The following is a 57509-nucleotide window of genomic DNA, read 5'->3' on the forward strand; positions in this document are numbered from 1 at the left end:
TCGATCGCTGTAGTTCTGCTCGAATGGCGTGCGTGGTCTTGGCGCTGCCGTGGAGAATTTGGCCCATAGCTCCCTCCGCTGTGTCGGTGACAATTCTACACCATCACATGCTGGGACCAAACACCTAGAGCATGTCTCCCGAAAGCGGGAACCGGTGTCGGGATAAAGACATCTGTAAAAACAAACAGATAGAGCATTTCCAACGGTTCAATCAAAACGGGAAATGCTCTAGGTTGACATCAACTCTACCGACAGCGCTAGCGCTACAGGGACATTGCCGGGAAGGTTGCGGACCCCGCAAACGGATCGCACTTGCCCGGCGCGATCCTTGAAGATATCGACCAGCAGTTCCGATGCAGCATCGAGAACCTGCGGATGATTTGTGAAGTCTTCGGTACACGCAACATAACCATCCAGAGCAACAATCTGGCTAATCCGGTCAAGGCCGCCAAGATGCGCATTGAGTTGGGCCAATGCGTTGATGACGCAAATGCGTGCAGGAGCTTGTCCGCTTTCAATTGTCAGGTCCCGCCCGAGAAGGCCGGTATGGATTGGCTTGCCGTCGATATTCGGTCCCTGCATTGATATGTAGGTCATACATGCGGTCTGGATAACCGGCTTGTATGCTCCCAGGGGACGAGGTGGCGTCGGCATAGCGATGCCAAGCTCGAGCAGGCGTTGGATTGTACCATCTGTATTGACCATGTTAGTTGGTCTCCCACGGACGCAGGACGATGCTACTCCGCGTCAGATTGTTGGCGATGCGCGTATGGGCTTCCACCGTCTCAGACAGGTGGCAGAACGCTGTCAATTATGGGTTTGATTCTGCCGTTCCTGATGGCGGGGAGCCACGCTGCAAAATCTTCAATATCGCCGACAAGTGTGCCGCGCAGTTGCTTTTGGGTGAAGAAGAAATCGCGGATGTCGAACGAGACCGCTGTTCCCGCCATGAAGCCCATTGCCACAATGATACCAAGCGGTTTAACTGCCTGGATCGTTCGCTCCAGTATATCACCACCCAGACTGTCGATTGCTACATCCACGCTGCGGCCGTTCGTCCATTGGCTGATTGCCTCCACGAAATCCCGTTCATTCGTATTGATCACGAATTCAACTCCGAGGTCCGTGGCCAATTTTGCGGATTCCTCGTCCAGGACCGTCACCGCGACCTTGGCTCCAAGTGCTCGAGCAACCTGAATGCCCATGATGCCGGTGCTCTAAGCACCTGCATGGATAAGAACCCGATCGTCTTTCTTGACTTCGCCTACGATCTGAACAGAACGGATCGCGATCAGCAAGGCTACCGGCAATGCAGCTATATGCTCAGCTGGCAGACCGGTCGTATCGCGCAGCAGCCAGCGCTCTGGTACGAGGATATACTGAGCGTAGGTGCCCGAGATATGGATGCCCGGGATTGAGTAGCTGGCTGCCGCAGTGACGGGCCTGATGTCAGCTTCTGTTGGGTTGATCGGATATCCCGGCATGGCGAGTGGACAGTAAGGTGTTCAACGTGGTACCACCCAAAGTTGAGTATTCACTGACCGCATTGGGTGAAACCTTCGTGGAGCCATTTAGAACGCTCTATAGCTGGGCTCAAGAGAATGCGTCGGCTCTCGATCGGCTTGAAGATAACCAGCGCAAAAGCGGTGTTTCGCCTGAAGTGTAACACGCGTACACGACATGGGTTTATAACATCTGTTGTTGCTATGCCCGTGTGAGGCAAGAAGTTTAGAGAATGACCTGCCACGGAACTTTCATCTCGCGTCACATCTTCGACGACATTAAGCACGCGAAATCTTCTTCCGCAGACGAACTGACAGGCCTTCCTCACGGTTTAGCCGGTAGATGCGGCTAACGTCGGACAGCTCTTCCTCCCGCCCAGGCAGGACAAACGGTCGCCGGTAGCCGAAACGTCATCGCGCGTTGGCCGAGTCACGCAGTCTTGTCCGCAGTTCGGCCTCCGACTGCCGGCGTGACTGATACAGCATCATCTTCCGGTCCGCCGATATGATCTGGCAGGCCCGCAGCTTCGCTTGGAGACTTCCATGCTACCGTATTTGGCCCTCCAGTTTTAAAAGGTCGCTTTTGAAATTACGTAATTACGGCATAGGTTAGCTGCCTTCGCCTTTCCATTCGTGGGCGATAGGCGGCAAGAAATCCGTTGAACGCAATAAGTTGCGCGCAGAAATCTGACTGCAATCTTTTGATTGATGGTGTGCGTCTGTTCAGAACGAGCAGTGCACGTACTTTAATCACGTCAAAGGATGCAACATCCTCCTTAACTGGATCGGTCTGTGAACCAGACTGGCCTTGGTCGCGATCAAAGATGCCGCCTGTCACGTTATACTGTAGCTAATCTTTGTCGTCGGTTATCTTGCAGATGCGTGGAAGTTAGTTGGAGGCTCCGCCGTTGGGTATGATCGCTTCAGAATTGCAGCGTGCGATCAGACGACAAATCGGATGGCACGCTGAATATCGAAGAAATCATCAGCTTTGAAACGGAGTGTACGGGGCGCCGGATGTTCGATACCGGGGTACCAACTGCCACGATAGGCTTCTATCGGATTGGTGTATTCGACGATAAGCTCGAATGTCTTTGCCAGCTTAGGAAGACATTCGGACAGGTCGCGCGACAACGCCTGTTCAACGCCTTCACGAATTGCTTTGACAGCGCCCTGCGGCGACAAAGAGGAGGTCGCAGGCCCATGCCCTTCGCTTGTGGCGACGGTGAGAATGTCCGGCACGAGCCCGCGTGCTTCGCTGCACATCCCGGCATCGCCCGAAAGAAACGCCGAAGGTACACCATAGCGCGCGGCGCAAAAGGCGTTCAGTGTATATTCAGACGCAACTTCACCATTGATTAACATTCGTGAAACCGTGCCTGTCAACGTGTGAGCCAGTGGATTGGTATCGGTGCCAGCTTTGTTGTGATAACCGGTATAAAGTGCTGCGCTGAAACTACGGTCAATACCGAACATCATGGCGTCAGGATGTCCGCTCCAACCACGTACGATGCGAACATAGTCGGGAAGTTTCGAGAGGATCAGATTACGCGCGGTAGAGTGCGCATCTTTCACCACAATCTCCTTCGCACCTGCAGCACGCGCACCCTCGCAGGCGGCCACCAGCTCGTCGGTCATGTATTCGCGAAACTCTTCGTAGTCGGCATGACCCTTTCGCGCCTCGTCCCAGTTGGTGATGCCAGCCGTACCTTCAATATCCGCGCTTATGAATATTTTCATGACCTTCGATCCTTATCTCACTTGCATTTGAGCGCCCAAAGGTGCCGTTAATAGGAAGAAAACTACTGTGTTGGGCCGGATTTTCCGTCAGGCGGCCTTCTCGGCTTGCCGACGTTCCAGAAACATAGGTCCGACCCGGATACCTGTTCGCCCGGCTTCGTCAGTTGCGCCCAGTTCCAGTATCTCTTCTTCATAAAGCAACCCGCGCATGCGGAACCGGTTACCGTCGACAGGTTCGCAAGTATGCGTGCAGAAATACTCGATCAGGCATTTGAGTTGGCCGTGGCTATAAGTCAGGTATGTGATGTTAAAGTCTGGCCCGTATCTGCCCAGATGAGAGGCTATTTCCGTTGGAACTTGCTCTGCAGGAAGGCTATCGGCTTTCAGCCACTCCTGACCTTTCCAATCGAGTTTGCCGGGTTCGGGAAACGAGACATCCATATGAGGATAATCTGCTCCACGACCGTAGATGCGACCATCAATGACAAAATGGTTCTCGGACTTCGGACGAATTTGCAGAGGCACACCCTCTCCCATGAGATAGAGTTTGCCTGCCTTTTCCTTTACCTCGACAACTTCACCGCTTTCAACCTGACGATAAAGGCCTGGAAGGGTGGCAAACTGCTCGTCAGTTATAGCGGGGGGCACCTGGACGCCGTGCGGGCGCTTGCCCATACCATTTTCCGACAATGCAATACGCAAACCATCGCCAGCTAGGCGCGAAGCGATCTGATTGGCAAAATCCAGGGTAGCGAAGATAAGAACACCAAATCCAGCACGTGGGAGCAGCGTCATCTGGGATGCATAACCATAGACCGCTCCACCATGTCCAACGGAAGTCCAGCCATCCATATCTCCAACACCAAAACATAGCCCGTAGCCGTTCTGAGTTCGGTCGTGACCAGTTGGCCGCTTTCCTATCGGCGTCCACATCTCCCGCAGCGAAGCAGGGCCGATAACGGAATGACCATCCGGCGCAAAGCCGCCGCGGAGAAGACATCGTGCATAGTTGGCCATGTCATGGTTGGTCGAGAAAATGTTTCCAGCAGGAGAACCGCCAAGACTGAATACAGGCGCAGGACTATCCCCGTCGATGGTCCACATGTCTGCGGGCGCCAGACGCTCGCGGATACCGTCTGCCATACCCGAGGAGGTGTCATACATACCGAGAGGCTTGAGGATATTGTCAGTTATATAGTCTGCATAGCTCTTGCGTGTTACCTTCTCGATGACCAGTCCAACAACCGCGATCCCGGCATTGGAATAATGCATTGTTCCAGCACTGGGATCCTGCTTGAGTGTTGAGGTTGCAAGCTCGGCCACTGTATCTGCAAGCGGAGGGCGATGGGCGTCAAGATAATGGCCGCTTTTGGGTTCCCGGACGATACCAGCCGTATGGCTCATCAACTTGCGAAGGCTGACATGAGAACCGAAAGGCCCGCTTTCACGCCCGACGAACGGATTGATGGGCTGGAAACCTGGAAGATATTCTGAAACATCGACATCGAGGTCTAAAAGTCCCTTCTCGACCAATTGCATAATCGCGACCGAAGTGAAGGTTTTGGTAATCGAACCGATACGGAAACATGTCCGTGCATTCATCTCGAAATGACGATCTGGATGCTGAATATGTCCTTCCGCCAGCAATCCGTCGCGATCAACAAGTGCATAGGAAATTGAAGGTATAGTCTTGTCTTCCACCTCATGGCGGATAAGGCTTTCGAAGAGTTCAATTGATTGATTTGAAAGCTTGGACACAACAATACTCCCGAGGTTCAGCTTGAGTGGCGAGGATCAAGAACATCGCGCAGCGCGTCGCCGACAAGGTTCCATGACAAAACGAAGAGAAAGATCGCAGCGCCGGGAAAGACCAGCGTATACCAGTATTGGAAAGGGTTTCCGGGCTGGCCAACAATCCAGTTTCGCGAATAGGCGATGAATTGCCCCCAATCCGCATAGCCTTCTTCAGTGCCAACACCGAGGAAGCTGAGCGCAGAGGCCGAAAGTACCATTGAACCGGTCGCCATGGTGGCGAGAACCAGAACCGGGAAAAAGGCGTTAGGCAGAATGTGCAACGCAATAAGACGAATATCTCCAGCACCATAGCTGCGGGCGGCGTGAACATAATCCATCTCACGAATACGCAGGATTTCGCTGCGGATGACGCGGGCGTACCCCATCCAGCCAAAAGTTGTCAGCGCAATCGTAATCGGACCGATGCCCTTTCCAAGAAGTGCGGTTAGCACCATGGCTGCAATCAGGAATGGAACGGCCATGAATACGTCGACAATGCGCATCAGAACCTCGTCGACTGTGCCACCATAATAGGCGGCGAGAGAACCGATCAACGTTCCGATCAGCACGGAGATAGCGACAACGCCGAGGCCGATCTTGAAGGCCGTACGGGTGCCCCATATGACTGCATAATAGATGTCATACTGACCTTCCGTGGTCCCGAAGATCGCTTCTGCGGAGGGCGGTTGCGGTGTCGCCAGAAAGCCGGCTCGCGGCGTGTCATAGACCGACATCTGGAATTCCTGCGGCGGCGCCAGTACCGGCGCAAATATTGCCACCAGCACAAAGGCCAGCAAAATCAGGACTCCAATCAAGGAAATGGGGTTACGCAGCAGATATCGCAGCAATTTCATCGCGTCTTCACCCTTGGATCGAGTAACGGATAAATCAGGTCAACGATCAGGTTCATCAGTACAAGTACGATCGCAAAATAGAGGCTGAAGCCGAGAATTGCCGGAAAATCGAGATTGGCAGCGGACTTGGCAGCGAACTGTCCGAGCCCTGCATAATCGAAGATGGTTTCTGTGATGACGACACCACCCATCATCGTCGCAAGCTCCATGCCGGCAATTGTGGTAACGGGTAGAAGCGCATTGCGACGGGCGTGTCGCAGTTCCACAACGCGTTTGGGCATGCCTTTGGCTCGTGCCGTACGCACATAGTCCTGGCGCAGGGTCTCAAGCATCGAGGTTCGCATCACACGTGTCATGCTGGCAAGATTGACATAGGTCAACGTAATGACAGGGGCAGCAAGGTGACGAAGGGAATCCCAAAGTATCTGAAAATTGCCATTGAGGATCGCATCGATGGTATTGGCGCCGGTATATCTGGTGAAATCGGAGGACATGACCGTGGCCTGCGCCCACTGGCTGAGCCTCCCCGGTGGAAACCAGTCAAGCGCGGAATAAAAGATCAGAAGCATCAATAGGCCGAAGACATAGACCGGAAACGACCACCCCAGAATGGTGAATATCCGGATGAGGTGATCCGGCCATTTGTTGAGATAAATGCCCGCACGCGAACCCAAATAGATCGCGAGCAGAAAACTTGGAATGAAGGCCAGCAGAACCAGCTCCAGTGTTGCAGGCAACAGCGACGTCAGTGCATGGGATACAGGTTGACGTGCAGTCTCGGACCAACCGAGATTGCCGGTCATGATATTACCGATCCATCTGCCGTATTGAACGTGGAAGGGGTCGTTAAGCCCGTATTGTTCGATCATGCGCCGGATGCTTTCCTGTCCCCCTTTGAGAAAGTCAGGCGAAGGAGCGTAAGCCGCCAACCGTTGTGTTGGCGATAGCGACATCTGCAGCGCGAAGAGCATCAATGACAAGGCAAAAAGGACGACGGGAAGCGTCAGCAACCGCCTCAAAGCGTAATTCAGCACACCAGAATCCGTTTCGCTTGGAGTTGGGGAAAAGAGCCGGGCGATCGTATCGCCCGGCACGTTTCAGCGAGGCTCAGTCAGCCTTGGTCACCGGGTAGAAATCCCAGGCGCCGTAAAGGATCATATTATGCACATAACCATCGATATTACTGCGGGTAACGATGTAGCCGAAGTCCTCCCAAAGGAATTGGGTGGTTGCATAGTCGTGAGACATCGTCTGCAGTTTTGCATAGATTGGTTCGCGAACGGCAGGGTCAGAGGAAGCCCAGGCCTCGTCCAGCAGGGGTTTGAATTTTTCAGCCATCAACCCACGATACCCGTCGCCGAGCATGCCACCGACGAGTCCGGTCGGTGAAAGATAATAGGTTGCGGCCCCGAGCGGACCACCTGGGTCGGAATAGTCTGGGCCCCAGCCCATATAGGTCAGCGGAGACGCTGGCTTTTCGCGATTATTGAGCTTGTCCGAAATCGATGCCCAAGGCAGCGACTGGATTTTCATCTTGAACTTGGGATTGATGCGCTGCAAACCCTGCTGCAGTGCAGACAATGCGGCTGTACCCTGCGGCGTGCCTTCCTGCACATAGGCCGTGAAGGTAAAGCCTGTTTCCCAGAGCTTGCCGCCGAAAGCCTTCTTGAAATGTTCTGCGGCCTTCTTCGGGTCGTAGCTATAGATAGGAGAATCGTCACGATAGCCCATGATGCCGCGCACGGTCGGGCCACGCGACTGGACGGTCTTGTTCAGAAGAACCTGTTTGATAAGCGCATCATAGTTCTGCGCATAGTTGAAGCCCTTGCGCACATCAATGTCGGCGAAGAAATCGGGTGGGATGCCGTTTCCATCGAGCTTGCCACTGCCAAGTGCAGGGTTGTCGGCGTCATCGAGAGGCCATGCAAAATAAAGTCCGCGACTGAAAACCTTGGGTAGTCCGTCAACAACCTTGACACCCTCGGTCTTGCTGAGTTCATCGAGAAATTCGACCGGAGCCGTGACAAAATCGGCGTCCCCTGAGAGGAGCTGCAGGCGCCGTGTCGTCCATTCCGGCACCGTGCGCATGACAACGCGCTCCAGCTTTGCTGGTCCCATGAAGTAATTGTCGAACCGCTTGAGTGTGATGCGGCGATCGGTACGATCCCATTCTTCAAGCATGAAAGGACCGGTCCCATTTTCCTGAGCAAATAGCGGGTCGTCACCGAGCTCGGGGCGATAGTACTTTATCCATGTATCCCCATTGCCGTCCCATCCGCCAACGGAAGCGACCCATTCCTTGTCAACGATGGAAGCACCGAAAGGAAGAGCCAGAACACCGAGTGTAGCCGGGAAAGATTTGGGAAGCTTCAGGACAACATTGTCCCCTTCGACAGTGATCTGCGATGCAAGCTGGTCATAGACCTTGCGCAGAGCTTCAGGATTGGCGTCTTTGATATCCTTGACATTTGCTTCGGTCTCGACCCACTTCGTGACGTCGGGATATTTTCCGGCCGTTACCACTTCGGTAATGGCATTCGCCATCCACGATTGCCCCATGAGAATGGCCCGCAACAGCGAGTAGCGCACGTCTTCGGGTGTGATCTGGCCGTATCCCGGTTCTATCTTTGCTTTCTGATCACCCGCCAATCCGTCGTAGTTCTGCCAGGTTATCTTACCGTCGCTACCCTTGATCCCGACCTTGTGAGCGTGGACGTCCTTGCGGATGGGGAACGTATAGCTGATCGATCCATCAGCGCCTTGTTTTATAAGGCCATTTTCCAGCGTCGGCACTTCGCTGGAAAGGGCGGGCACAAATTCCGAAATCTGCGAACCGTTATAATTGAGCAGGCGACTATAGACATTCAGTACGCCGTAGGAACTCGGTGTATTCGCGATATAGGCTGGATCAAAGGACTGAATATCATCAGTCCAGAGAAAGACAAATGTTCCGGGGTTCTTGGTCTGCGCGACAGCAGGTGCTACCGCCAGGCCAAGGCCACAGGAAAGGGCCAGAGCCAACGCACGTTTCATGGATATGTTCCCCTATTTGGTCTTGCAGTCTTCTTTTGAATTTAAGCTAGGAGCACACTTGCATTGGTGTCCAATGCGTAGTTAGAATGAATTATGCAAATAACGCATGAGGTCGTTATGGAGCTAGCGTGGCTCGAGGACTTCCTGGAAATTGTTGCGACGCGGAATTTCTCCACGGCCGCTGCATCGCGAAATATTTCGCAACCAGCATTCAGCCGGCGTATCAGGTCGTTAGAGTCATGGGTTGGTGCAGATCTTCTTGATCGAAGTACCTATCCGGTGCATTTGACAAGTGCTGGCAACATGTTCGTACCCCGCTGTCAGGAACTCGTGAGAGACATGTACCGTCTTCGCACCGATTGCCACAACGTGGCGGGGGCTAATTCACAGCTTCTTACATTCGCTGCGCTTCACACATTAGCGATCTACTTTTTCCCAAACTGGATCAGCCGTTCCGAACTGCCGAGTTCACCTGTTCGCTGCAGTATGCATACGGGCGATTTTCTCGAATGTATTGAACATCTGTCTTCTGGAAAATGTAACTTCGCGATTACTTATGATCACCCCGATGGGCCGCCAGTTCTAGAAGCGGGGCCATTCGAATCCCTGCAGATTGGAAAAGATCGTCTGATCCTCGTCTCGGGAACTGATCCATCAGGTAAACCTCTTTACGATCTGGACGTAGCTGAGGGTGACAGAATTCCCTACCTTTCCTATTCATGGAACGACGGATATCTGGGAAAGCTCATCTCTCTCATCCAGTCACGCTGGCGACGTCCGCTCAACCTGAGCACGGTGTATCAATCTTCACTCGCGGAGGGCCTCAAGCAAATGGCGATCGCCGGCCAGGGTATCGCGTGGTTGCCCCAAATATGTGTGCAGAAGTCGATCAGCCAGAACGAACTGGTTCAAATCGGCGGGCAACAAATGTCGTTGGAGATAGAAATTCGGATCTTCCGACGTGCAGGCGCGAAAGACAGGGATGCAGAAGCGTTCTGGAAATATCTCGCAGAAAACCAAAGCCGCGCGCGCAGCCTTATCGATCCCGTCCTTAAGCTACGCTGAAACCGTCCATGCGAAAACAGAGAGGGTAATGCAAAGTTTGCATAACCTTCTTTGGAGGCAGTCCTTTGCCGGGTTTTTTGATTGGGGAGGCTTAGTTGACAGCCTCCCGACCACTTTAATGCTCCTGTTAAAAGCCACCTGTTATCAAGACAGTATGTTGACACAGGCTTGGTCCAAAGCATTAGATAACCCCAAAATGCGAGCCAATCGCAAGGGGAACCAGTTTGACCAGGATATCGACAAGTAGTTTAACCCTTACCGATAACATCATCCTGTCCGTTGAAAACCTCGAAGTGTGCTTCGCGCCAAAAGCTGCAAATCCGGTGCATGCCGTGCGCAAAGTATCGTTTCAGATCGGACATGGAGAAACCCTTGCGCTGGTGGGAGAATCCGGCTCGGGGAAATCCGTGACGGCAATGACGGTGATGCGCCTGACAGAATTTGATGGTGCCAGGATTACTGGTGGCCGGATACTGATGCGGCTGAAGGACGGCTCAATTGCTGATCTGGTGAAACTTTCCGAAAGGCGTGTCGAGGCGCTACGCGGCTTTGAACTCTCAATCGTTTTTCAGGACCCGATGTCGAGCCTGAACCCCGTTTTCACCGTCGGGGACCAGATTGCGGAAGCTGTTATCCGGCACCAGAAAAAGACACCGCATGATGCAAGGCAGATAGCGCTGAATGTCCTCAAACTTGTCCGCGTACCCGATGCCGAGCGTCGGCTGGACCAGTATCCGCATCAACTTTCGGGCGGTATGCGCCAACGTGTGATGATTGCCATGGCTCTGGCGTGCCGACCATCATTGATGATCCTCGACGAGCCCACAACAGCACTGGACGTCACTATCCAGGCACAAATACTGGATCTCGTGCGGGCGCTACAACGCGAAATCGGTATGGCAGTACTGTTCATCACCCACGACATGGGCGTTGTTGCAGAAATCGCGGACCGCGTGTGCGTGATGCTCAAGGGGGAGATAGTCGAGACTGGACCTGTCAACGAGATATTCAACAATCCGCAGCATCGGTATACAAAAGCATTGATCTCCGCTGTTCCTCGGCTTGGCAGCATGGCAGATAAGGATAAGCCTGAAAAGTTTCCTCTTCTTGTTTACGAGCACGATGCGGTGTTGGCGGAGGTGGCGCGATGAATGACGCTGCTAAGCAAAATATTGTCAAAACTCCGCTTGTCGAAGTTCGCAACCTGGTTACCCGTTTTGACCTAAAGGGCGGTCTTATGGGACGCATTACTGGCCGTGTCCATGCGGTCGAGAATGTTTCTTTTGATATCTTCCCTGGCGAAACCTTGGCGTTGGTGGGTGAATCAGGTTGCGGCAAGTCCACGGTCGCTCGAAGCATCATGCAACTGGACAAGCCCCAATCCGGTTCGATCCGTTATGATGGAACTGAACTCATCGGCGCATCCAAAACGACTCTCACACGATTTCGCCGCGAAGCGCAGATGGTATTTCAGGATCCGTTCTCATCACTCAATCCGCGTATGACGATAGCGCAGGCTTTGATGGATCCCATGCGTGTCCATCGTGCGGGACGAACGACACAGCTACGGAAACGGGCTGTTGATCTGCTCGCCAAGGTCAACCTCCCGGCTGACCATCTTGAACGCTATCCGCACGCCTTTTCAGGGGGGCAGCGCCAGCGCATCTGCATTGCCCGTGCTCTTGCGCTCGATCCACGCCTCATGATCGCGGACGAAGCCGTTGCTTCGCTGGACGTGACAATTCAGGCGCAGGTTATCAATCTGCTGATGGACCTTCAACGGGATATCGGCATCGCAATCCTGTTTATCAGCCACGATATGGCCGTCGTTGAACGCATCGCCCATCGTGTTGCAGTCATGTATCTGGGCGAGATCGTGGAGATTGGAGATCGTCGTTCGGTCTTTAACAATCCTCAGCATCCCTATACAAAAAAGCTGCTTTCGACCGTTCCTGTTGCCGATCCTGCACGGCGTCCAATTGGTCGCGAACCGATGTCGGATGAGATACCGAGTGCAGTAAGGGCACCGGATTTCGTGCCGGTCCATCTTCCTATGAACCAGATCAGTCCAACGCACTACGTACGTCAGTCTTGAACCTATGTTTGTCGTCGCAACTATCATGATAGCCGCCCCACATAGCTCACAATGGAAAACACCTTCAGAATCTGCCGATCTAACAAGCTTGGGTGGTATGGCCCGACCTGAAGCTGCTGGATTCTAACTGGCCGCGTAGGTCGCTGAGCAAGGCGCTTCAGTCTCAACATGCGTTAACACGCTAACGGATTGCTCTTTAAGGCCAGCCATTTCGTATTCAAAAAATTCATATCAGTTTTGAATAACGCCATACTCATTTGGGATTTTACATTTGCATCTACCTACCGCATGGTTTCAATAAAATGTTGGGGGAAGGTAGTTGCGAGCCAGGCTTCACGATATGTGCCTCCGCAAGTCGGGGAATAGAACAAACTATTATGTATCCCCGAAGAGATACGGGAGTTTCTCAAGTTTTTACATGTCAAGTCATCATAAGGCATTCTTGAATGCAGTGCACTTTGTCCACTGCAATAAAAGTAAAGAACGAAAAACTGCATCATGATGATTTGGAAATACTTTTGGGTAGTATAAAATTTATTATCCAATCAGATGGAGTGCCTCCTAGCAAACTTCATCATAGAGCCTGAAAAAGCAAAAGACGACCGAATATTCGGATTGAACGTATAAAAGGGGATAGAATGCTTACAAAAGCCAAGTTGCTATTGGCCACCGGATTGGTGAATTTGACTTTGATGTCACCAGCGCTCGCCGATCAGATACTACGTTTGGCGAATTCTGACGATCCTCGGACGATAGACGTCCAGATGACGACAAATGACTATACAATTCCGTTGAATGTATATGACCGGCTGGTGGAGGCAGAAACGGTAGCTCCCGGTCAGTCGAAAATCGTTCCATCCTTGGCCGAAAGCTGGGAAATCTCTGAGGATGGCAAAACCTATACTTTGCATTTGCGCAAAGGCGTTATGTTCCATAATGGCGAAGAACTGACCGCCGACGATGTCGTGTTCACCTATGACCGCATGCTGAACCCAGCGACTAAAGCGTTGAATACCGATATTCTGGACTTCGTCGAAGGGGCGAAAGAACGTCTTGATGGCTCAGCGCAGACAGTCTCAGGCTTGCAGGCTGTCGACAAATATACAGTCAAGATTGTTCTGGTCCAACCTTATTCGGCCTTCATCGCATTGCTCGCCAGTCCACAGGCATCGATCTATAATCGCAAATTTACCGAGCCGCTCGGTGACAAGTATGGCCTGTCGCCTGAGACCGTTAACGGTACGGGTCCGTTCATTTTGAAAGAGTATAATCTGAACGACAGTCAGATGATGGAAGCCAATGAGAATTATTTCAAAGGGCGTTCCAAGTTGGATGGCGTTCTCATCCGCGTTGTTCCCGATGCGGAAACCATGCGTATGCTATTCGAATCTGGCGAGATAGACGTGTTCGATACGGATTCCGCTATTACGCAAGTTCCATATTTTATGAAGAGCGAAAAGTGGAAGGACCAGATCAGAAAGGGTCCGATCGCTGGTTTGGACTATTACAACATCAACCAGAAGATTAAGCCCTTTGATGATGTTCGGGTGAGAAAAGCTTTCCAGATGGGTATCAACCGTCAGGAAATACTTGACAAGATGTTCTATGGTGAAGGACAGCTCGAGAACGGCGTTCTTCCAAGCGGGGTCACCTGCTACAAGCCCGCTACGCCGATTGAATACAACCCCAAAAAGGCCAAGGAACTGCTGGCCGAAGCCGGTTACCCGGACGGTGTCGATATTGCCTTTTCTCAGGTCAGCAGCTGGTCGTCTAAGTGGGTCGACCTGAACCAGCTCGTTCAGGCACAGTTGAAAGAAGCTGGTTTCAACACCGAAATCAAAGTTGTCGATGAATCGGCTTACTTCGCCATGCGTAAAGGCGGCACCATCAACAATTATTCCCAGGTCTGGTCGGCCGATTTCAACGATCCTGACAACTTCTTCTACACCTTCTTTAGCAAGACAGGCACTTCGGTGCGTGGTTTCAACAATGAAGATCAGGAAGTTTTCGACGGTATCGAAAAAGCCCGTAGCATGACCAATCCCGACGAGCGGTGCGAACTGTATGCCAAGCTCGCCGAGCGTATTGTCCAGACGGATGCTGCGTGGGTTCCTATGTATAGTCTCAACCACTTGTTTGTCGTACAGCCGCGCGTGAAGAATTTCGTGGTTCCGTGGAACGGATGGACAAGCATGAGCTACTATAAAATGGAAGTTGAAGATTAATTATGCTGACCGGGGAGTGATGCGTACTCCCCGGTCAGACTTCCAGTCTTCCAACTCCATTTCAGCAGGAATTCGATGGGCTAAATCCAGCTCGTTAATTCGTGTCAGCCGAAGATAACGTCCTTTGCGACATTGTCTTAGCCATACAGATGAAAGCCTCCACGCAATGCTGACCTTTTTGATTAAGCGTATTGCGGTTTCCATTCCGGTCTTGATCGGTGTGACCGTACTGCTCTTCATCATGATGAATATCATTCCAGGCGACCCAATTGCCTTGTTGATGAAAGAGCATGCCAGCGCTGAAGTTATCGAGCGCGTACGAGCTCAGATGCATCTTGATGATCCACTGATCACCCGTTACTTCCGATTTCTGTTCGCGGCAGTTCAAGGCGACTTGGGTGTTTCCATAAAACTCAATCGTGATGTCACGACCCTGATCCTTCAGGCTTTTCCCAACACGCTGTATCTGGCGGCCTGTGCGGCCCTCGTGTCATGGCTGATTGGCATTCCGGTTGGCATCCTGTCAGCTGTAAAGCGCGATTCAGCGCTCGATCATTTTTTCATGGGTTTCTCGCTGCTGGGCGTTTCGATGCCGGTTTTCTGGTCGGCGCTCCTGCTGCAGTATATTTTTGCCATGCAGTTGAAATGGCTTCCGGTATCGGGCTTCTACGGCTTCAAATATGTCATTCTGCCAGCGATTGTGCTGGGCTGGAGTTCGGCGGGCGTTATCGCGCGTTTGACGCGGTCAAGCTTGCTGGAAGTCATGCGCAACGACTATGTGAGAACTGCACGCGCGAAGGGCCTGCGCGAGATTTTTGTCATCCTCCGTCACGCTGTTAAGAATGCTCTTATTCCTGTTGTGACGATTATGGCAATTCAGGTTGCCGGCCTTTTGTCGGGTGCAGTTATCACGGAAGCAATTTTCGGTATTCCCGGTATTGGCCGCATATCTGTCAATGCAATTCAGGCGCGCGACATGCCTCTACTTCAGGGTTCGGTTCTGTTTGCTACTGTTCTGGTGCTGATCGGCAATCTGGTTGCGGATATCCTTTATTCTGTCCTTGACCCCCGTATTCGCCATCAGATGAAGGGAGGGTCAAAATGACCGAACTTGCTCAGGCAAACGACGCCTATGTCGAAGAAACGGAGAGCGCCAGCTTTCTGCGCGATACGGTTCGTATATTTCGTCGCAATAAAATGGCAATGACCGGCTTGATTATTGTCGTCGTTCTGGTGCTGACGGCAGTACTTGCACCCTATATCAGTCCGCATGATCCATATCGCGTTGATATGAATGAGCAATTCCTGTCGCCATCGCTCACACACTGGCTTGGCACCGATAATTTCGGACGGGACGTCTTAACACGCATACTTTACGGTGCGCGAATTTCACTTGTGGTCGGCATCGTTCCGAGCTTCATATCGCTGATAATCGGCGCCATTATGGGCATCGTCAGCGGTTATTATGGCGGACGGATCGATTTTACGATCATGCGTCTTGCCGACATGATGATCGCCTTTCCGTCGCTATTGCTGGCAATGGTGGTGATGTACACACTGGGCGCGAATTTGTTCAACATTTTCATAGCCCTCAGCCTGGTCGGCTGGGCCAGTGTAGCCCGAGTTGTGCGCTCACAGACGTTGGCGTTGAAAGAAAAGGAGTTCATCGAGGCTGCTCGCGCCAATGGATCGAAGAAGACAACGATTATGTTCCGACATCTTTTTCCCAATGTCGTGCCGACGCTGATAGTCCTGTTCTCGCTTAGTATTCCTGAAGCGATCATGTGGGAATCCAGTCTCAGCTTCCTTGGCGTTGGTGTGCAGCCGCCCGAGGCAAGTTGGGGCCTGCTCGTTGCCAAGGGCAAGGAATATCTCTTTGCTGCTCCTCTCGTTGCCATCATGCCTGGTGTGGCAATTCTGATCACGGTGTTGGCGTTCAACTTTATCGGCGATGGGATGCGTGACGCTCTCGATCCTTACATGAAAGATTAAGGCGGCTGATATGACCGATCAAAGGCCTCTATTGAGAGTGCGCAACCTGCGTACTGAATTCAAGTCACATCGCGGAACTGTCCGCATCCTCGACAATGTGTCTTTTGATGTTGGACATGGCCGAATTGTCGGCTTGGTTGGAGAGTCCGGCTCTGGCAAAAGTATGACGGCATTGTCCCTGATGGGGCTGGTTCCGTCGCCTCCCGCGACTGTTACCGCTGACAGTATCATGCTGGATGGTGTCGAACTGACGACCCTCACCAAGGATCAACTGCGCGCGAAGCGCGGGCGTGATATGTCGATGGTATTTCAAGAACCGATGACATCGTTCAACCCGGTCAAAACCATGGCGCAGCAGGTAGGGGAACCCCTGCAGATTCACGGCAAGTTTTCTAAGCGGGACGTTCGCGATAAAGTTCGGCAAATGTTTGAGATGGTGGGTATTCCGGAAGCCAAAGCCCGCCTCGATGCCTACCCCCACGAATTGTCGGGCGGCTTACGCCAGCGGGCAATGATTGCCATGGGATTGATCTGTGAACCCAAATTGCTGATTGCCGATGAGCCGACAACGGCGTTGGACGTCACGACGCAAGCACAGATACTGCGTCTCATCATGGAACTGCGTGACCGTGTCGGCACCGCAATCATCATGATCACCCATGATCTCGGTATCATCGCCGAAATGTGCGACGAAGTGAATGTAATGTATGCCGGTCAGATCATCGAGCAGGCAAATGTATACGATGTTTTCGACCGTGCATCCCATCCTTATACCCGTGGCCTGCTGGCCTCGATACCGAAGGCCAACGAGAAGCCGGACGGTACGCGTCTGAAGAGCATTAGCGGTATGGTGCCTAATCTGGCCAAACTTCCTGGTGGTTGCCGTTTCAATCCCCGTTGCAATGATGCCATGTCCGTTTGCAGTGTTAAGGCGCCTGATCTGACCCTATTGGAAAATGGGCACAAGGCACGCTGCTGGTTGCATGACAAAGCAGGAGCCTCTCTATGAACAAGGTTCTCATTTCCACCGAAAAACTGAGCAAGCACTTCCGGCTCGGCAAGGGATTGTTCTCGTTTGACGAGAAAGTGGTTCGGGCAGTCGATGATGTATCGCTGGAAATCTATGAGCGTGAGACCTTCGCATTGGTCGGGGAGTCGGGTTGCGGCAAGTCTACTCTTGGGCGCATCATATTGCGGCTTCTGGAGCGCAGCAGTGGTTCGGTAAGCTTTAAAGGCCAGGATATATACGCGCTCGATGAAACACGAATGCGCGAACTGCGCAAACAAATCCAGATTGTGTTTCAGGATCCTTACGCATCGTTGAACCCGCGAATGCGGGTGAAGGATATTCTAGCCGAGCCATTGCGCGCGCACAATTACGGCACCAGTCAGCAAATTGAGACCCGCTGTAAAGAGCTTCTCAATATGGTCGGCCTACGCCCGCATCTGATCAATCACTATCCACATCAGTTCAGCGGGGGGCAGCGCCAACGCATCGGTATCGCACGCGCGCTGGCGAACAATCCGGAATTTATTGTCTGCGATGAAGCCGTTTCTGCTCTGGATGTCTCCATTCAGGCTCAGGTTCTCAATCTCCTGCGAGACTTGCAAGAACAATTACAGCTTACATACCTCTTTATTACCCACGACCTGAGTGTCGTACGACAATTTGCTGACCGTGTCGGCGTCATGTTTCTTGGACGTCTGGTGGAAGTGGGTACAACGGAAGAAATCTTCAACAATCCGCAGCACCCTTATACGCAATTCCTCATTTCCGCTGTGCCTCGTGCCGATCCGCACCAGCGCAACAGGGCCCGTCCGCTTTTGAAGGGCGAGATACCCAGCCCCATGAACCTACCCAAGGGCTGTCGTTTCAATACACGATGCCCTTGCGCACAGGACATTTGCCGGACTGAAGAACCAGTACTTTCCGGCGGCATCGGTCTTCATCATGCCGCCTGCCATTTTCCAGGCGTTAAGCTCGGCGAAGCGCAAGTGGAAGCTTGAAGCAAGCTTCAAGACTGCCCAATATTTTGCACTTCGCCACAGCTTTACTGGCCCATGTGAAAAACACGATCGAGCTGCGATAGGCTTGGAACGGATTAGATACCTATGACCTGCATATCCGATGAAACTCTTGTGGATCGCCTGCTAACGTTTTTGTGCGAACAAAGCGAGCCGCTTAGTATTCCTGGTATTGGACTGGCTATCGTCCGCCAGGGAAAGGTTCTCTATACAGGCGGCATCGGCGTTCTGGAGGCCGGCACTGACCGCAGGGTCACAGCGGATAGTCTGTTTGCTGTCGCATCCTGTTCAAAGGCTTTTACGACCACTTTATGCGCGATTCTGGCGGAGCAAGGAAAGTTGGACTGGGACCGGTCAATCCAGGAGATATGGCCGAAATTTGCATTTGGTCCTCGGGCTATTTCCGAACAGGTAACGCTACGGGACCTGTGTTCCAATCGTACCGGCATTGGCCAGGCAACCGCCGTAGAATACGGCTCTGTCCTGTCGTTTGACGAAGTGGTCAACGGTGCTGGGGACGTTCCAACGATTGCACCATTTCGCGATCGATATTCCTATTCAAATCTCCATTTCACCGTCGCCGCTGAAGTATGCAACCGGGTGAATGATAGGACATTTGCCGAAGCGTCAGCGGCATATATTTTCGAGCCGCTCAAGATGACCACGGCGTCTGCTGATCGGCCCGATCTGGAAACCGATCCGCGTTTCGCCCGACCGCATGTGCGCAACGGCGATGCAATGCTACCTGTTGCGTTAGACAAGCTTTCTAACCTCATTGGCGCAGGGTCCGTGTCACAAAGTCCCAATGATGCGGCGCAATGGTTGTTGTTCAATCTGAACGCCCATCCAAATGGTGCCGCGGTCTTACCAGTGGCCAAGCTGGCAGAACTAAAGCGAATTCATTCCCGAACCACACCGGAAAACACCTTCCTTGGCTATGGCCTTGGTTGGCGCATAGGCAACGGTAACGATTTGACGATTGTGGATCACACGGGCGCTATCGGAGGTGTACTTTCCCTCACTCGCCTGGTGCCCGATACAGGGTTCGGAATTTTTATTTCTATCAATGCGAGTGGCACAGAGATTGAGGATTTCCGCAATGTAGTTGCCAATCTTGCCGTGGCGCTCGATCGCGGCGAGGCAGATGCTGTCACGGCTCTTTATGAACAAGCAGTTTGTTCATTAACCGAGAAGCAATCACAATATCGCAAGTCCATTTGGCGAAATAAGAAGCAGGCTCCTATTGATGCTCCCATTGCCGGTGTTTTCGACGGTGGAGCGATGGGTACTTTGCGGATCGAAGCCCGCGACGGTTGCCTGACGACTTCGCTCGAGCTTTTGCCGGACTATCAATATTGCCTCATGGAAGCCGATAATGATGGTACATACCCTTTGCGTTCGCTGGAAGCACCTGAACGCTGGTGGGGTAAAGATGATAAGGTTGCTTTACTTGTGCTGTCTGAAGACGGCGATACGATAACTTGGCAAAATATGTGGTTTGGTGAGTGTAGGTTTCACCGCAAGGGCATTTCCGCGGATCCGGTTTAATCGGAACTACTCCAGCCGATTTCCATAACACTCGATAATGTTTGCGGCCGGAGAACTGGTTCATTTCAGGCTGATTGACTGAACAATTCATCTGGCATTGAACTGCAGATCACAGTTCGGGATGAAGGCGTATGCCCGGCCGTATTTTTTGATACGGTAGTTCAGATGGATCGGCCGTGTTAAATCCTGCGCTCTTTATCACAATAATTCGTTCGGCGATCGACTGGAAATCTGCCCTGAAGTGTACCGAGCTTTTAAGGCCTATGATTGCAACTCTTTTCGGATCAATGCCGAGATGAAAGAAAATGGCCTGTGTGCCTGCTTGTGACCGCCTGCTGGCCACGATTACGGAAACGCTGGTACCCGATATTCGGAGCAGTGCCGTCAGACCAATGTCAATTGCACTGCCGGCATAGAATTCGCCGGTCCCATTGAATTTGCCGTCTCCGAGAGCAAGGACTTCGAATTCTGCTTTGAGTGGTGTAACGCCATCCGGCCCTGAACGACCGCCAATTTCCATCTCGAACCGGGCACCGGCCCCTTCTCGGTGTGCGACCTCTGCCGCTTGAGGATCAAAAACAAAAGCGACGATTGCATCTTTCGCCTCTTGCTCCAAGAGCTGGCGGATTAAACCTGTACTGTCCCCTGTACCACCGGCGCCAGGATTGTCTTGTGTATCGACGAGAATTATCGGCTTTGTTGTCGAACGCGCTAGTTCCAGCGCCAAACTGACACCCTCATTCTCGTTGAATACGCGGTCTCTGGCATAGTCTATTTCGGCCTTCAGGATGCTATCCGCAAGCGATTGCATATGCCGGTCAAGATTGGGATGTGCTTCCATGCTGTATCCAATGATGGCAGGACCGCAATCGAAGGTATCGGAGGGAGGAAACCCAGGTGCAAAACTGAGATGCAAATCATGCTCGCGCTCGATTTGCTCCAATCGGCTATAGATCGAAGATGTCGGCTCAGCCAATGTACATTGAGATGGAATGGGAATGAGGTATGGCGTTTGAACCAGCGCTTTGGAAAAACGCGTACCGCTCCTGCACATGTTGAACAAAATCTGCGCTGTTCGCCGTCCTGTCTCCGTCATGTCAACGTGAGGATATGTTCGGTAGGCGGACATAAAATCACTATGGGCTACCATTCCCGGACTGATATTGGCATGAAGGTCGAGGCTGCAGGCGACAAGGACCTCAGGCCCTACGGCCTCGCGGATACGGCGCAAGAAATCACCTTCTCCATCTCCTATGCCTTCGACGACCATTGCTCCATGAAGATCCAATAATATCCCGTCGAACGGCCCTTTCGATGAAATCGCATCGAGAAAGAGGGTCACCACCCGTTCATATGCCAGCCGCTCAACAGTTCCACCCGGCTCGGCCTGACACCAGATGAGTGGTTGGAATTCAACGTTCTGTGAAATTGCCTCGTCTATCATGCCTGCAATAGGCAGATTACGTCCCCTCATGACTTCGAGGATAGCGTCTCCCAATGTCAGAGGTGGCCACCCCCCGGGCGTGTTGAACTCGGCCCAACCTGTTGTATCAGGCGCGAAAGTATTGGTCTCGTGCTGAAAGCCACCTATTCCAATTTTCATATCAGATACAGGTTCCTATGAAATGCAGGTCATGAGACGTCTGGGTGCCCATCACGCTGGATTGGTCGCATTATGGCCCGGTAACATGTGAGAGCGGTTTCCAGTTCATCGATTACGCTGATGGAAAGGCCTCGTTTGGCTTCAAAACCAAACCCACGCACAGGAAAACGGATTGGATGACTTACTCGCGGAGACTATATCTTCAAGAACAAAACTTGAAAAATATCATTTGATGATAGTTTCATTCAAACGGGATATGTTTTCCTGTGACTTGTTCAATCGATCCGTGGGGCACACAGATTTCGCGCGGTAAGTGTATCAACGATGGAATTCGTCGTGTTGACGATGGTCTCGATGAAACGCTCTCCAAGTTGGCTTCTACGTAGAGGGTCTGGCTGCCATATATTCAGGTAGTAAGGGATTGGCTGGGCGAGCGGCCGGAGAACGACTCCTGCGCTTTCGAAGGCCAGCGCACTTAATGGATTAATGATAGAGACCCCAATTCCGGCGGCAACCATTGTGCCGATCGAAGTTGCCGTCGTTGTCTCGACAACCAGATTACGCGCAATCCCTGCTGTGTCGAATTGTGCGTCGATTTGGCGGCGATAGGAATCTTCTTCGGAATAATAGATGAGTTCGTGACGATCGAAGTGAGCCATCTCAAGTACATCGTGCTGCGCCAGAATATGATTGCACGGCATAATGCACAGCAAATCCCCTGCGTAGAGATTGATGATCGAATTCGTATTGCCTGCAACGTTACCTTCAACGACTCCCAGATCAAAAAACTTGCTGAGCAGATCACGCGTTAATGCGGTTTCTTCCAGCGAGTGGATCTTGAGAGAAGCATCGGGATAGATGCTGCGAAAGTTGCGAACGACCTGCGGCATCAGCGCGTGGGCGAATGCCGGCAGGCACGCCACTGTCACGCGTTGGAGCCGTTCGCCACGAATGGCGCGTGCTGTCCTGGCAATCTCTGCGAGGCTGACAAATGAGCGTTGCACAATGACATTGAGCGCTACCGCCTGCGGCGTCATCTCCAGACGGCGTTTTTCGCGTTGGAAAAGCGTAAAGCCAAGATCAGCTTCGAGCGACTTGAGCTCACGGCTGATAGTGGGTTGAGACGAATTCAATTGTTTTGCTGTCTCAGTAACATTGAGGGTTTGCATCAACGACTGAAATATTTCCAACTGCCGGTGCGTCAGTTGCACGATACCCTCCACCACGATTCTAAGAACATATCATAAATGACTATTCTTATGATTAATAGGAATTTGACGACATGTTATGCTCTGCTAGCCTTACTAAAAATTGGGGGAGACTTAGCGACCGCGAAACAGCCCCACGGTGGTCGAGAAGACGACAGTTCGTTCTTCCCATGCATAGAAAGAGTGAAGCAAATACAATGACGTCGTTCCGGCTCGCCAATCCACGGTCAGACGAAGGGAAGCAATACTTCATCAAATGTAACGGGCTCGGCAATGACTTCGTCGTCATTGATGGTCGCAGCACCCCCTTTCGGAAATCCGCGGATTATATCAAGTGGGTCTGCAACCGCCACGTCGGTATCGGCGGCGATCAGTTACTGGTTTTCGAAGCACCTGCTTCGCCTGAAGCCTCCATTCGTCTTCGCATCTACAATATCGATGGACAAGAAGCGGAAACCTGCCTGAACGCTACCCGTTGCGCAGCCTGGTTGATCATGGAAGAGACAGGGCGAGACGAAGCCGTCATCGAGACACTCGGTGGGTCGATCCGGGCAAACCGGGCCGGCGATCACAAGGTTAGCCTGAATATTGGTAACGCCAAATGGGATTGGGCCGAAATTCCTCTGGCCGGCTCGATCGAATCTGCAGGCGATCAATTGGATAGTGGACCGCTGAATAGTCCAATCGCTGTCAATATAGGGAATCCTCACCTCGTTTATTTTGTTCAAGACTTGGATGGGCTCGATATCGTCGCACTCGCTGATCCTGTGCAGAAAAGTGGCTATCTCCCCGAACAGGCAAATATCGGCGTGGCTGAAGTTACCGGCCCGGATTCGATCAGACTCGTTGTCTATGAACGTCCAGGCATTCTCACCCAGGCCTGTGGCAGCGGCGCTTGTGCCGCCGTGCTGGCCGCAAGACGGGCCGGTCTCATGTCCAGCGACAGGGTTACAGTCGGGACGCCCGGTGGTCAGCTTGAGGTCGAAATTTTTGACGGCGAGACTTTCAAGCTGACAGGCCCGGTCGACATAACCTTCGACGGATACATCGCATCCAACGTCCACCGGTGAAGGCGAACGATAAGTGCCGTCGAACTCGGTCACTCTCTCTGACCGTATCTGATATTCCATCTGAAAGTGATAAAATGAAGAGCGAATTCTCCCCAGACACGTTGTGCGAGCTGGCTGACAAATATGCGACACCGTTATGGGTCTATAATGCCGATGTAATTCGACGGCAGATCGAACGTCTCGCTCCTTTCGATATTATCCGGTTTGCGCAGAAGGCATGTTGCAACGTCAATATTCTGTCGCTCATGCGGGAGGCCGGCGTGCATGTCGATGCCGTGTCTCACGGGGAAATCAGACGAGCGCAACAGGCAGGGTTTTCAGCAGCGGCTACGGGCGCCGGCGCGGCGGGAATTGTTTTTACCGCCGATCTTTTTGACCGTGATACCCTCGATTATGTTGTGCAGGAGAAGATTGAGGTTAACGCAGGTTCTTTGGACATGCTCCGACAATTGGGCGAAAGATCGTCTGGTCATCGCGTGTGGCTTCGTATCAATCCCGGCTTCGGGCATGGTCACAGCAAGAAGACCAATACCGGTGGAGAAAACAGCAAACACGGCATCTGGCATGAACAACTGACCCAGGCGATTGCCCTGATAAAGCAATATCGTCTCCATCTGGTCGGATTCCATCTGCATATCGGTTCGGGCGTCGACTATCGTCACCTTGAGCGCGTCTGCCAGGCCATGACTGATATCATTTCATCGGTGGACCACGATTTTGAGGCCATATCCGCCGGTGGTGGTCTTTCGGTGCCCTACAAGGAAGGGGACCAGAACATCGACGTGGCTCACTATTTCAGTCTCTGGGATCAGACCCGCCAGCATGCGGAGAAAAAGCTCGGCCATCCGGTGCGTCTTGAGATTGAGCCCGGTCGCTTTCTGGTCGCACAGTCGGCAGTTCTGGTGGCGGAAGTGCGCGCAACCAAACAGATGGGCGGCAATCATTTCACACTGGTCGACGCGGGATTCAATGATCTGATGCGTCCGGCTCTCTATGGCAGTTATCACCATATTTCCGTTTTGACGGCGGATGGTAAGCCCCAGGAGACTGAAACATCGCGCCCGACTGTTATTGCAGGCCCCCTGTGTGAATCAGGCGACGTTTTTACACAACAACAAGACGGCACCGTGGAAATGAGAAAATTGCCGCCAGCTTTAGTCGGTGACTATCTGGTGTTTCACGACGCAGGTGCTTATGGAGCCTCCATGTCCTCCAATTATAACAGCCGAACACATGCTGCCGAGTATCTATTGGATGGCCCTGCGTCCCGCTTGATCCGGACACGCCAGAAAATAACTGAGCTTTACCAGGGAGAATGCCTGAATTCGCCATCTTGACCGCCGGGTTGACGTCATTCAACTTCAGATACAGCGAAGATTCATCGGCGGCCTGCTGGTACCAAGATGCTCTCTTCTCATCGACGCCTCAGTAGCGGAAAGCCTCGTCCAATGTCCGACCGACTATTCAGCCAGAAATACCACCTCGGTCATTTTCCGACGCCCTTGGAGCCAATGAGAAGATTTTCTCATCACCTTGGCGGCCCCGAAATATGGATCAAACGCGATGATTGTACGGGGCTTGCAGGTGGCGGAAATAAAACCAGAAAGCTGGAGTATCTGATTTCCGATGCCCTCCGCACAGGTGCGGATACATTGATTACAACAGGTGCTTTGCAATCCAATCATGCCAGACAAACGGCAGCGGCGGCGGCAAAAGTTGGCCTGAACTGTCTTTTGTTGCTGGAGGATGCGGTTCCTTTTCGAGCGCCATACTATCACGATATGGGCAATCTCCTGTTGGATGACCTGTTGAGCGCACAAGTTCAACGCCTTCCACGCGGCAGCGATTTGACGAAGGCAGCTCTTGAGGCTGCCGCCATCTTAAGAAAGGCCGGTAAACGCCCTTACACTATTCCGCTGGGTGGGTCTAACGGGTTGGGTGCCCTGGCATATGTCGATGGTGTCGGAGAGCTTGCTGAGCAGGCAAAGGCTCTGGCTATAGAGTTTGATTATGTTGTCGTTGCAAGTGGAAGTGGGGGAACCCATGCTGGAATTCTGGCTGGTGCAGCGTATTTCAAACAACCATGGCGAACTTTGGGAGTAAGTGTCTCCAGTCAACCACCGGAACAAAGGCATAAAATTGAAGCAGTTTTATCTGATCTGGAGAATTATTTGCCCGATCGGTGCACGGATCTAAGCGTCGATGTTGATGCTGGCCAGATCGGGTCCGGGTACGGCCAGCCTACACGACAAGCTGTTGCAGCCATACGTTTGGTCGCTGAAACTGAAGCAATCCTGCTTGATCCTGTATATACCGGCAAGGCGATGGCCGGGTTGATGGATTTCGTGCAAACACAAAAGTTAAACATGGGAAAACGCATACTGTTCTGGCACACGGGGGGGGCAGACGTTCTGTCGGCCTATACGTCCGACCTCGTTCGATCATAACCATGGTAGATGGTTCTGGTATTAACGATTGCCGGTTCTTTCATGCGATAAAAAATTTGCGCGACTTCATTCTCGATAACAAGATAACATGGTGCTGAAATTGAATAATCAAGCTAAAAGCAGAAACACCAAACCCGTTATCGCAGTAATAATGGGGGAAAACACCAGCGCTGGTGGTGATCGATACGATATCTCGAAACACTATTTTGCAGCCATACACCGGGCTGGCGGCGTTCCATACGGGATACCCTATCTGACAGATATAGTGGATCGGGTCATTGAGGAGTTCGATGGCTTTTTGAGCATCGGAGCACGAATAAAGTTTCCAGATGACTGGTATGTTGAAGGGGATAGGTCTGTCTTTCCGCTCTCCGATCGTCTCGATGTGGAAGTAGCCCTGATGAAGGGATTTCTTGCTCGCGACAAGCCTGTACTGGGTATCTGTAATGGGATGCAGATGCTGGGTTGTCTAAACGGTTGTCGCATGGTTTCGGATGTGCATGCCGCCCTGCCCAATGCAATCAATCACGACCAAGTCGATCTTCTGCATGAAGTTACTGTTTCGGCTGGAACGAGAATGGCTGGAATATTGCAGCTAGACAAATTCAATGTGAATACGTTTCATCGCGAAGCACTTGTCGATATTTCCGAGAAGGTGATTGTCTCCGCTTGCGGATCGGATGGTGTAGTAGAAGCAATAGAAATTCCATCCCAATCATTTGCGATGGGCGTACAATGGCATCCTGAATTATTCGGCACTGCAGAGCACCCCGGCACCCTATTATTTGACGCATTTATAAGCGCTGCTGCCCGGCATGCTTGAGACAAGGCAGGCCATGGAGATGATCTACGAACCAGCTAGAGTTTTTCTCTTTCATATTGGATCGTATCCACAAGAGATGTAGAAATTTTGAGCTTCTTGAATCTCGACCATTTCGATGAGCTGTCCGATCCTGTCCCACGAGCCAAACACTGAAGGCTCAGCTGCTTTGCGCAAGAGCGCTTTCAATTTCGAGAAGCCATTTCGATGGCGTTGAAGTCCTGACGATATGACCACAGGAACATCACTCGCGCGCCAGCCACCTTCGATCATCTCGCGGGCTACTGATCGTGATCACTTGAACGGAAAGCGCATCGCGTAATTCGGACAAGGGGTCGTGGCGGTGTTTGCCAAGCTAGAGCATGTCTCCTGAAAGTGGGAACCGGTTTCGGGATAAAGACATGCGTAAAAACAAACTGTCAGAGCATTTCTAATGATTCAATCAAAACAGGAAATGCTCTAAGTCATAATCAGATCAGCGTGGGCTTCCGTCTTTTGGGAGTTGCGGTTACCACCAAGCGGACCGGGCCGCGCGTCACCACGTGCAATTGCAGATTTCCCCAACAGATGATGGTTTGAATCTGACTGCGGCTGATCTGCAAAGCCTCAAAGATTCATACAGGTAGGCTATCTGGCTCATACCTCCCGTTCGCTTAGACAGGGAAAGCCATAAACCTACGCCTTGGCGAGGACATGCATCCAAATTGATCTTGATGTGACATCGCATCAGTTCTCTCAAGTGAGAACTGAGTCAGCATCGTTCAGAGAAATCAACGGATCCTGAGTCTAGTATGAATTTTGGGCTCCAATACTGTTTGGGGGGATGTGGACTAAAACTTGGCCCCCCAGGAGGTAGTTCATGTATTCCCATGCAGATAGAATTCGCGCCGTCGAGTTGTATATCCTGCTCGGCAAGCGGGTTAAGGCGACGATCCGCCAATTGGGTTACCCCACAAAGAATGCGCTGAGAAACTGGTATCGCGAATACCAGCAGCATCAAGACCTGCGTGTTGGTTGTGTGGCTCGCGCACCGGAGTTTTCTGAAGCCCAGAAGCAGGCGGCGCTTGAACACTACCGCACTCACGATCGCTGTATCTCTGCGACGATGAGGGCGTTGGGCTATCCGCCCAAAAGCTTTGATAGCCATGGCACTGACAGGGCCAATGTCTGGAGCGGTTTGTAGGCGTAGCGCCTCCGGATCACGTTTCGCTTCTTCCTTCATCTGTCGCTCGACAACAGCAATCTTCGTATTACAGCTTTGGAGCTGATCGATAAGTAGACGTTCGAGTTCCACGACCAGCAAAGGCAATTGCGTATCGTGATCTTCGATCTCGCGTTAAAGTCTGCGCACAAAGGTGAGACCGGCCGGAACGACAATGCCATATTCCATCAATTGGCCACGCAAAACATTGATGATCTGGTTCCTTTGACGAACCAGAATATCTCGTGTCTTAAAGACCATTGCCCTTGACCGCTGTTCCGCAGACTTAACCGGAACGTAACGCATCGTTGGCCGGGTGGCCGTTTCAATAATGGCTTCTGCGTCAGCAGCATCATTCTTGTGTCTTTTGACGAAGGGCTTCCAGCGTCTACCGCTTCAATAACCTCGACTGCGGTCAATCTCACCCATAAGAGTTTCGCCCTTCTGCAGCCTTTGCAGGTTTTCAACAAGTATGTCAGCCGCCCCATGGCTGTCAGTTACACATGCGATGTGTGGGGTAACGATCACCTTTGGATGCGACCAGAGGGGATGTCCTGACGGGAGCGGTTCAGGTGCGGTTACGTCGATGAAGGCCGACGAGAGCTGGCCATTATCGAGAGCTGCAAGAAGCGCGTTGTAATCCGTATGCGGTCCGCGACCAACCAGAACCACGCTTGCACCCGTCGGCAGACGCGCAATAAACTCAGCATTGATCAAGCCTTCCGTTTCCGCCGTGAGCGGCAGAAGGCAGACGAGTATATCTGTTTGCGCAGCAAATGCCTGAAGCCCATCCGCGCCGGAGAAACACCGTACGTTCTCAATATTCTTCTCGCTTCGGCTCCAGCCGGACAATGGGAAACCGAAAGGCCTGAGCGCTGTCAACGCAGCTTGTCCCAGATATCCAAGCCCCATTACACCCACCCGGCGACGGCGTGCGCTTGGCTGAGGTAAGGTTTGCCAGATCTCGTTACGGCTTTGTTCCAGATAGACGGGCAATTGGCGGAATAGGGACAGCACGGCGAGTGTAACATATTCTTGCATCATCCGTGCAAGACCTGGCTCGGTCATACGGACGATGCGAACTTGAGAGGGAATATCTGTCTCTAGAAACTGTTCTACTCCTGCCCCGCTTGAGAAGATGATCTCAAGTGCAGGGAAGCGATCCTTCAATCCCTCCGGTGCCTGCCAGCACAGCAAATGACGCACCCTTGCCGCAGCTTCGGCATCCAAATCGCCGGATAGAAACTCCACTTCCGGCAGTTCGCGCGCAAATACGTCGCGGATCGCCCCGGTGCGTGCCGCATCCAGGTAACAATAGAAAGTCATAGCGCCTCCCCCTGCGTGACACGCAGCGCATGTCACGCATCAATATAAGTCAATGATTGAGAACTCGGCGCAGGAAGTCCTGCGTGCGCGGATGCTGGGGCGCGCCGAGCACTTCCTTTGCCTTACCCTGTTCAACGATGACGCCGCCATCAAGAAAAAGCACCCGATCAGCCACATCGCGGGCAAAACCCATTTCATGTGTCACGACCAGCATTGTGAGTCCTTCGTCAGCAAGACTGCGCATGACATCAAGCACGTCGCCAACCAGTTCGGGATCAAGCGCAGACGTCGGCTCATCGAACAGGATCGCCTGCGGTCTCATGGCCAAGGCACGGGCAATCGCAACACGCTGCATCTGGCCACCGGAAAGCTGGCCGGGATAATGGTTGGCGCGGTCTCCCAGACCGACGCGCTGAAGCAGGTGCTCGCCATATTTTCGAGCCTCGGCAGGTTTTTCGCCTTTGACGTAAACAGGCCCCTCAATGACATTCTCAAGCGCGGTTCGATGGGGAAACAGGTTAAACCGCTGGAACACCATCGCCATCCGTGTGCGAAGATCGCGGATCGAGCGATCCTTCGCGTCAACCCGCTGACCTTCGATCAGAATGTCGCCGCCCTGATAGGTCTCGAGCCCATTCAAGCAGCGCAGCATTGTCGACTTTCCTGATCCCGAGGGGCCAATCAGACAGACGACTTCCCCCTTCTGTACCTCAGCGCTGATGCCCTTGAGAACCTGAAGCGGACCATAGGATTTGGTGACGTTCTTTATTTCAATCATCGCCATGGTCAGTGTCCGTTTCTTTTACCAAAAAGCTTTTCAAGACGCCCGACAGCCATCATCAGCGGCAAGCTCAGGCAGAGATAGAACATGGCAACCAGCGTATAGACGCTCATGTTTTTGAAGGTCGAAGCAGCGAGCAACTGACCTTGCAAGGTCAGTTCGGCGACCGTGATGGCCGATGCCTGCGAACTGTCCTTCAAAAGCATAACCATGATGTTGCCGTAAGGTGGCAGGATCACACGAACTGCTTGCGGCAGGATCACGCGGCGCATCATCATGAACCAGCCCATACCGATGGATTGTGCGGCTTCCGTCTGCCCATGATCGATAGCTTCGATGCCAGCGCGAAAATTCTCTGCCTGATAGGCCGAATAGGCAATGCCGAGGCCGATGATGCCAGCCTGAAGAGCGGAAAGCGCAATGCCGAATTCCGGTAGAACGAAGTAGATATAGAACAGCTGCACCAGGATAGGAATGCCGCGAATGACGTTGACGATAGCTCCGGCAATAGCCGACAGCCAGCGGATTCCCGACACCCGCATCAGCGCCCAGACAAGCCCTAGAAGGGTCGAAAGGACAAGGGAGCCCAAGGTCACGAGAAGCGTGTATTTCACGCCTTCCAGCAAGATCGGGAAGAACTCGCGGATGTCCATGAGAAAGTTTTGCATTGGCTTTGACTCTATTTATTTGGCGCGATCAAACGGGGATGAGGCCCTGTGGCCGGTAGGCCCCGTTTCGCGCGCTGAGCGGAAAGCATGAAGAGCTTCTCCCTGGACGCACGCGTGGAGCACACCTGAAATTTCGAGCATGGGGGTCGATCCCCATGCTCGCACTGGAATTATTTCAGTCCGTATTTTGCAAGAATTTTCTGAAGCGTGCCGTCCGATTTGATGCGGGCGATGGCTGCATTGATCTTGGGCATGCGTTCGTCACCCTTGCGCAGGGCCAGACCAAACTCTCCGCCAGCCGAAGCCTCATAGCTCTCGACCATCTTCACCTTGGGGAACCGGCCCTGAGAGAGGTAATAGGCAGCCATTGGCCCATCCCCAAAACCGGCGTCGATACGCCCGGCATTCACGTCGGCAATGATATCGGGAATGCCCTTGTAGACCTTGACCTCACTGAACAGACCGCTCTTCTTGAACAAATCAACGAAGGTGGTCCCCACCTGTACGCCGACGGTCTTACCCTTGAGATCCGCATAGGTCTTGTATGCAGTATCATCCGAAACCGGTACGAAGACGCCTTCGCCGTAGCCATAAACCGGATCGGAAAAGTCCACGACTTTTGCACGTTCTTCGGTGATGAACATTGCCGAAGCGATCATATCGATCTTGTTCGCGGTGAGCGACGGCACGAGCGCCGAAAACTGCACGGCCTCGAATTCCGCCTTGATACCGATATCAGGTTCAATCGCCTTGACCACATCGATCAATACGCCGTCCATAGCCTTGGTTTGCGTGTTCACAAAAGTAAACGGCAAACCGGTGGGTGAAGAGCCAACTTTGACAATTTCCTGGGCCAAGGCGGGCATCGCGCTCCCCAAGACGACCGCCATAGCTGCCAAACCGAAAATTTTCTTGAGACGCATGGCATTCTCCTTCCTAAATGCAGCGATAAGCCTGTTATTCATAACGCCGGTTGTGAAACTGCGTTTGATAAAGTGAAATTCGTTGTGACCAGCGTTTGCGTTGCGGCTTCTCATTTGTGGCCACCCAGGGAACCCGAATTGTTTCTCGATGCCCGTTCAGCGGATGCTGTCGCTTCCAACTTGCGATCCTTTCGTTCAAGGTCGGCAAAAACCAGCGGCATGAACCAGGCATTTCCGCGCCATGTCGGCACAAACTGCGGCGGACGGAAATCGAAACTACTCTCGCTGTTCAGCACACCCAGTATTTTCTGCGCGACCTTGAAGCCGAGCCATGGTGCCCAGACGACACCTGAGCCACAGAAGCCGGTTGCATAGTGCACCGCCCCATGCTGAAAAATTCGCGGCACCATATCCCGGTTCATGGCCACATAGCCGAACCAGCTATGCGAGATACTGACACCTTCCAGCTGCGGGAAAACCTTGCACATTTCTGTATAGTTACGCTGCGTAGCGCTTTCCGGATTACCCCGGCTCGTTACATCGCGACCACCAAACAAAATGCGCCGTCCATCCGGTGACGGACGGAAATAGTAAGTCATCGCGCGCGTGTCGGTGAGCATTTTCAAACCCGGCACCAAGTCGCGTACTCGTTCCTCGCCCAGATCTTCTGTTGCGATGATTCGCGAACGCAACGGCACCAATCGCTGACGCAACCAGCGGTCCGAATGATCAGTATAACCGTTTGTGCAAACAAGAACGTCACGCGCTTGAACGCGACCACGCGCCGTAATTACCGTTTTCGTATCAGTGGTTTGGTCGATACCTTCTACGCGACATTCGGCGTGGATCAACACGCCTTCAGCCAGCGCCAGCCGCACCAGTTCCGCATGGAACTTCGCTGGATGAAGGCCACCAATATCCATACGCACGCTGCCGCCCGCATAGAGGTCCGTCGCAATATGTTGGTGAACCTCGTTAAGGGGAACCGCATAGGATTCGACACCCGTTGCACGCTGGATAGCTTCTGCGGTTCGAGCCATGGCGTCATATTCTGCGCGCGTCATCGCGCCGCTAAATCGGCCCACGAGCTTGAAATCCGCGTCTATATCTTCATTAGCCAGAAAATCGATCATGAAGCGGCGCGCTTCATGACCTTCGGCGGCAATCTTTACTGCCCGTTCCATACCAAATTTGCGGATCAGGGTCTTGTCATCGGGACGAATATTGCCACTGGTAAAGCCACCATTGCGACTGGAAGCACCAAAGCCCAGTTGTTCCCGCTCAAAAACCTGAACCTTTCGTCCTGCTCGCGCAAGATGAAGGGCAGCGCAAAGTCCCGCATAGCCCGCACCAACGATGACTACATCGCAATTCGGCTCAATTGCACGCTGCCCAGCGCTGTGCGGCGGGGCTGCTTCCCACCAGTAGGGCGTATCCTTGTGAGCCATTTCTGATATGTCCCCTCCATGTTTTGGATGGATTTTGTTTTTAGTTTATTGAATGTCTGGCAAATATGAAGCAGAATAATGAAAACTAATCAACCCCGATTCATTCCAGTTCGTAGCGAGAGCCATTAAAGGATGCCAAAAGTGAACAAGGCAGAGATATCCCGGACCGCCCCTGTCAGCGAACCCACACCGAACGATGCGGGGGATATCGGAGCGCGTATCCGTACGCGCAGGCAGACGCTGGGCCTCACCCTCGGCTATCTCTCGGAAGTGTCGGGCCTGTCGACCGGGGCGCTGTCCCAGATCGAACGCGGCCTCGTCTCGCCAACGGTGCGCACCCTCTATACGATTGCCGATGTGCTCTCCATGAGCCCAGCTCAGCTCATTGACCCACAAGGGTTCGCAGCAGCAGCTCGCGCCAATCCCTATGTATTGCGTGCAGGCGAACAGCCTGAAGTGCTGAACGCTGGCGGCGTCATCAAACACCGCGCTTCACCTGAACTCATCGAAACCATGAAATCTTTCGCAGTGCGGATCATTCCGGGCGGGAGTTCCGGTGAGGAGTGCTACACGCATTCCGGCGAGGAACTGGGTTATATCATTTCGGGCAGTTTCACGTTGCAGATTGAAGATGCTCAGTATCTGCTTTCGGCAGGGGACGGATTTGCCCTGCCTTCAACGACTCGCCACAGATTCTTCAATAACGGTGAAGCGGAAGCTTTCGTTCTCTGGGTGAACAAGCCCGAGTAAAATCACCTGTGGCAGGCCGAAAAACACGCTGGAGAAAGATGAAAATGGCAAGCAGTCCGGAGAGCTTCTCGCGCTCGCTATGGTGGAACGCAGCTGGGGAAGCAAAGCCGAGCCATCCCAAACTGAATGGCGTGCACGAAGCGGACGTGGTTATTGTCGGCGGCGGCTTTACAGGCCTTTCAAGCGCATTGTTTCTTGCCGAGCGCGGCAAGACGGTGGCGGTCCTTGAGGCGCGTCATATCGGTTTCGGTGCATCTGGACGCAATGGCGGACAGGTGATCCCCGGCTTGAAGCATGACCCCGAAGATCTTCTTGCAACCTATGGGCCTGAGCACGGCAAGCGCATGATCGATCTCGTCGGCGGCGTAGGTGATCTTGTCTTCGACCTTGTACGTAAACATGATATCCAATGCTCACCCGTTCGTGCCGGTTGGATTCAAGCCGCGCATTCCCAGTTCGCAACCGCCGCCGTTCACAAACGCGCCCGACAATGGCAGGCACAGGGTGTCGAAGTCGAGATCTTGGACCGCTCGCAGATTGCCAGGCTTTCCGGCACGGAACGCTATTTCGGTGGATGGCGCGATCCGCGCGCCGGTTCCTTGCAACCGCTGGATTATGCCCGCGGGCTCGCCCGCGCCGGCTCGACGCGTGGCGTTCAGATTTTTGAAGATTCGTCCGTTACTTCTCTCACGCACGAAAACGGCAACTGGATTGCGAATACCTCGAATGGGGCGGTTCGCGCACGCGAAGCCCTCATCGCCACAAACGCCTACACGGACAATCTTTTACCGGGTCTCGCCCAAAGCATTCTTCCCGTGCAAAGCATGCTGATAGCGACAGAACCACTTTCAGAAGAGCAGCGGCGAGAAATCATGCCGGGAGGTGTGGTTCTGTCTGAAACGCGCAAGATCGCTTTTTATATGCGCCAATCAGAAGACGGGCGTTTTCTCATTGGCGGACGCGGTGCCGTCGCGATGAACGAAAAGAAAGCACTGATGGAAGCGCTAAAAGCTGGAATGGTGAGGCTGTTTCCGCAACTGGATGGTGTTGGCATAGACTACCACTGGTCCGGGCACGTGGCACTGACCATGGATGGCCTGCCCCATCTTCATAATCCCGCCCCAGGTTTGCATGCCATGCTTGGCTATAATGGCCGTGGCGTAGCCATGGCGACCGCTTTTGGCAAAATGTATGCCGAATACATCGCCGAAGGTCGCCCCATGGTTTATCCGACCACTCAGATTCCGCGCCTTGCCTGGCATGCGATCCGTAAGCCTGTCATGGACCTTGGCATCCGCTGGTACTGGATCAAGGACAGCCTTGGCTTCGCATCGAAATAAATCCTATGCAGAAAGATTTTAACTTGCTGAGAAACGTAATCAATCTGGGCGTTGCGCCTTCATGCGCCTCCGATCTGGAAGCAGCTTTCCAAGCTATCACTCTGGATGGACAGTCTACTGAACCTTTCGGCGTCGGACGCGCAGTTCTTTCGGGAGAGGGACAAGACGTAAAGAGCCTATTCCCGTCTATCGTGATGCTTCGTGACGGCGCTTTGACACTTATAGACCGCGACGGTTGCGAAATCGTGTTGGCCAAGGGTGAGGCCGCTAGCCTACCTGGCTGCACATTCTCATGGAAGGCACGGGCAGCGGATTGCGTAATCCTCACGATTCATGAGGAGAACGCACCAGCATCATTCACTAAACTTGACCTTGACCATCCTATGGCGACCGGTGGCGCACCCAATGCAGCACTGCTCACCACGCCCGCTCCGACGACCTACCGTCATGAATTCCAGAGTGATGATCCGCTTGCCTGGGGCATATGGGCTACTACGCCTTATGCCCGCCACCCTATCACCTATTCCTTCTCCGAACTGATGATGCTGCGCAAGGGTGAGGTTACCTTATCCAACCCTGACGAAGGAAGCGTGACGTTTGTGGCAGGCGACATTTTCATTATTCGCCCTGGCGCTGTAGCGGCATGGGACAATCCGAGCGACTTACATAAATTCTGGATTGTTCACAGCGAGAAGTAATCGTGCATCGTTAGGCTTCTGGCTTTCACGGATTAGGCGCATGCATCGGCAAAAGGGGCAAATGAGCAATTAACGCCTATGGTGTGGTGGTGCTCTCATCAAGACTAAAAGGAATTCCTTTGATTAGGGATCAGAACAAGATCTGCCCCACACACAGGTTGCGGAGACTGAACCGGCATCTTAGGCCGTGGTCTCATAAATAGGCTAGCTATTTGAATGGATTAGTTATTGAAAGGCCTCGGATTTGGAGGTCTTTGATGTCACGTCGCCACTATGAACTCACAGAACGAGAATGGTCGATTATTGCACCGCTGTTGCCGAGCAAACCTCGTGGCGTTCCACGGATTGATGATCGCATGGTTCTCAACGGAATCCTGTGGCGCTTCCGCACCGGGTCATCATGGTCAGAAATCCCCGAACGCTATGGTATTGCCACGACCTGCTACAACCGTTTCGTTCGCTGGCGTCGTGCCGGTGTCTGGGATCGGCTGCTTGAGGCTGTCTCTGAGGCCTATGATGGCGACATCGTGATGATCGACAGCACCTGTGTTCGTGTTCACCAGCACGGAGCCACAGGAAAAAAGGGGATGCCGACGATGGTGGCATGGGACGTTCCCGTGGCGGCCTCACAAGCAAAATCCACGCGATTGTTGATGCAGAAGGCCGTCCGATCAATCTTTGCCTGACGGGTGGTCAGACTGCTGACTGCTCTCAGGCCGAGGGCCTCATTGAACGCATCAAAGCAGGCGGCACCCTGCTTGCGGACAAGGCCTATGATACCGATGCGATCCGGAAGACAACAGCAGAACGAAAAATCTGGGCCAATATTCCTCCCAAATCCAACCGTAAGGACGTCTTCGCGTTCTCGCCATGGGTATATCGCCAGAGAAACCTGGTGGAGCGCTTCTTTAATCGCATCAAACACTATCGTGGCATCGCCGCGCGTTACGACAAGAACCCGGACAATTTCCTCGCTGCTGTCAAACTGATCGCTGTCCGCATCTGGTGCATCAGTTTATGAGCCTACGCTCTAGGCATCTGAATGGGCTTCGCGTGAATAGGGCTGCTCATCGTCTGTTAGTGGGCCAAGTCTCGACCTTCAAAATCGGCTTAATGTCGATAGAAGGTTCCGCTCTGGGAAAAGTGAAGTGTTCCGCGTAAGAGAAACTGGACCCGACCCGCTAAGAAACTTCAACGCGTTAGCTGCTTGAATAACTGGGTCGTGGGTTCTGCTCCTTTCAAGGCGTAGCGGTCCACGCTCCGTCGACCGGAGCGTTTCCTGGCTTGGGATGATAGCTGCCGGTCTCAGCTTTCCAGGAAGCTACCGACGCTGGAGTAAACGCGGCACAATGCCAGGGGCTCGTCGGGATGCGAACCCGGTTGGGGTTACAGATAAGTGAGCGGACGGCGACGTCGTGTTAGCTTTGGCTACCGTCGGCACAGATGCTCAGAACGCGTTCAAGTAAGCAGTTGAATTCGGCCGGGCTCAGGCTGGACTGAAGATGGGGGCGCTTCCGCTATCATCGTACTCGTCCTGGATTTGTTGCCGACTGTGCCGTTTTTGCTGGGCGATGATTGATCAAAGTAAAGCGTTAGCGAAGACCAAATCGGCGCAAACTATCCCTTATGATGAGCTGTTCGATAGGCCTTTGCTCAAAGACGACCTTGTATCGTCAGGCAAGAAGCCAACTGAAAGCCAGCATTGAACTCGCCAATGAGCCAGGTTGGGGCGGCGTCAGTGCTTGTGGATCATATTGTCCCGTCGTTCCAAAGGGGTGTAGGCTTTTAATAGAGGATCGATCCGAGTGTGAGCAGGAATGTGACGTGCGCTCTGCCTGCCCGCTCCGTAACTAAGTCGTCGCTTTAATTTACTGCTTCCGCATCGCTGATTGATTGCGAAAGGGCATGCAAATTTGAACGAGGTGGTATCGCATTAGCTTTCATTATCAGACTTTGCTGTCTATAAGTATGCGTTACGTGGTCTTATCTGCTGCAGGTTTTTAGTCCGTGAATGACGTAAGAATGACAAAGATCGAAAATATCGCTCCTGCTCCATCGCGTAGGCCCGTGTCTATGCAGCGGCAATCGTCTGTGCGTCGGACCATGGAAATCGTTCTGGACACTTGGAACTTTTTGATCCTCCGGGAAGCCTATTTTGGCGTACGCAGGTTCGATAAGTTTCAGCAGCGATTGGGAATTCCGCGGCAGACCCTTTCCTCCAGACTATCTGCGCTCGTCGCGAACGATATCCTCAGCACTGGGAAACGGCCGAACGAACCGGGGCAGCAGTATTTCTTGACGGTGCGTGGCAAAGATCTTTTCCCAACAATGCTTTCTCTAATGGAGTTTGGTGACAAGTGGCTGGCCGGCTCGAGCGAGCCTCCCCTCCAACTCATCCACAAGAGCTGCGGATGCAATTGCCATCCTGTAACCGTCTGCAGTGAATGTCTCGAGCCGTTCACAGCCAAGGAGGTGGCGCCGAGGGACGGACCCGGCGCGGGCTATGCTCCGGTAGAAAATCGCCCTACATCGCGTAGGAGCTCCGATGCAAGCCTGTTGGAGAGGGTTCGACCATGCTCGGTGGCACGCACACTGGGCATCATTGGGGACCGCTGGAGTTTTCTGATCCTCCGCGAAGGATGGAACGGCGTGCGGCGTTACGAAGAAATGCGGGAAAATCTCGGGATTGCGACGAATATTCTGTCCGACCGCCTGGCACGGCTCGTGCAGGCTGGCGTGTTTCGAAAGGTCCCTTACAATTCTGGCGAGCGGTTCGAATATAGGTTCACCGAAATGGGGCTCGATCTCTACAAGCCGATGCTGGTTATGATGGCCTGGGGGGATCGTTGGCTGGCTGATGGCAAGCCCCCCATGAGGCTACGCCACAAGACCTGCGGTCATGACTTCTCGGCGATCGTCGTGTGCTCGGAATGCCGCAAGCCGATCGCGGCCAAGGATACCGACTATCTGCTCAGATATCAGTTCGACCTATAGCCGTTTGAATCCGACTACGGCAAATCTGTCGCTTCTGGGGAAGTCTGGCGTCTCTCGCGGAGCATCTGGAAGATGCGTTCGGGCGTGACTGGGAGCGTCTCCACGGACACCCCCAGATGAGCCAGTGCATCCGACACGGCGTTCGCTATTGCCGCCGGGGCGCCGATCGTACCGCCTTCGCCCATTCCGCGGAAGCCACCGATGTTGTTGGGTAGATCGGCCTCGATATGGACTATGCCGATTTCGGGCACGCTGCTCGCCACCGGCACAAGATAATCCGCTAGGCTGGCTGCCACTGCCTGTCCCTGATCGTCATGTATTATTTCTTCGAGCAAGGCTGCTCCGATCCCCTGCGCCACCGCGCCATGTACTTGTCCGTCCACGATCATCGGGTTGATGATCTTGCCGCAATCCTCCGCCACCACATAGCGGTGGATCTTTACCCCGAAGGTCTCAGTATCGACCTCGACCATGGCCAGATGCGTCGATGAGCAGGCTGTTCCGAGATAGGGGTCATAGGTCTCCGAGGCCGTCAGGTCCTCCCGCTGGTCACGCGGAATGCGGCCCATCTGGGTATAAACGGCGGAGGCGACCTCCTTCAACGTCATCGACAAGTTGGAATTCCGGCTGCTGATAATGCCGTCGTGGATATCCAAGTCCTCAACTTTTTGCTCCATCAGATAGGCTGCTGCGCGCAGCACCTTTCCTTTGACAACGCGAGCGGCAAGCGTTGCGGCGCCACCGCCGAGCACGGCCGAGCGGCTGGCATAGGTGCCGCTGGCCATTGGAACAAGAGCGCTGTCGCCGTGTTTGACTTCAATGTCCTCCAGTTTGCAGCCGAGTTCGTCCACGATGACCTGCGCCAGCGTCGTTTCCAGCCCTTGACCGTGAGAAGCAATGCCGAAGGCGGCGGTGATGGCGCCGGTCGCGTCGATCTCGATTTTCGATGTTTCGGTACCGGTATTGATCGGCATGCCAGGGGCAACAGAAATACGTGATCCGATGCCGGTGAGTTCCGCATAGCTCGCGAGCCCGATGCCGACCCAGCGGCCGGCTTTTCTTGCCTCGTCACGCTCGCGAACCAGCACCGGATAATCGACATGCTTGCAGGCGCCTTCGAGACACTCCTGAAAGGCCGACTTGTCCCAGATGATGCCGGAGGCCGTGCGGTAGGGAAATTCATCATCCCTCACAAGATTCTTTCGGCGAAACTCGACCGGATCCATGTCAAGCTTACGCGCCGCCATCTCGATCAGGCGCTCCATTGCGAAGGTGGATGAGGGCCGCCCGACACCGCGATAGGGGCCGGTGGGCGGTTTCGGGGTTAGCACGCCGCGAATGCGGCCGCGGTAATGTTCCATCCGGTACGGGCCGGGCATGAAACTGACGACCTGCACCGTTTCGAGCGCTGCCGTCCATGGATAGATCGAATACGCGCCCACATCGCCGATCACATCGGCACGGAGACCGATCAGCGTACCGTCCTTCGTAACCGCCAGTTCCGCCTCGATCAGTTCATCGAAGGCCTGACTGGTGGCGGAAAGATCCTCAAGACGGTCGCTGATGTACTTGACGGGTCGCTTCAGCTTCCGCGCGAGTGCGCAGACGAGAATTTCCTCACCATAGAGCGATCCTTTGCCACCAAAGCTACCGCCCACATCCGGCGCGACGACGCGCATCCGGGTTCCAGGAAGGTCCAGGCAGCCAGAGAGCACGTCCCGGATGACGCCCGGTATGTTGGAGGAGGTGTAGAGCGTCAGAGATTGCTTACGGTTTTCCCATTCGGCAAGATACGATCGGTTCTCCATGGCGACAGCGGTCTTGCGGGTCATCCTGAACCGGCCCCTGACGGTCACTGCCGCCTCCTTGAAAGCCTCATCGACATCGCCGCGCTTGAATTCGCGGCGGATAATCGTATTCGTTCCCGCCTCATCATGCAGGAGTGGCGCGTCGTCTTTGACAGCATCGACCTGACGGATGGCGAAAGGCAGGGGCTCATAGTCAATGGTGATGTGTTCCAGCGCGTCCTCAGCGGCATAGCGGCTTTCGGCCACAACGGCGACGACCGGCTCGCCGACATAGCGGACCTTGTCCCGTGCCAGCGGCCAGATTGGCGTGGCATAATAGCCCGGCATCCGCGAAGTCGGGATGGCAGGCTTTATTTCTCCCTCGAGATCGCTGGCATCATAGATCGCGACAACGCCAGGCACCGAGAATGCGTCGCCGATATCAATGTTGAGGATTTTCGCATGAGGCTGGTCGGAGCGGCGCAACGCGACATGAACCATGCCGTCAAGCGCCATGTCGTCGACATATTTACCAACGCCGGTCAGAAGACGAGGATCCTCCGTGCGCTTGACGCGCTTGCCAACCAGCTTGGGACGAAGCTCGACGGAATGGTCAGAGTGTTTCATTCATAGAACTCCCGGCCTTTTCTCATGCCCTGCCACTGGACGTCGTCATGGCCTGAGATGATCGTGTCGCCGCTGTCGCGCAAGGCCTTGAGCCGCGCGAGCGAGGCAGCCGCCAGATCCATGTTCCAAGTGTTCTTCGGTGCGATGCCGGTGTCGATATTGGCCTGGAGGGGGGCAGCATCCGACGCGAGGACGAAAGCGCCGTCCTTTTCCAGTTCGACGCGCGCCACGCTCATGCCCGGAGTATGGCCGGGCATTGGCATGATGACGATACGGCCATCGCCGAACACGTCATGATCCCCAACGAAAGTCTGGAATCCCTGGGGCTGTTCCCATTCCGTTCGAAGGTAGCCAAGATTTTCTGCACCTTCCGCCCTGGCCGTCGCGGCCTCAACCTCATGGCAAAGGATGGTTGCTTTGCGAAAGTAGGAATTGCATCCGCAGTGGTCCGGATGGAGGTGCGAACAGATCACGAGGTCGATGTCGTCGGGTTGGAGGCCAATCTTTTGGAGCTGCTGGACGACCGTCTGCTCCGGTTGGAAGATCGGTGTCATGACCTTGCTCAGCCCGCCCCAACGCGCCTGCGGATCGTTCGCAGCTTCCGGATTGCAGCCGCTATCGAAGAGCACATTGCCCCTGATATGGCGCATCAGCGCGGCATGAACGGGCAGTTCGATGGTTTCTTCTTTCGCGGCGCCGGAAACATAGATCGAGCGGCGCATCCGCAGCCGGCCGCCTTCGAGAAAATGCATCTTCATTTGAGAGGTCCTCTTTCACGTGCGAGTTCGCGGACGGCATTGACGATGTGCTCATAGCCCGTGCAGCGACAGATGTTTCCGGAGAGCGCTTCCCGGATTTCTTCATCGCTTTCCAGCGGGTGGTGGCGCAAAAGATCGGTAATCGCCATGATGAAGCCCGGCGTGCAGAAGCCGCACTGCAGGCCGTGATGCTGACGAAATGCTTCCTGAATGCGCCCGAGCCGGTCAATGCTTCCCTGGCCCTCGATGGTCTCGATTACCATGCCCTCTGCCTGCACGGCGAGCGTGAGGCAAGCGCGCGCGCTACGCCCGTCGAGGAGCACGGTGCATGCGCCGCATACACCGTGCTCGCAGCCGACATGGGTTCCTGTGAGGCCCAACTCATGGCGCAGGAAGTCGCTGAGAAGCATTCGGGGTTCAACTGTGCGCGTGTATGAAAGGCCATTAACGCTAAAGGTGATCTGCTTTTCAGCCATGACGTGGTATCTCCCCATTGGCTCGTGCCCATGCTGCACGCAGCCCACGCTTGGCCAATACGCCAGATAGATGCTTGCGATAATCTGCGGATGCGTGGATATCGGAGTTGGGGGTCAGGATGTTTGCCAATCTCTCTACCACCGTATTGAGAATGGGCTCAGAAAGGTCGGTGCCCTCGACAATCTCTTCTATTTCGGGCAGGCGAAGCGGGGTTTCACCCACCCCCATCATGCCGATACGAACGCCGCGTACGATACCATTTTCGAGGCGAAACGTTGTTGCGAAGCTGGCGAGCGCAAAGTCGCCATGGCGGCGGGCAAACTCTTCAAAGGCCCAGCCGGAATCCTCTGGCATGGCGTCGATCTCCACCGCGGTGATCAGTTCGTCCTCTTCAAGGGCATTCATCAATGAACCCGTAAAGAAGTCCGCGGCGGGGATACGGCGCTCTCCACGCACTGAAAAGGCGATGATCGTGCCGTCGAGGAACCGGGTCATCAGTGGCAATTCGGCTGCGGGGTCCGCGTGCGCGACGCTACCGCAGAATGTGCCACGGTTGCGCACCGTCATGTGTGCGACGTGATGCATAGCGTCGTGAATGATCGGCAAGTGTCGAGCGACAAGCGCATCGGTGGCCGTCATGCGATGACGAACGGTCGCCCCGATCTTCAGCCGGCTGCCGTCGAACTCTATCTTATCCAATCCCGCGATGCGGTTGATATCAATAAGTATGGAAGGCTTCACCAGTCGGAAATTGATCATCGGCATCAGGCTTTGCCCACCGGCGATGATTTTGCCGTCACCAGCCGATGCAGCGAGTGTCGCTGCCGCTTCCTCGACTGTTACCGGTGCGCTGTAATCGAACTGTGCGGGCTTCACGGTTTCGCCCACGCCGCCGGCATAGCTGCCGCTCTGTCTAAAGGTCGAGCCATAAGTGTTCCTCCGGCATCATCTTCCCATAATGACGCTTATCGCAAATATTACTTGCATTATTAGACTTAAGAGGAGAATGTCAAGCACGCAGATCGCGCCGTGTCGAGCGTTTTCGTTCTGATGTTGAGGAGGATTGTCCATGGAAATGTCTGGCCAGCAGTTGATCCCGGCCACCAAGGAGGAGGTCTGGGCCGCGCTCAACGACCCTGACGTGCTCAAGGTCTGTATTCCCGGCTGTCAGGAACTGACGAAATCATCGGATACGGAAATGACAGCCGTCGCGGTCATGAAGGTCGGGCCGGTCAAGGCGCGGTTCCAAGGGGCGGTAACACTGTCGGAACTGGATCCTCCGAATGGCTACAAGATTACTGGTGAAGGGCAAGGTGGCGTGGCTGGCTTTGCCAAGGGGATTGCCGTCGTCAAACTTTCTGCAAAAGACGGGGGGACAGTACTCGACTATACCGTAGACGCGCAGATTGGTGGAAAGCTTTCGCAGCTTGGAGGTCGATTGATTGATGTGACCGCGAAACAAATGGCCGGTCAGTTCTTCAAGCGATTTGCCGAGGAAATTCACGTGCGACAGAATCCGCAGGAGGCCGTGGCAGCGTCGCCGCTAGGTGCCGGCCCCTCTCCCGCGCAGACCAAAGCCGGTCCGCCGCATCTGGATGCCCCTGCCACGGCCGTTCTCCGGCCTTCCGCCCAGGCCGCAGTGACAGCTGGCTCTAACGTCTCTCTCCCGGTGCTTGCGCTCGTGGTCTTTGCGTCAGTGCTTGTGGCTCTTTGGATCGTCTATGCCGGGCTATTGCCGAGCCTTTCGTCCGCAGCCGATATGCCCTCTCATGTCTCGCCCGATCTTGCCAGCATCGTCCAACTGGTCATGGCGGCAGCTATCGGTTACCTGTTCGGACGAATATCGAAATAAACTTTTCCCCATCCACATCAAAAAGGCCGAAGCGAACGCTTCGGCCTTTTATTTTCGCTTGCACAGAAAGACTTTTATTCGCTCCTGCCTCGCTCGAGGAGAAGCTTCAGTTCGCCGAACACGCCCCGTCTGAACATCATCACACAGACCACAAAGAACAGGCCGATGATGAAGGTGATGGGCAACCCACTGGTCGACAGGAAATGCTCGAGCCCGACAACAATGGTGGCGCCGACAATCGGTCCGATGAGCGTTCCCATGCCCCCAAGAAGGGTCATAAGAATGACTTCCCCGGACATATGCCATGTTACGTCGACCAGTGAGGCGAGTTGGAAGGAAATCGCCTTCAGTGACCCGGCGAAACCCGACAGAGCTGCTGAGAGTGTAAATGCTATCAGCTTGTAACGTTCGGGTTTCAGGCCGAGCGAGACAACACGCGTTTCGTTTTCGCGAATAGCGGACAGCATATGTCCAAAAGGCGAATTGACTGCGCGCCAGATGATGACGAGGCCAATGATCGTGCCTCCGAGCACGGTATAGTACATTGCTGTGATGTTCCTAAGATCGATCATGCCGAGCAGGTAACCGCGGGGCACGGCCTGAATCCCGTCTTCGCCGCCTGTGAACGGCAACTGGACCGCCATGAAGTAGACCATCTGGGCAAGTGCCAGCGTGATCATGGCGAAATAGATGCCCTGACGACGGATGGCGAGCGCTCCAAAGGCAAGCCCTAGCAAGGTTGCAAACAGTGTGCCCGCCAACACCGACAGTTCGAATGGCCATTGCCATACTTTTGCAGCCTGGGCCGCGATGTAGGCCCCGCCGCCGAAGAAGGCGGCGTGTCCGAAGGATAGCAGACCCGCGTAGCCGAGCACTAGGTTGAAGGCTGCGGCGAACAACACGAAGCAAAGGATTTTAATTAGGAAGAGCGGATAGACTGCCAACGGCGCAATCAGCATGATACCCAAAACGGAGAGTATTAGGATGCGGCCGATCATCTGACCGCGACGAAAGGTGGTTGTCGGGTTGGAAAGGGTTGCGCTTTTCATGTCATGCCTCCCGTTTGAACAGGCCGGCTGGCCGAATGAGAATCACGAGCACCATCATGACGAAAACCGCGATCGATGAAGCTGGTGGATAGAATGTCTTGGTGAGGCCTTCGATGATGCCGAGACCAAGCGCAGTGACGATCGCACCGCCAATCGAACCCATGCCGCCGATCACGACGACCGCGAAGACCGTGATGATGATACTGGAGCCCATGCCTGGGCTCACCTGATAGAGAGGTGCCGCGAGCGCGCCGGCGAAGCCCGCGAGACCCACGCAGAAGGCATAGGTCAGTGTCAGAATGAGTGGCACATTGATACCGAAAGCCTGGACCAGCGACGGGTTTTCGGTGGCGGCCCGCAGATAGGCGCCGAGCTTGGTCCGTTCGATCGCAATCCACGTGAGCAGGCAGATAATGAGCGAGATAGCGATCACCCATGCGCGGTACATGGGCAAAAACATGAAACCGAGATTGATGCCGCCAGTCAGTGAGGCCGGAACCGGATAAGGTTTTCCTGCCGCGCCGAAGAGGTGTCGGAACAGCCCTTCCAGCATCAGTGCAATGCCAAATGTGAGGAGCAGACTGTAGAGATGGTCCATGCGATAAAGCCGCCTCAGAAACAGCTTTTCAACCACGATCCCCGCGAATCCGACCAATATGGGAGCCGCGACGAGTGTTCCCCAATATCCAAGGCCGAGCCTCGACAGCATGTACCAGGCAACGAAACCACCCAGCATGTAAAAGGCGCCATGCGCGAAATTAATGACGTTAAGCATGCCGAAGATAATCGCCAGCCCGAGGCTGAGCAGAGCGTAAAATGAGCCGTTGATCAGTCCGAGCAGCAATTGGCCGAGGAGAACGGGTATCGGCACCCCGAGAATATCTGTCATCTGATTTTGACCTGTTGAAGTATGCGCATGGCAATCAAACCCCCAAATACCGGTTCAGCCGATCCATGCTGGCGTCGAGCGCACCATTGGAGATTTCGTCGATGACCTTTCCCTGGTCGAGTACGAAGTGCCGGTCGGCGACGGTGGCCGCAAAGTTCAGGTTCTGTTCGACGAGAATGATGGTGATGCCGCGTTCCTTGAGGATGCGGAGCGCCGCGCCGATCTCCTCGACGATGACGGGCGCGATGCCTTCGGTCGGCTCATCAAGCAGAATGAAATCGGCGCCGGTGCGCAGGATACGGCCGATGGCCAGCATCTGCTGTTCGCCGCCGGAGAGCCGCGTACCGGGCGTGGTGTCGCGGCCTCTGAGATTCGGGAAGAGACTGTAGATCTCCTCCACATTCATCCCGCCCGATTGCCAGGTTGGCGGAAACATTAGGTTTTCGATGACGTTCAGCCTCGAAAAAATGCCGCGCTCCTCTGGAACGTAGCCGATGCCGAGCCGGGCAACCTTGTGCGCGGGTGTTCGCAACAGATCGACGCCTTTGTAGGTGCTGCTGCCGGCCCGCTTGCTGACGACCCCCATCAGGCTGCGCAGGGTAGTGGTCTTGCCGGCGCCGTTGCGACCGATCAGGGTGACGACCTCACCCTTCCTGACGTTGAATTCCACTCCGTGAAGGACGTGGCTTTCGCCATACCAGGCCTGAAGATTGCTGACGTTTAAAACGGTTTCAGCCATGGGCTCCTCCCATATAGGCCTTGCGAACCTCACTGTTCGTGGAAACGTCAGAATAGCTACCCTCTGCAATCACCTCCCCGCGGCGCAGCACCGTGATTGTGTCAGAAAGATCCGCAACGACGCCAAGATTGTGCTCGACCATCAACACCGTGCGACCCGTGCCGACGCGGCGGATCAGCGCCGCCGTCCTGCCAATGTCTTCCGTGCCCATGCCGGCCATTGGCTCGTCGAGCAGCAGCACGTCCGGCTCAAGCGCCAGCGTCGTCGCCAATTCCAGCGCACGCTTGCGTCCGTACGACAGCTCGCTGGCTTTTGTTCGGGCCTTTTCGGCGAGGCCGACGCTTTCAAGGAGCGCCATGGTCTCTTCATCAAAGCGTTTCAGACACTGGTTGGACTTCCAGAAGGAGAAGGTTTCTCGCTCACGGGCCTGGAGCGCCACGCGCACGTTTTCAAGGGCGCTGAGGTGCGGAAATACCGACGAGATCTGAAAGGATCGGACAAGGCCAAGCCGAGCGATATCGGCAGGCGCCATCTGTGTAATGTCTCGGCCCTTGAAAAATATCTGGCCGGAACTTGGCGAAAGAAATTTGGTCAGAAGATTGAACAGCGTGCTCTTGCCGGCACCGTTTGGGCCGATCAGCGCATGGATAGTCCCACGCCGAATCTCGATGTCGACATTGTTGACGGCGATGAAGCCGCTGAACGAGCGCGTCAAACCACGCGCCTCGATAATGGGTGCGTTCTCCGGCACGAGTCCTCCCTACCGGCTTGATTTTCTCCTCCTGTGGCGCGGGTTCGGAACCAGGCCACCGCCTCGTCCAACGGAAGAGGCAGTTTCAGAAAAACACACAAAGTCTAATAATGCAAGCTTGCATGATGGCGGAAACTCTGCTTATCTTATCTTGTTATCCTACTAATAGCGCCGTAGTTTCGGTTTTAGCCATTTATAAGTATGATAACGCAAGTTTAATGCAGGCGCTCGAGGGGGAGCTTCAGTGCCGCATCTGGGAGGATGGATTGATGAAGCATCTGCGAATTTTGCTGTCATGCACGGCGGCTTTCGCCGCTATGGGTATGGGTGCCCAAGCACAGGATTCTGGGCCGATCCGGATCGGCGTCCTGACCGACATCAGCGGCCAGTTCTCGCATGAGGCGGGCGAGGGGGCGATTGCTGCGGTGAAAATGGCCGTTGAAGATTTCGGTGGCAAAGTACTCGATCGTCCGCTGGAAGTGGTCGTAGCCGATCACCAGAACAAACCTGAGGTCGCCGTCTCCACCGCCCGGGAATGGTACGAGTCGCAAGGGGTGACGATGATCAACAACCTCATCAATTCTGGTATCGCCCTGGCTGTCACGCAGGTCGCGAAGGACGAGGACAAGATCGCGATCATCAACGGCTCTGGTACGTCACGTTTGACGAACGACGGCTGTACGCCAAACAGCATCCATTACTCGTACGATACCTATGCACTGGCCAATGGCACTGCCAACGAACTGATCCGTGAAGGTAAGAAGAACTGGTACTTCCTGACTGCCGACTATGCCTTCGGGCATGCTCTGGAAGCGGATGCGAGCCAGCTGGTCAAAGCAAACGGGGGTACTGTTTCAGGCGCCGTTCGCTATCCAATAGAGACCTCCGATCATAGCGCCTTTATGCTGCAGGCGCAAGCTTCGCCCGCCGATGTTGTTGCGATGGCAGGGTCCGGAACGACGTTTGTCAACGCGGTTAAGTCGGCCGCCGAGTTCGGTCTCGCGTCCTCCGGTAAGACCGTTGCCGGGCTACTTGTCTGGGATACAGACGTCCATTCGCTCGGCCTTGAAACTGCGCAGGGTATGATCCTGACCAACGCCTTTTACTGGGATCGCGACGAAGAAACCCGTTCTTTCGCCAAGAAGTTCGAGGCGCGTGTTGGCCGTCCGCCACATATGGGCGATGCGGGCGATTACTCCTCGACCATGCATTACCTTCAAGCCGTGAAGGCCGCCGGTACCACCGACACGAAGCAGGTGATGGCGAAGATGCAGGAAACACCGGTCAATGATTTCTTCGCCAAGGGCGGCAAGATCCGCGAGGACGGCCGCATGGTGCATGACATGTATGTCTACCAGGTGAAGACACCGGCTGAATCGAAGAGCGAATGGGACCTTCTGAAGCTTGTCACCACCATTCCAGGCGACCAGGCCTTCCGGCCCCTCTCCGAAAGCCAGTGCCCTCTGGTTAAGCAATGATCCAAACAAATGCCCGGCTCTCCTGCGCCGGGCATAACCCAAGCATTGAACGCGGTTGCGATTGGCAGGAAGAGATGAGCAGGCATGACTGAGATTCAGGTCGAGAACACAGATGGCGTCGCCATCGTTACACTGAACAGGCCCAAACAACGCAATGCCGTTACATATGCGATGTGGTGCGAGCTTGCCGAAAGGTTTCGCCAGTTCGACTCGGATCCAGATGTCCGCGCCATTCTGCTCACCGGAGCCGGCGGGGACTTCTCCGCCGGCGCCGATATCAGCGAATTCGATGCGGTAAGGGGCGGCCCGGAGGAAAGCACGCGTTACGAAGTCGCCGTTGACGCTGCCGGCGATGCCATCTACGACGTTTCGAAGCCAACGATCGCGGTGTTGCGTGGATATTGTCTTGGTGGCGCAGCACATTTGGCCATGTCTTGCGATTTCCGCATTGCCGAAGAAAGCGCCGTTTTCGGCATTCCCGCCGCCAGGTTGTCGATAGTGTATGGCGTCTCCGCGACACGCAAACTGTTTTCGCTCGTCGGTGTCACCGAGGCGAAACGAATTCTCTATTCGGCTAACCGCTTTTACGCCAGCCAGGCGCTAGGCAACGGCTTCATCGACGCACTGGTGGATGACGCGACGGCGGCAGCCTTGGAGCGTGCCAACGCCATGGTCGCGAATGCGCCCCTGACGATCCAGGGCGCGAAGTTCATCCTCAACGGCTGCGCCAGGGGTGATCTCGACCGAACCGAAGCTGAAAGGCTGATCGACCACGCGAGTTCCAGCGGGGACTACGCTGAAGGACGCAAAGCATTCGCCGAAAAACGGTCGCCGCGATTTATGGGCCGCTGACGGCCAATTCAACCAACCCATCAATCTGCTGCAAACGCAGCATCTCATCCCAAGGAGACATTCAATGGATACCAATCTCAAGGGCAAGGTGGCGCTCGTCACGGGCGGTGGCCGCGATGTCGGCGGTGACATCGCGCGAGCTCTTGCGGTCGAAGGTGCCACCATTGCGGTAAACTACGCCCGATCAAAAGATGAAGCCCAAGCGGTCGTGCAATCAATCGAGGCAGGCGGCGGCAGGGCGAAGGCGTATCAGGCGGATATCAGCGATAATGCACAGGTCAAAGCGATGGTCGCAGCGATCAAGTCGGACTTCGGAACGGTTGATATCCTCGTCAATAACGCCGGTTATGTCAAATACCAACGCTTTGTGGATTCGACGCCGGACGACTGGAAGAAGCAGATCGAGGTGTGTCTCTTTGGTGCGATTAACTGCTGCCACGAGGTGGCGCCGATGATGATCGCTCAGAACTCCGGCAAGATCATCAATCTCGTCGGCGACAGCTCCCGTATTGGCGAAGCCAACCTTGCCCTGGCCGCGGCAGCGCGCGGCGGCACGATCGCGCTTGGCAAGTCGCTTGCCCGCGAATTCGGTCGCAACAACGTTACCGTCAACACCGTTTCGCTCGGCCTGATCGAGACCTCACATTCCGATCCTGACTTCCTCGAGAAGAACCGCGAGAAGATCGTTAAGGCTTATCCTTTGCGGCGGATCGGCAAGCCCGACGACGTGGCGCCGATGGTTACTTTCCTTGCCTCTGACGCGTCCTCCTGGGTGACCGGCCAGGTCATCAGCGTCAACGGCGGCTTTGCGATGGTCTAACAGGGAGGAAGGGGAGGAACTGAAATGATACATTTCGAGCTCATTGCACCTGTCGGAGAGATTCTTCGGCGGAACGCTCGCCTGTACCCGGAGAAACTGGCATTCGAGGACAAGACGAGATCCGTCTCTTACGCCGAACTTGACCGTGAAACGGAAGGTCTGGCGGCACGACTAATCGCTCTTGGTCTACAGAAGGGTCAGGCGGTCGCAATCTATCTGCCGAACTCCGTCAATTGGGTCGTGGCATGCCTCGCCGTGGTCAGAGCTGGCGGCGTGGCGGTCCCGATCAGTATCGAATCGACGGTAGATGAAACAAGCTACCGCATCACAGATTCCGATTGCGTTGCCGTTATTACCCTACCGGACAAACACGCGGCGACCGAATCTTTGCTGCGGCGCCTGGATCGGACCACCGTCCTCGTCACGGCGAACGAGAATGCTGTCTTCGATCTGGCGGAGGCTGTCGACTTCGAAGACGATCAGGACGTCGACCGCGCCGCTTTTATCGTCTACACCTCCGGAACGACAGGCCTGCCGAAGGGCGTGCTCCTCTCGACGCGGTCGATGCTGTGGGTCACGAGTGCATGCTGGGCTCCGATCGCGGGGATGAACAGGAACGATGTCGTCCTCAACACGCTACCGCTCTACCATTCCTATGCCCTGAATATCGCGGTGCTGTCGATCATTGCGACCGGTGCCAGTGAATATATCATGGAGAAATTTTCCACTAGTCAGGCAACCGAATTGTTGCGTTCGGGCCGTTTCACCTTCATGCCCGGCGTTCCGACAGTCTTTCATTATTTCCTGTCGACCTGCCAGGCGAGCGGTGAGAAGCTCCTTGACTCGGTTAGGCTTTGCGTGTCGGCCGGCGCGATCATGCCGGGACCCCTTAATCACGATTTCGAAGAGTTTTTCGGCGTGCCCCTGCTTGACGGCTATGGGATCACCGAAACATCAACAATGGTGACCATGAACTGGCCCGGCCGCTGGCGGGTCTCCGGGTCGTGCGGTTTGCCGCTTCCAGGGCTCATGGTACGAGTTGTAGATCCCAAAACCGGGCTCGATGTACCGGTCGGCATAGAGGGCGAGTTGATCTGTAAAGGTCCCAATCTGATGCAAGGTTATCACAACAAGCCGTTGGAAACGCAGAAGACTGTGGTGAACGGCTGGTATCATACGGGTGATCTTGCCAGGAGCGATGAGAACGGCTTTCTGACGATCACCGGTCGGCTCAAAGAACTCATCATCCGTGGCGGCCAGAATATTGCTCCCGCAGAGGTCGAGGAAACAATCCTCCTTCACGATGCGATCATGGATTGCGCGGTGATCGGAATGCCGCACACTATGCTCGGCGAGGTTCCCGTCGCATGCGTGGTGCTGAGGTCGGCGGAACTTTTCGACCTGGAGACGTTGCTGCACCACTGCAAGCAGCGCCTGTCCGCCTACAAGGTCCCTGACAGAGTCTATGTCGTCAACGAAATTCCCCGCACCGGCTCCGGCAAGATCCTGAGGGTCAAACTCAGGGAAGTCCTGCCCGGCGCATGATGCAGCACCATAGGAGATGCCCATGAACCCGTTTGTTTTCAGCACGACCAGCCAGATCGTTTTTCGGCCTGGCGCTTCGGCGGAAATTGGTGGTCTCGTCAAGCCGAAGCTTGGGAACAGGATTCTGTTCGTAACCGATCCGGGATTGCGTAAGCTCGGTCTTTGTGATCCGGCACTGAGGTCCCTTTCTGAGGCCGGCATCGAAACGACCGTCTTTGATAGTGTCGAGGCGGATCCGTCTATTGCGACAGTGCTTTCAGCCACTCAGGCTGCGAAATCTGCCGGCGTGACGGGCGTCGTCGGCTTTGGAGGCGGCTCGTCACTCGACGTCGCCAAGGTCGCCGCGCTGCTCAGCGGATCCGGTGAGGACATCGATGACGCTTGGGGCGTCGGTAATGCCAAAGGGCCGCGGCTGCCGCTTGTTCTCGTGCCGACGACCGCAGGGACAGGCTCAGAGGTCACCCCGGTGTCGATCCTAACCGTCCAGGGCGACGAAAAGCGGGGCGTGTCTTCACCGATTATCCTTCCTGACATTGCCATTCTCGATGCCGATCTGACCCTCGGTCTGCCCGCGCACATCACGGCGGCGACAGGGATCGATGCCATGGTGCATGCCATCGAGGCCTATGCGTCCAAGAACGCCAACAACAATCCGCTGTCGAAGATGCTTGCCCATCAGGCGCTTCAACTGCTTGGTGCAAACATCGAGAAGGCGGTTTTTGACGGGAAGGACCGTGACGCCCGAGGCGCTATGCTGCTTGGCTCGATGCTGGCCGGTCAGGCATTCGCCAACTCGCCCGTGGCTGCTGTCCATGCGCTAGCCTACCCGATCGGTGGCACTTTCCATATCCCGCATGGGCTCTCCAACGCGCTTGTGCTGCAACACGTCCTGCGCTTCAACGCACTCGAGGCTGCATCTCTCTATGCGGAAATCGCAACGGACGCCTTTCCGGATCTCGCGTCGGAACAAAGCACCCAAAGCCGCTGCGCCGCTTTCATCGAGCGGCTAGCCGCTCTTTCCTCGAAGCTGGGATTGCAGCCTCGATTGCGCGATGTCGGTATCGGTGAGGAACATCTAGTGGGTATGGCGCGCGACGCGATGAAGCAGACGCGGCTTCTGGTCAACAATCCACGCGACCTCAGTGAAGCGGACGCGCTTTCGATCTACAAGGCGGCGTGGTGATGGCAGAACGCGCAGCGCCCGGAAACAGGTCTTCCTACAAGGTCTTTCGCACTACCGCGACGCGTTGGTCGGACAATGACAGCTACGGTCACATGAACAATGTCGTTCACTACAGTATGTTCGACACGGCCGTGAACAGCTTCCTGATCGAAAACGGCGCCTTGAACATCAAAGAGGACACGCAAGTCTTTCTCGTGGTCGAAACCGGCTGCCGGTATCACGCCGAGATGACGTTTCCAGATATGGTCACGGCCGGAATTCGCGTTTCGCGACTGGGTAGTTCATCGGTTCGCTACGAGATCGGATTGTTTCGAAACGACGAAGACACAGCGTCCGCGGAAGGCTTCTTCGTCCACGTCAATGTGGATCGCATCTCGCGCAGGCCGACCCCGTTCGGCGACGTGGCCCGGCTTCTGCTGGAACCGCTCGTTGTCTGAGCAAGAACAAATTTCGCGAAAGGACCATTAAATTGGTAGCTCTCGAACTCAAGCATTCGTCCATCCAACGTGGCGAATGCTTTATTGCGGGCGAATGGCTGGACGCCGATCAGGGCCAGGCGATTGACGTCGGCAATGGCATTAGCAAAGGCATGATCTCGACCGAGGTCGCACCGTTCGGGGGCGTGAAGGAAAGCGGCAATGATCGCGAGAGATCGAAGTACGGCATGGATGACTATCTCGAGATCAAATACATGTGCATGGGGATTTCGTGATGGTCAAGCTTGTCCTCATCGGCCCACCTGGAGCAGGGAAAGGAACGCAAGCTGAGCGTCTCGTGCGGGATTACGGGCTCATGCATATCTCCACCGGCGACCTGCTGCGCGAGGCAATCAAGGCAGAGACGCCTCTCGGCCGCGAGGCCAAGGCAGCCGTCGATGGCGGGACACTCGTCCCGGATGAGGTCGTAATTGGCCTCGTTGAAGAACGTTTGTCCGATAAAAAACCGGCCCAGGGCTTTATCCTGGACGGTTTTCCGAGAACGGTCGCGCAAGCTGAGGCGCTGGAGCGACTGCTTTACAGCTTAGACAAGCCGCTCGATCACGTCATCATCTTCGATATTGCGATCGATTCTCTCGACGAGCGGATTGCCAAAAGAGCCGAACAGACGCGGGCCGTCGGCGCTCAAGAACGCTCTGACGACAATGCCGAGGTGTTGAAGAAAAGACTTGAAGAGTTTTCCCGAGCCACGGCGGCATTGTCGCCGTTCTACGAACATCGCCGGTTGCTTCGTCGTGTTGACGCTTCGGCCGGCATTGACGACGTCGCCGCCCAAATTGGCAGTTTGCTGGGGCGGGCGATCAAAGTCAGGTGCTGAACTTCGGACCTATGTCAAAGGGAGATCACGAATGACCCGGCATGATTTCAGTGAGAACGATGTGGTGTTGCCGACGGTTGAGCTCGTGACAGACGAACCGGGCAGGATCCTACGGTATGCGCACGAGTCTTTCCTCGCCGGAGTTCCCGTTGCCTTGGTCACGTTGGTTGAGGTTCGCGGTGGCGCGGCGCGTGCGGTTGGAGCACAGATGGCAGTGCGAGGAGACGGCCGCTACTGCGGCTTTGTCTCCGGTGGCTGCACTGAAACGGCCGTGGCAGCGGAAGCTATCGAGGCCCTGCGCAAGGGGCGTGACCGTTTTCTGCGGCTTGGAGAAGGTTCCCCATTCTTCGATATCGTGCTTCCGTGCGGGGGAGGGATCGACCTATCGATTCACATCCTCAAAAATGCAGATCCGGTGGGCCAGGTTTTGTCACGTCTGGCTTCCAGACGCCCCGCTAGTCTTCGGTATACGCCTGGATCGGAATCAATAGAGTTCGGTGGAGAGGGCAGTCGGGGGCAAATCGGCTGGTTCGACGGAACTTTCATTACAAACTACCAGCCGGTTACCCGTATCCTTCTTTGCGGCCGATCGGTCGAACTGGAGATCACCGCCGCTGTGGCAAGGGCGGCCGGGTATGAGGTCGAGCAGATCGACCCGGCCATTGACAGCAGTGTGTTTGCTTCGAAGATTGACACGTTTTCCGCCGTCGCGTTGTTGTTCCACGACCTTGACCGGGAGTTGACTCTGCTCCAGGGCGCCTTGCGTTCTGACTCTTTTTATGTCGGCGCTCTGGGAAGCAGGCGGACCCACGATAAGCGGATGGCCTTGCTCCGCAAGCACGGCTTTGGAGACGCAGATATCACCAGAATCAAAGCGCCGATCGGCATCTTCGATAAGGCCCGAGATGCTTCGTCGGTGGCGCTTTCTGTGGTCGCTGATATCGCAGCGGCTAGAACTCAGATTCAACAGGCATCGGCGCAAGGATAAATATTAGAAGGCGTGGCCTCGACCGTGCTTGGTTCCGACGTGTGTTGGACACATCGTGCATTGTCGAAATTGGTTTGGGTGGCGTCGCGAATACGCGAGATCGATCAGATTACGCTTTTAACGTTCCGCCTGCGGCGCGTATTGCCTCGGGAGTGTCTACGTCCAGCAGTGCAGCTTCGCCGATCTCTACATAAACGATTGGGAGGTTGGACGTTTCTATGATCTGGCGAGCCCCTACATCGCCTTCGAGACGCGCGATTGTCTCGAATAACGATTTTGGAAGTATAACGGGATTTCCGGGTTTGCCATCTCCCATTGCACGCACCACCACTTCGCCGTCGGTCGAGCGGAAAGCTGCAAAAAGTCTATCCAGATGGGCGGTGGTCAATCCTGGCATATCGGCAAGTAGGACCAATACGGCATTCGCCCCTCGTGCATCGCAGTACGATATCCCGGTGGTAAGCGACGTCGCCATCCCATGGTCGTATTTCGTATTTTCGATGCACTCGACTCCCAGCCCATCTAGTGCGGCTTCAATTTCAAGTCGACGATGACCCGTTACCACGATTACAGCGTGGGCGCTCGAACCGAGCGCGACTTGGGCGGAACGTCGCACGAGAGCAACGCCCTCGAATTCTGCCAGTAATTTGGATGCTCCTACCGAGCTCGTTCGGCTCGAACGTCCTGCCGCAAGCAGAATAACAAAAATTCGGAACGCAAAACGACTTCCTTTGGGTGGTTGAACACTGCCTGCGTCGAGCATTTTATCCTCCCAGATGTTTTGTGCCTCGGCCGTGGGCTTTGTTGCGTTGCCGGAAATTTGTCGAGGCAACATTAGGGTGGTTTTCTCGCCAAATCCAGAAGACATGGCTGCGTGTCGTCGGCAGCAAGGTTAGCATTTCGGTTTCCATCGTGAAGTGGCACCGGATCGCGGGTTCAAGGTCATCTCGCTGCAGGATGCGGGTGGTTCTGCAAGGTGGATTTGAAGATGCGGTGACACCTGTCTCGGAAGCTTTGTCGAGCCAGTGCTGTGCCATGCTCCAGCTCCGGCCGGTGGTCGCGCGCCGTGAACCGCGAAAGCGGAGCTCGTCGATTTCAAGCCTTGCCGCTCTGAAGAAAGAAAGTGAGCGTCCGGTGAGTGGATTTTGCTGATGGAGGCTTTTGGGCGATGTTCTGGCATTAGAACCAGCATTAGTGCTGGCATTAATATCAGAACTTAGAGGTTGGCATGGCTCGCATGGAGATTATAT

49 protein-coding genes and 8 pseudogenes are annotated in these 57509 nt (G+C 54.5%); 30 read left to right on the forward strand and 27 right to left on the reverse strand.

All coding sequences use genetic code 11. The features are described 5' to 3' along the window. Positions 1–228 precede the first annotated feature (228 nt). The 3 genes from F9K91_RS21990 to F9K91_RS22000 form a co-directional block, all read right to left on the reverse strand. The gene (locus tag F9K91_RS21990; protein ID WP_151556813.1) at positions 229–705 is read right to left on the reverse strand and encodes a RidA family protein; all 477 of its coding nucleotides are present in this window, start codon (positions 703–705) and stop codon (positions 229–231) included. 80 nt (positions 706–785) lie between these two features. Then, entirely contained in the window at positions 786–1205 is a 420-nt protein-coding gene (locus tag F9K91_RS21995) for a zinc-binding dehydrogenase (protein WP_151556811.1), read from the reverse strand. A gap of 12 nt (positions 1206–1217) precedes the next feature. After that, on the reverse strand, positions 1218–1484 hold the full coding sequence (locus F9K91_RS22000; protein WP_151678727.1) for a hypothetical protein: 267 nt from the start codon (positions 1482–1484) through the stop codon (positions 1218–1220). 17 nt (positions 1485–1501) lie between these two features. On the opposite strand from F9K91_RS22000, the gene F9K91_RS22005 reads away from it, so the two are divergent. After that, the gene (locus tag F9K91_RS22005; protein ID WP_268891696.1) at positions 1502–1666 is read left to right on the forward strand and encodes a winged helix-turn-helix transcriptional regulator; all 165 of its coding nucleotides are present in this window, start codon (positions 1502–1504) and stop codon (positions 1664–1666) included. A 90-nt stretch (positions 1667–1756) separates the two neighbouring features. On the opposite strand, the pseudogene F9K91_RS22010 reads toward F9K91_RS22005, so the two are convergent. The 6 genes and pseudogenes from F9K91_RS22010 to F9K91_RS22035 all read right to left on the reverse strand — a co-directional run. After that, a pseudogene (locus F9K91_RS22010) lies at positions 1757–2185 on the reverse strand (hypothetical protein); the annotation flags it as partial. Between the two features lie 259 nt (positions 2186–2444). Beyond that, positions 2445–3242 carry a M55 family metallopeptidase gene (locus F9K91_RS22015; RefSeq protein ID WP_151556807.1) on the reverse strand — a complete coding sequence of 266 codons (798 nt, stop codon included), beginning with the start codon at positions 3240–3242 and terminating at the stop codon, positions 2445–2447. A gap of 87 nt (positions 3243–3329) precedes the next feature. Next, complete coding sequence (locus F9K91_RS22020; RefSeq protein WP_151556805.1) at positions 3330–5000, reverse strand: serine hydrolase domain-containing protein; 1671 nt, start codon at positions 4998–5000, stop codon at positions 3330–3332. 17 nt (positions 5001–5017) lie between these two features. Next, positions 5018–5890 (reverse strand): ABC transporter permease, encoded by an 873-nt coding sequence (locus tag F9K91_RS22025; RefSeq protein ID WP_061347496.1) that lies wholly within the window; start codon positions 5888–5890, stop codon positions 5018–5020. Then, entirely contained in the window at positions 5887–6759 is an 873-nt protein-coding gene (locus F9K91_RS22030) for an ABC transporter permease (protein ID WP_061347687.1), read from the reverse strand. Before F9K91_RS22030 ends, F9K91_RS22025 begins: the two co-directional genes overlap by 4 nt. A gap of 238 nt (positions 6760–6997) precedes the next feature. Beyond that, the gene (locus F9K91_RS22035; RefSeq protein WP_151678729.1) at positions 6998–8923 is read right to left on the reverse strand and encodes an ABC transporter substrate-binding protein; all 1926 of its coding nucleotides are present in this window, start codon (positions 8921–8923) and stop codon (positions 6998–7000) included. Positions 8924–9040: 117 nt separating this feature from the next. On the opposite strand from F9K91_RS22035, the pseudogene F9K91_RS26425 reads away from it, so the two are divergent. The 9 genes and pseudogenes from F9K91_RS26425 to F9K91_RS22080 all read left to right on the forward strand — a co-directional run. Next, positions 9041–9211: pseudogene (locus F9K91_RS26425) on the forward strand (LysR family transcriptional regulator); the annotation flags it as partial. Between the two features lie 51 nt (positions 9212–9262). Beyond that, entirely contained in the window at positions 9263–9988 is a 726-nt protein-coding gene (locus F9K91_RS22040; RefSeq protein WP_235813539.1) for a LysR substrate-binding domain-containing protein, read from the forward strand. A 224-nt stretch (positions 9989–10212) separates the two neighbouring features. Beyond that, positions 10213–12083 (forward strand): annotated as a pseudogene (locus tag F9K91_RS26735) (ABC transporter ATP-binding protein). A gap of 692 nt (positions 12084–12775) precedes the next feature. Beyond that, a complete protein-coding gene (locus F9K91_RS22055) occupies positions 12776–14308 on the forward strand; it encodes an ABC transporter substrate-binding protein (protein WP_235913363.1) in 1533 nt (510 codons plus the stop codon). Between the two features lie 166 nt (positions 14309–14474). Then, entirely contained in the window at positions 14475–15413 is a 939-nt protein-coding gene (locus F9K91_RS22060) for an ABC transporter permease (RefSeq protein WP_061347492.1), read from the forward strand. Beyond that, positions 15410–16300, forward strand: a complete 891-nt coding sequence (locus F9K91_RS22065) for an ABC transporter permease (protein WP_151556797.1) — start codon at positions 15410–15412, stop codon at positions 16298–16300. Before F9K91_RS22060 ends, F9K91_RS22065 begins: the two co-directional genes overlap by 4 nt. 10 nt (positions 16301–16310) lie before the next feature. Beyond that, positions 16311–17309: an ABC transporter ATP-binding protein gene (locus F9K91_RS22070; RefSeq protein WP_061347490.1), complete on the forward strand. Its 999-nt coding sequence runs from the start codon at positions 16311–16313 to the stop codon at positions 17307–17309. Continuing rightward, the gene (locus F9K91_RS22075) at positions 17306–18307 is read left to right on the forward strand and encodes an ABC transporter ATP-binding protein (protein ID WP_151678732.1); all 1002 of its coding nucleotides are present in this window, start codon (positions 17306–17308) and stop codon (positions 18305–18307) included. Before F9K91_RS22070 ends, F9K91_RS22075 begins: the two co-directional genes overlap by 4 nt. A 105-nt stretch (positions 18308–18412) precedes the next feature. Then, the gene (locus F9K91_RS22080) at positions 18413–19873 is read left to right on the forward strand and encodes a serine hydrolase domain-containing protein (RefSeq protein WP_151678733.1); all 1461 of its coding nucleotides are present in this window, start codon (positions 18413–18415) and stop codon (positions 19871–19873) included. 109 nt (positions 19874–19982) lie between these two features. Here the strand turns inward: F9K91_RS22080 and F9K91_RS22085 are convergent, their stop codons facing one another. Next, on the reverse strand, positions 19983–21476 hold the full coding sequence (locus F9K91_RS22085) for a M81 family metallopeptidase (RefSeq protein WP_151678734.1): 1494 nt from the start codon (positions 21474–21476) through the stop codon (positions 19983–19985). 275 nt (positions 21477–21751) lie between these two features. Further along, complete coding sequence (locus F9K91_RS22090) at positions 21752–22687, reverse strand: LysR substrate-binding domain-containing protein (RefSeq protein WP_151556787.1); 936 nt, start codon at positions 22685–22687, stop codon at positions 21752–21754. 194 nt (positions 22688–22881) lie between these two features. Here F9K91_RS22090 and dapF point away from each other — a divergent pair, with 194 nt between their 5' ends. From dapF to F9K91_RS22110, 4 genes are all read left to right on the forward strand, one after another. After that, positions 22882–23754 (forward strand): diaminopimelate epimerase, encoded by an 873-nt coding sequence (dapF, locus tag F9K91_RS22095; protein WP_151556785.1) that lies wholly within the window; start codon positions 22882–22884, stop codon positions 23752–23754. A 74-nt stretch (positions 23755–23828) separates the two neighbouring features. Further along, entirely contained in the window at positions 23829–25091 is a 1263-nt protein-coding gene (gene lysA, locus F9K91_RS22100; protein WP_151678735.1) for a diaminopimelate decarboxylase, read from the forward strand. A gap of 111 nt (positions 25092–25202) precedes the next feature. Continuing rightward, on the forward strand, positions 25203–26201 hold the full coding sequence (locus F9K91_RS22105) for a D-cysteine desulfhydrase family protein (protein WP_151678736.1): 999 nt from the start codon (positions 25203–25205) through the stop codon (positions 26199–26201). A gap of 88 nt (positions 26202–26289) precedes the next feature. Further along, complete coding sequence (locus F9K91_RS22110) at positions 26290–27024, forward strand: gamma-glutamyl-gamma-aminobutyrate hydrolase family protein (protein WP_151556779.1); 735 nt, start codon at positions 26290–26292, stop codon at positions 27022–27024. Positions 27025–27075: 51 nt separating this feature from the next. Here F9K91_RS22110 and F9K91_RS26430 read toward each other — a convergent pair. After that, positions 27076–27312: pseudogene (locus F9K91_RS26430) on the reverse strand (IS630 family transposase); the annotation flags it as partial. Between the two features lie 568 nt (positions 27313–27880). On the opposite strand from F9K91_RS26430, the pseudogene F9K91_RS22120 reads away from it, so the two are divergent. Then, a pseudogene (locus tag F9K91_RS22120) lies at positions 27881–28147 on the forward strand (IS3 family transposase); the annotation flags it as partial. Between the two features lie 213 nt (positions 28148–28360). On the opposite strand, the pseudogene F9K91_RS26655 reads toward F9K91_RS22120, so the two are convergent. The 6 genes and pseudogenes from F9K91_RS26655 to F9K91_RS22150 form a co-directional block, all read right to left on the reverse strand. After that, positions 28361–28603, reverse strand: a pseudogene (locus F9K91_RS26655) (IS110 family transposase); the annotation flags it as partial. Positions 28604–28618: 15 nt separating this feature from the next. After that, positions 28619–29548, reverse strand: coding sequence for a 2-hydroxyacid dehydrogenase (locus F9K91_RS22130; protein WP_151678737.1), 930 nt, complete (start codon positions 29546–29548; stop codon positions 28619–28621). A 49-nt stretch (positions 29549–29597) separates the two neighbouring features. Beyond that, the gene (locus F9K91_RS22135; protein WP_061347686.1) at positions 29598–30326 is read right to left on the reverse strand and encodes an amino acid ABC transporter ATP-binding protein; all 729 of its coding nucleotides are present in this window, start codon (positions 30324–30326) and stop codon (positions 29598–29600) included. Between the two features lie 8 nt (positions 30327–30334). After that, positions 30335–30997 (reverse strand): amino acid ABC transporter permease, encoded by a 663-nt coding sequence (locus F9K91_RS22140; protein WP_208852721.1) that lies wholly within the window; start codon positions 30995–30997, stop codon positions 30335–30337. A 170-nt stretch (positions 30998–31167) separates the two neighbouring features. Then, positions 31168–31920: an ABC transporter substrate-binding protein gene (locus tag F9K91_RS22145; RefSeq protein WP_151653157.1), complete on the reverse strand. Its 753-nt coding sequence runs from the start codon at positions 31918–31920 to the stop codon at positions 31168–31170. A gap of 110 nt (positions 31921–32030) precedes the next feature. After that, positions 32031–33368: an NAD(P)/FAD-dependent oxidoreductase gene (locus F9K91_RS22150; RefSeq protein WP_151678738.1), complete on the reverse strand. Its 1338-nt coding sequence runs from the start codon at positions 33366–33368 to the stop codon at positions 32031–32033. Between the two features lie 132 nt (positions 33369–33500). On the opposite strand from F9K91_RS22150, the gene F9K91_RS22155 reads away from it, so the two are divergent. From F9K91_RS22155 to F9K91_RS22175, 5 genes and pseudogenes are all read left to right on the forward strand, one after another. Then, entirely contained in the window at positions 33501–34118 is a 618-nt protein-coding gene (locus F9K91_RS22155; protein ID WP_061347477.1) for a cupin domain-containing protein, read from the forward strand. Between the two features lie 44 nt (positions 34119–34162). Beyond that, positions 34163–35458: an NAD(P)/FAD-dependent oxidoreductase gene (locus tag F9K91_RS22160; protein ID WP_151678739.1), complete on the forward strand. Its 1296-nt coding sequence runs from the start codon at positions 34163–34165 to the stop codon at positions 35456–35458. Between the two features lie 23 nt (positions 35459–35481). Then, the gene (locus F9K91_RS22165; protein ID WP_235913367.1) at positions 35482–36156 is read left to right on the forward strand and encodes a cupin domain-containing protein; all 675 of its coding nucleotides are present in this window, start codon (positions 35482–35484) and stop codon (positions 36154–36156) included. Positions 36157–36413: 257 nt separating this feature from the next. Further along, positions 36414–37177, forward strand: a pseudogene (locus F9K91_RS22170) (IS5 family transposase). A gap of 1082 nt (positions 37178–38259) precedes the next feature. Next, on the forward strand, positions 38260–39150 hold the full coding sequence (locus F9K91_RS22175) for a winged helix-turn-helix transcriptional regulator (protein ID WP_192799314.1): 891 nt from the start codon (positions 38260–38262) through the stop codon (positions 39148–39150). 14 nt (positions 39151–39164) lie between these two features. On the opposite strand, the gene F9K91_RS22180 is transcribed toward F9K91_RS22175, so the two are convergent. Genes F9K91_RS22180 through F9K91_RS22195 form a run of 4 tightly spaced genes read right to left on the reverse strand, consistent with a single transcriptional unit; the run spans position 39165 to position 43675 of the window. Continuing rightward, the gene (locus tag F9K91_RS22180; protein WP_151557581.1) at positions 39165–41564 is read right to left on the reverse strand and encodes a xanthine dehydrogenase family protein molybdopterin-binding subunit; all 2400 of its coding nucleotides are present in this window, start codon (positions 41562–41564) and stop codon (positions 39165–39167) included. Then, on the reverse strand, positions 41561–42322 hold the full coding sequence (locus tag F9K91_RS22185; protein ID WP_151678741.1) for an N-acyl homoserine lactonase family protein: 762 nt from the start codon (positions 42320–42322) through the stop codon (positions 41561–41563). The genes F9K91_RS22180 and F9K91_RS22185 overlap by 4 nt, the downstream gene beginning before the upstream one ends. Then, the gene (locus F9K91_RS22190; RefSeq protein WP_151557578.1) at positions 42319–42798 is read right to left on the reverse strand and encodes a (2Fe-2S)-binding protein; all 480 of its coding nucleotides are present in this window, start codon (positions 42796–42798) and stop codon (positions 42319–42321) included. The genes F9K91_RS22185 and F9K91_RS22190 overlap by 4 nt, the downstream gene beginning before the upstream one ends. Further along, the gene (locus tag F9K91_RS22195) at positions 42791–43675 is read right to left on the reverse strand and encodes an FAD binding domain-containing protein (RefSeq protein ID WP_151678742.1); all 885 of its coding nucleotides are present in this window, start codon (positions 43673–43675) and stop codon (positions 42791–42793) included. The genes F9K91_RS22190 and F9K91_RS22195 overlap by 8 nt, the downstream gene beginning before the upstream one ends. A 193-nt stretch (positions 43676–43868) precedes the next feature. Between F9K91_RS22195 and F9K91_RS22200 the strand changes: the two genes are divergently transcribed. Continuing rightward, positions 43869–44651: an SRPBCC family protein gene (locus F9K91_RS22200; protein WP_151678743.1), complete on the forward strand. Its 783-nt coding sequence runs from the start codon at positions 43869–43871 to the stop codon at positions 44649–44651. A gap of 74 nt (positions 44652–44725) precedes the next feature. Here the strand turns inward: F9K91_RS22200 and F9K91_RS22205 are convergent, their stop codons facing one another. Genes F9K91_RS22205 through F9K91_RS22220 form a run of 4 tightly spaced genes read right to left on the reverse strand, consistent with a single transcriptional unit; the run spans position 44726 to position 48079 of the window. Beyond that, positions 44726–45700 carry a branched-chain amino acid ABC transporter permease gene (locus F9K91_RS22205; protein ID WP_151678744.1) on the reverse strand — a complete coding sequence of 325 codons (975 nt, stop codon included), beginning with the start codon at positions 45698–45700 and terminating at the stop codon, positions 44726–44728. Between the two features lies 1 nt (position 45701). Next, on the reverse strand, positions 45702–46589 hold the full coding sequence (locus F9K91_RS22210; protein WP_151557569.1) for a branched-chain amino acid ABC transporter permease: 888 nt from the start codon (positions 46587–46589) through the stop codon (positions 45702–45704). 34 nt (positions 46590–46623) lie between these two features. After that, positions 46624–47328, reverse strand: a complete 705-nt coding sequence (locus F9K91_RS22215) for an ABC transporter ATP-binding protein (RefSeq protein ID WP_167522253.1) — start codon at positions 47326–47328, stop codon at positions 46624–46626. Further along, complete coding sequence (locus F9K91_RS22220) at positions 47321–48079, reverse strand: ABC transporter ATP-binding protein (protein ID WP_151678745.1); 759 nt, start codon at positions 48077–48079, stop codon at positions 47321–47323. The genes F9K91_RS22215 and F9K91_RS22220 overlap by 8 nt, the downstream gene beginning before the upstream one ends. Positions 48080–48348: 269 nt before the next feature. Between F9K91_RS22220 and F9K91_RS22225 the strand changes: the two genes are divergently transcribed. From F9K91_RS22225 to F9K91_RS22265, 9 genes and pseudogenes are all read left to right on the forward strand, one after another. Next, positions 48349–49557: an ABC transporter substrate-binding protein gene (locus F9K91_RS22225; RefSeq protein WP_151557593.1), complete on the forward strand. Its 1209-nt coding sequence runs from the start codon at positions 48349–48351 to the stop codon at positions 49555–49557. Between the two features lie 84 nt (positions 49558–49641). Next, positions 49642–50409 carry an enoyl-CoA hydratase-related protein gene (locus tag F9K91_RS22230; RefSeq protein ID WP_151557565.1) on the forward strand — a complete coding sequence of 256 codons (768 nt, stop codon included), beginning with the start codon at positions 49642–49644 and terminating at the stop codon, positions 50407–50409. Positions 50410–50473: 64 nt separating this feature from the next. Then, complete coding sequence (locus tag F9K91_RS22235) at positions 50474–51229, forward strand: SDR family NAD(P)-dependent oxidoreductase (protein WP_151557563.1); 756 nt, start codon at positions 50474–50476, stop codon at positions 51227–51229. A 24-nt stretch (positions 51230–51253) separates the two neighbouring features. Continuing rightward, positions 51254–52774, forward strand: a complete 1521-nt coding sequence (locus tag F9K91_RS22240) for a class I adenylate-forming enzyme family protein (protein WP_151557561.1) — start codon at positions 51254–51256, stop codon at positions 52772–52774. Between the two features lie 22 nt (positions 52775–52796). Next, positions 52797–53957: an iron-containing alcohol dehydrogenase gene (locus tag F9K91_RS22245; protein WP_151557559.1), complete on the forward strand. Its 1161-nt coding sequence runs from the start codon at positions 52797–52799 to the stop codon at positions 53955–53957. Then, positions 53957–54394: an acyl-CoA thioesterase gene (locus F9K91_RS22250; RefSeq protein ID WP_151678746.1), complete on the forward strand. Its 438-nt coding sequence runs from the start codon at positions 53957–53959 to the stop codon at positions 54392–54394. Before F9K91_RS22245 ends, F9K91_RS22250 begins: the two co-directional genes overlap by 1 nt. A gap of 131 nt (positions 54395–54525) precedes the next feature. Further along, positions 54526–54669: pseudogene (locus tag F9K91_RS22255) on the forward strand (aldehyde dehydrogenase family protein); the annotation flags it as partial. Further along, positions 54669–55271 (forward strand): adenylate kinase, encoded by a 603-nt coding sequence (locus tag F9K91_RS22260; protein WP_151678747.1) that lies wholly within the window; start codon positions 54669–54671, stop codon positions 55269–55271. The pseudogene F9K91_RS22255 and the gene F9K91_RS22260, both read left to right, overlap by 1 nt. A gap of 31 nt (positions 55272–55302) precedes the next feature. Beyond that, entirely contained in the window at positions 55303–56259 is a 957-nt protein-coding gene (locus F9K91_RS22265; protein WP_151678748.1) for an XdhC family protein, read from the forward strand. Between the two features lie 109 nt (positions 56260–56368). On the opposite strand, the gene F9K91_RS22270 is transcribed toward F9K91_RS22265, so the two are convergent. Next, on the reverse strand, positions 56369–57022 hold the full coding sequence (locus F9K91_RS22270) for a nucleotidyltransferase family protein (RefSeq protein ID WP_151557591.1): 654 nt from the start codon (positions 57020–57022) through the stop codon (positions 56369–56371). Between the last annotated feature and the right edge of the window lie 487 nt (positions 57023–57509).

The sequence above is a fragment of the Brucella tritici genome, assembly GCF_008932295.1.
Lineage (GTDB): Bacteria > Pseudomonadota > Alphaproteobacteria > Rhizobiales > Rhizobiaceae > Brucella > Brucella tritici.

What these genes read in the sequence shown, in the direction of transcription:
- F9K91_RS21990 (WP_151556813.1), bottom strand. Translation starts at nt 705, where the DNA reads ATGGTCAATACAGATGGTACAATCCAACGCCTGCTCGAGCTTGGCATC.
- F9K91_RS21995 (WP_151556811.1), bottom strand. Translation starts at nt 1,205, where the DNA reads ATGGGCATTCAGGTTGCTCGAGCACTTGGAGCCAAGGTCGCGGTGACG.
- F9K91_RS22000 (WP_151678727.1), bottom strand. Translation starts at nt 1,484, where the DNA reads ATGCCGGGATATCCGATCAACCCAACAGAAGCTGACATCAGGCCCGTC.
- F9K91_RS22015 (WP_151556807.1), bottom strand. Translation starts at nt 3,242, where the DNA reads ATGAAAATATTCATAAGCGCGGATATTGAAGGTACGGCTGGCATCACC.
- F9K91_RS22025 (WP_061347496.1), bottom strand. Translation starts at nt 5,890, where the DNA reads ATGAAATTGCTGCGATATCTGCTGCGTAACCCCATTTCCTTGATTGGA.
- F9K91_RS22030 (WP_061347687.1), bottom strand. Translation starts at nt 6,759, where the DNA reads ATGATCGAACAATACGGGCTTAACGACCCCTTCCACGTTCAATACGGC.
- F9K91_RS22035 (WP_151678729.1), bottom strand. Translation starts at nt 8,923, where the DNA reads ATGAAACGTGCGTTGGCTCTGGCCCTTTCCTGTGGCCTTGGCCTGGCG.
- F9K91_RS22040 (WP_235813539.1), top strand. Translation starts at nt 9,263, where the DNA reads ATGTACCGTCTTCGCACCGATTGCCACAACGTGGCGGGGGCTAATTCA.
- F9K91_RS22055 (WP_235913363.1), top strand. Translation starts at nt 12,776, where the DNA reads ATGTCACCAGCGCTCGCCGATCAGATACTACGTTTGGCGAATTCTGAC.
- F9K91_RS22060 (WP_061347492.1), top strand. Translation starts at nt 14,475, where the DNA reads ATGCTGACCTTTTTGATTAAGCGTATTGCGGTTTCCATTCCGGTCTTG.
- F9K91_RS22065 (WP_151556797.1), top strand. Translation starts at nt 15,410, where the DNA reads ATGACCGAACTTGCTCAGGCAAACGACGCCTATGTCGAAGAAACGGAG.
- F9K91_RS22070 (WP_061347490.1), top strand. Translation starts at nt 16,311, where the DNA reads ATGACCGATCAAAGGCCTCTATTGAGAGTGCGCAACCTGCGTACTGAA.
- F9K91_RS22075 (WP_151678732.1), top strand. Translation starts at nt 17,306, where the DNA reads ATGAACAAGGTTCTCATTTCCACCGAAAAACTGAGCAAGCACTTCCGG.
- F9K91_RS22080 (WP_151678733.1), top strand. Translation starts at nt 18,413, where the DNA reads ATGACCTGCATATCCGATGAAACTCTTGTGGATCGCCTGCTAACGTTT.
- F9K91_RS22085 (WP_151678734.1), bottom strand. Translation starts at nt 21,476, where the DNA reads ATGAAAATTGGAATAGGTGGCTTTCAGCACGAGACCAATACTTTCGCG.
- dapF (WP_151556785.1), top strand. Translation starts at nt 22,882, where the DNA reads ATGACGTCGTTCCGGCTCGCCAATCCACGGTCAGACGAAGGGAAGCAA.
- lysA (WP_151678735.1), top strand. Translation starts at nt 23,829, where the DNA reads ATGAAGAGCGAATTCTCCCCAGACACGTTGTGCGAGCTGGCTGACAAA.
- F9K91_RS22105 (WP_151678736.1), top strand. Translation starts at nt 25,203, where the DNA reads ATGTCCGACCGACTATTCAGCCAGAAATACCACCTCGGTCATTTTCCG.
- F9K91_RS22110 (WP_151556779.1), top strand. Translation starts at nt 26,290, where the DNA reads ATGGTGCTGAAATTGAATAATCAAGCTAAAAGCAGAAACACCAAACCC.
- F9K91_RS22130 (WP_151678737.1), bottom strand. Translation starts at nt 29,548, where the DNA reads ATGACTTTCTATTGTTACCTGGATGCGGCACGCACCGGGGCGATCCGC.
- F9K91_RS22135 (WP_061347686.1), bottom strand. Translation starts at nt 30,326, where the DNA reads ATGATTGAAATAAAGAACGTCACCAAATCCTATGGTCCGCTTCAGGTT.
- F9K91_RS22140 (WP_208852721.1), bottom strand. Translation starts at nt 30,997, where the DNA reads ATGCAAAACTTTCTCATGGACATCCGCGAGTTCTTCCCGATCTTGCTG.
- F9K91_RS22145 (WP_151653157.1), bottom strand. Translation starts at nt 31,920, where the DNA reads ATGCGTCTCAAGAAAATTTTCGGTTTGGCAGCTATGGCGGTCGTCTTG.
- F9K91_RS22150 (WP_151678738.1), bottom strand. Translation starts at nt 33,368, where the DNA reads ATGGCTCACAAGGATACGCCCTACTGGTGGGAAGCAGCCCCGCCGCAC.
- F9K91_RS22155 (WP_061347477.1), top strand. Translation starts at nt 33,501, where the DNA reads ATGCCAAAAGTGAACAAGGCAGAGATATCCCGGACCGCCCCTGTCAGC.
- F9K91_RS22160 (WP_151678739.1), top strand. Translation starts at nt 34,163, where the DNA reads ATGGCAAGCAGTCCGGAGAGCTTCTCGCGCTCGCTATGGTGGAACGCA.
- F9K91_RS22175 (WP_192799314.1), top strand. Translation starts at nt 38,260, where the DNA reads ATGGAAATCGTTCTGGACACTTGGAACTTTTTGATCCTCCGGGAAGCC.
- F9K91_RS22180 (WP_151557581.1), bottom strand. Translation starts at nt 41,564, where the DNA reads ATGAAACACTCTGACCATTCCGTCGAGCTTCGTCCCAAGCTGGTTGGC.
- F9K91_RS22185 (WP_151678741.1), bottom strand. Translation starts at nt 42,322, where the DNA reads ATGAAGATGCATTTTCTCGAAGGCGGCCGGCTGCGGATGCGCCGCTCG.
- F9K91_RS22190 (WP_151557578.1), bottom strand. Translation starts at nt 42,798, where the DNA reads ATGGCTGAAAAGCAGATCACCTTTAGCGTTAATGGCCTTTCATACACG.
- F9K91_RS22200 (WP_151678743.1), top strand. Translation starts at nt 43,869, where the DNA reads ATGGAAATGTCTGGCCAGCAGTTGATCCCGGCCACCAAGGAGGAGGTC.
- F9K91_RS22205 (WP_151678744.1), bottom strand. Translation starts at nt 45,700, where the DNA reads ATGAAAAGCGCAACCCTTTCCAACCCGACAACCACCTTTCGTCGCGGT.
- F9K91_RS22210 (WP_151557569.1), bottom strand. Translation starts at nt 46,589, where the DNA reads ATGACAGATATTCTCGGGGTGCCGATACCCGTTCTCCTCGGCCAATTG.
- F9K91_RS22215 (WP_167522253.1), bottom strand. Translation starts at nt 47,328, where the DNA reads ATGGCTGAAACCGTTTTAAACGTCAGCAATCTTCAGGCCTGGTATGGC.
- F9K91_RS22225 (WP_151557593.1), top strand. Translation starts at nt 48,349, where the DNA reads ATGAAGCATCTGCGAATTTTGCTGTCATGCACGGCGGCTTTCGCCGCT.
- F9K91_RS22230 (WP_151557565.1), top strand. Translation starts at nt 49,642, where the DNA reads ATGACTGAGATTCAGGTCGAGAACACAGATGGCGTCGCCATCGTTACA.
- F9K91_RS22235 (WP_151557563.1), top strand. Translation starts at nt 50,474, where the DNA reads ATGGATACCAATCTCAAGGGCAAGGTGGCGCTCGTCACGGGCGGTGGC.
- F9K91_RS22240 (WP_151557561.1), top strand. Translation starts at nt 51,254, where the DNA reads ATGATACATTTCGAGCTCATTGCACCTGTCGGAGAGATTCTTCGGCGG.
- F9K91_RS22245 (WP_151557559.1), top strand. Translation starts at nt 52,797, where the DNA reads ATGAACCCGTTTGTTTTCAGCACGACCAGCCAGATCGTTTTTCGGCCT.
- F9K91_RS22250 (WP_151678746.1), top strand. Translation starts at nt 53,957, where the DNA reads ATGGCAGAACGCGCAGCGCCCGGAAACAGGTCTTCCTACAAGGTCTTT.
- F9K91_RS22260 (WP_151678747.1), top strand. Translation starts at nt 54,669, where the DNA reads ATGGTCAAGCTTGTCCTCATCGGCCCACCTGGAGCAGGGAAAGGAACG.
- F9K91_RS22265 (WP_151678748.1), top strand. Translation starts at nt 55,303, where the DNA reads ATGACCCGGCATGATTTCAGTGAGAACGATGTGGTGTTGCCGACGGTT.
- F9K91_RS22270 (WP_151557591.1), bottom strand. Translation starts at nt 57,022, where the DNA reads ATGCTCGACGCAGGCAGTGTTCAACCACCCAAAGGAAGTCGTTTTGCG.